Here is a 54,967-nt window from a genome sequence, read left to right on the forward strand (position 1 = left end):
ACGCTTCCAAGTTGTTTCTGAAGATAATAGCTGCATTTTGACTGTCTGTTGAGTTAGAGTCGATCCACCAGTTTGGGTACCGATTCCAGTCACATCAGATAGGACCGCTCTTAGAAGTGATTTAGGTTCAACACCTGAATGTTTGTAAAAATCACTATCCTCAGTTGCTACAACAGCCTTTTTGAGGTAAGGAGACATCTCTGAAAGTTTGATGCTCTTACCAGTAAGGGTCTTTTGTAGATTTTCTACTTTTTTATCGTTTGCGAAATAAAGAGAAGTTGAATTGTTAACATCCTTTAACTGTGCTCTCATTTCATGCTTAGTAGGAACGGCAACTTGATTGGTCAAAGCTGAAACGTAACCAAAACCTAAACCAATCGCCAAACTAAGCATGACGAAAAGACCAGCTATAATGTATAAAACAATTCGACGAATAACTTCGATCGTTAAGTTAGCCTTGGTTGCAAAATCAGACCAACTCTTGATTCCCTTTATCCCGTCAACAATACTATTCCATAAATTTTTCAAGTTAGATAAACCCCTTTAAAAAGATACATGGCTTAATTATATAATAAATATGTATTATACGCTCAAAAACAAAAAAGTTCCGTGAATTTTTAAGTTCACGAAACTTGTATAAACTATTTAATTAAGCGATAAATTGCGTCTGCATAGATTGCTGTAGCTTTGAAAAGCTTATCCAAGTTAATGTATTCATTTGCTTGGTGCATAACATTTTCATCGCCAGGGAACATTGCTCCAAAGGCAACGCCATTTTTGAGGATACGTCCATAAGTTCCGCCACCAACTGTAAATGGTTTTGATTCGAGGTCGTCAGTATGAGCCTGATAAGCGCCCATTAATGATTGGACTAGTGGATCGTTAGCGTCAACAAAGTGAGGCAATTGGTTGTGTCCTTCGATTGAAGCAGTGACGTTTTCTGGAAGTTGTTTATTGATCTTGTCGGTCAATGTCTCTCCGGTGTCTCCCTTAGGATAACGGATGTTCAACAAGATGCTGGCGTGATTGTCGTCAAATTTGAAAATGTCAGGTGAAACAGTTAAGTCTCCCATAACATCATCATGGTTATCAATGTGCAAATTCTTTCCATAATGATCTAAGAAAAGTTGATCAGCAATGAAGTTGAAGTATGTTTGTTCAGCATTATTCAATGGCAAAGTTGCAATAAATTTTGCTAAATACGTTGCGGCATTAACTCCGTGATAAGGTTCCATAGCATGCGAACCCTTACCGATCATTTTCAAACTGTAAGTATTAGCTTTTAAAGTGATTTCGCCGTTAATCTCGTCATTATCGTTTACAAAATCGTTGAAATCATTAGTAATCGAGTTTAAATTGCCGTCGTTATCTACGATGGTTGCTTCAGCGTGTTGGGGAACCATGTTAGGACGTAAGCCGCTGTCAAAATTTTTGACGATTCCATTTTTTGATTGTGGAAATTCGACTGCAAACGAAACGATTCCCTTTTCGCCATTGATGACAGGGAATTCGGCATCAGGAGAAAATCCGGTTTCAGGCATAGTTTCTTTTTCCATGTAGTGGTTCATGCCGACCCATTCGCTTTCTTCGTCAGTACCTAAAATCATGTGGACTGATTTAGAAGTAGGCAAGTTGAGTTCCTTAATGATCTTTAGGGCATAGTATGCAGCCAAACTTGGTCCTTTATCGTCTGAAGTGCCACGTGCATAAATATTGCCATCTTTGATAGTTGGTTCAAAGGCATTGGTTTCCCAACCTGGACCTTCAGGCACAACGTCAACGTGTCCCAAGATAGCGATTTTATCTTCGCTGTCGCCTAATTCGATTCTTCCAGCTAGATTGTCGACATTCTTAGTTTTAAAGTCGTCTCTTTCAGCAAAATGTAAAAATGTCTTTAATGCTTTTGCAGGACCGGGTCCCAATGGATAATCGTCAGTTTTGTGTTCAATGTCTCGAGAACTATCAATGCTTAATAATTCTGAGAGATCGTTTAGTAGTTCGTCGGAACGATGAGAAACTTCTTTTTCCCAATCAATTGACATAAATAATAACCTCCAGGTGAATTGCAATTATTTTACCAAAGCCTGAAACTTTAAGCTAATTATTTCATATTTTGTTCATTGAATAATTGTCGGGTTTACTAGTAACAAAAGGCAAATGGTTGAATTGTTTTAATAAGTCTACATTAGTGACTTTTTGATCATTGTTTGATTTTAAATACGTGAATCCCTGTAATAAATCAACGTTCTTGATTCTCTGATTGCTTGGTAGTTCAAAGTAGCTATGTTTACTGTTGTTACCGTAAACCTTATCAGAGTTGAGCTGGATCAAAACGTTTTTAGAATTGACCCATCCATCAGATAATTGCAGCCAAGTTTCTGAGCCGATTTTTTGAATCGTCTCAATGGTCTGTGGTTTGTTGATCGGCATGCGCCCAGCCAAACTATTTGAATCTTGTGGGTCTTTATATAGGAAGTTATTTGGCTGCTCAGCACGGTAGATTGCTTTAGCTCCGAAGTAAGGACGCAATTGTGATAATTCAGCATCGGAATTAAAACCGTCAGCGAGAGCAAATTGATTTTCGCTCAACTGGACATACTTTTTACCCTTGAAACGAATGATGTTGGATACGTGATAGCCGTCTAAGGGATGTACGACTTTTTTAGTCTTGATCAATTTATAAGGATTCTCGTAGATCGGCAATTCCTTTAGTCCAAAGTAATAAGTGTTTTGATCAAAAGATGTTTCCTTTGACTCGTCCTTTAATTTACGATATTCATTACCAGTAGCGGGGAAGTTAGTTACCACGCCATCGATTGGCATGTTGACTAAAGTATTCCATTTGCTAGGTATTTCATTCATTTCATCCCAAACATAGACTGATTTGTGCATGTAATGCATGTCGTTGATGATCTCTGGAGTAACGATATTGGATGATAGGTTCACTCCAGTCACATACGAAAGAACATCGAAATTGACCCGCTTGATCGTACCTGCTATAAAAATCCTTGGTATTTCTGGCATCAATTCAGATTCTTTTTTTAAACTTTCAGCTGAAAACGAATGAAACATTACTCGATCTTGCATCTGGTATTTATCGATGCTGACTTTCAACAGATCCTCCATGTTCTTAGGGCTGCCTTTTTTGGTTTTCTTAGTTTCAATCAAAAACTTCGCATTGGGATTATCTTTGTAGTGTGCAAAAAGTTCGTCTAAACTATGTACAGGTTCACCATTTTTTTGGTGTAATGTACTTAAGTATGAGAAGTTTTGCTGCGAAACGATTGCTGGAACCCCAGTGATACGCTCCAGGTTACGATCATGAGATACTACTAAGACATTGTCTTTTGAGACATGTAAGTCAAGTTCGACGTAGTCGGCACCTTCATTAAAGGCGGTATCGAAACTTTGAAAGGTTTCTTCTGGAGCTTTAACGGGGTCGCCGCGATGACCAATGACTGCAAATCCGCTGCTGAAAAAGAATATAATGAACGCAACGGCAATATTTACCGAAATAATTTTTTTTGAGTGCATATGTAACTCCTAAAATTAATAATAACTATAGAATAAATAATATAACTTATCGGGGTGTTAAGAGAATGGATAATGAACAATCCTTAAATTTAATTGAACAAATCACTAGAAACGATGGTACTAAGTACTACGAAATTGCCAACGTCTTGATGAATGGTCGAGCTGAAAAAGCTGCCGAGTTAGGTATGATCAAGGAAGTTAGGATCTTAAAATTGAACATCCCTCATTCACATGCCGTTGGAATATACGAAGACTATGTTAACAAGAATTATACTGTTCCACCAATGGAGTTAAAAGAATGGGTCGAATATCAAAAGCCTGAAGGACCTATTAAAGATGCGTTCGAGGAAATTTTAAAGGCCAACAAAATTATTTCCAAGGAGGACTAATTATCATGAATTATTTCATATCAGATACTCATTTCTATCATTATCAACTGCTAGAGCCAAATGATTTTGCTCCTCGTCATTTTAAAGATGGGGATGCGATGAATCAAGCAATGATCGATGCGTGGAATGCCAGAGTTGACGATGATGATACAGTTTATCATCTTGGGGACATTTCCATGCGCCCTCAAGCCACGCCGACAGACGAAGAGACTTATGCGATGCTTAATCAACTCAAAGGACACATGATTTTGATTAAAGGCAATCACGATTATCGTTCTTTGTTCAAGTATTTGGCAAAACATAATGAAACAATGTCTGATGGCGTTCCTAGATTCAGATTCGAAGATGTTGGTGCATTATTGAAATTTGACCATATGCAATTTTACTGCACGCATTATCCAATGCTTCTTGGAAAAGTTCAGCAGATCTTGAATTTACATGGGCATATTCATCATTATAGCGTTCCCGTTGCAGAAAATATCAATGTTGGTGTGGATGCACCAGAACGGGAATATTTAAGTGAAGATTTGCCATGGGGTTCACCATTGCGGGGCGAAGAGATTATCGAAATGTATGAAAAAAAGAAAGTTGATCTCGCAAATCAACAGAGAAAGTAGGCAGCTTGTGGAAACTATTAAAATTGTACACACTAACGATTTACATTCTCATTTTGAAAATTTTCCAAAGATTTCACGTTTTATTAAAAAGTCACGTAAGAATTCAAAGGCAGATGAATTTCTGCTTTTTGATATTGGCGATGCAATGGATCGGGCCCATCCTTTAACAGAAGCTACCGATGGTCAGGCCAACATCGAGTGGATGAACAAGCAAAAGTACGATGCTGCTACGATTGGGAATAATGAAGGACTTGGGAATAGCCACAAGCAACTCGAGCATTTGTACGACCAAGCTAATTTTCCAGTCATACTGGGTAATTTATACGAAAAAAATGGTGAATTAGCCAGTTTTGCCAAGCCTTATAAAATCATTACAACTAAAAAAGGAACAAAAATTGGTGTTTTAGGTTTTACTGCACCTTACATTTTGACCTATCCGCTGATGGGCTGGGATATCCACTTGATGCAGACGGAAGTCCCCAAAGCACTTGATGAGATGAAAAAACTCAAATGCGATGTGATTATTTTGTTGTCGCATTTGGGAGTATCGATGGATCGATTGTTGGCGAAGGAATATCCGCAGATTGATTTGATCATCGGTGCACACACGCATCATCTTTTTCCAAAAGGCGAGATGGATAATGGCGTGCTTTTGGCTGCAGCCGGGAAATGGGGCGAACTATCGATCTCAAATTAGATAAGGGTCAGATAGTTGATAAACAGGCCTATACTACCGCTACTGCCGAATTAAAGGCTAAGAAAAAGGACCAAGTTTGGATCGATGCTCGACAAGACGAAGGAAATCAAATACTTGACGATGAAAAAGTTGGTCAAATACCATATACTTTGAGTACTGACATTGATTCAGAACATCCATTCATCAATGAGGCCTTAAAGGCTGTTCAACAATATGCAGATGCTGATGCCGCTGTGTTGAGTTCAGGGTTATTTCTACAAGACTTGAACGAGGGCATTGTTACTGAAAAGGACCTTCATGAGGCCTTGCCACATGCAATTCATGTCATGCAGACTACGTTGACTGGTGATAATGTTTGGCGACTAGTGATGGAAATGGAGAAGAATCGTGCCTTTTTACGTCGCCATTTGCAAAAAGGGATGGGCTTTCGTGGTAAAATATTTGGCGAACTGGTTTATCGCGGAATCAAAGTTGATAATAAAAGAAATGTCTACATCAACGGTCAGGAATTAGAAATGGATAAACAGTATAAACTAGCATTATTGGATCATTACTTGTTTGTCCCATTTTTCCCAACAATTGAAATCGTTGGCGATAACAAAATAATGTATCCGAAATTCATACGAAATGTATTTTCAGACTACTTAAAAGATAAATATCCACTGAGGTGATCATTTGGACAAATCAGAAACAAAAGAACCAAAGATAAACAAGCAGGCGGATGTGTTTTTACTCGAAGATGACTTAGTGGTCATCAATGACACCCAATACCGCTTGATAGAAAACCATGATAATGGTTTTGACAAAGAAAAAATTGAAGAACGCTACAACAATGTTTTAGACAAGTATGACTATATCGTCGGTGATTGGGGATATGATCAGTTACGCTTTAAGGGCTTTTATATAGATAAGCGAATCGAGAGCAACTTAGATAATAAGATCTCGCATTTGGAAGACTATTTGCTCGAATATTGTAATTTTGGTTGTGCTTATTTTATTTTGGAACGAGTTGACAAATTGCCACTCACTAAACCAAAGCATCATCGCCAAAAACCGAAGAATGCTGCGCATGCCAATGGTAAGAATAACCACAACGTCCATGGAAAAAATGGTCATAACATGCATAATAAGAAGCAAAATTCGAGTCATCGGACTCATCAAACGCAAAATAAACACGCGACAGCATCGAATAAACCGGAGCATGAATCTAAAAAGTCAACCAACAATAAGCATCCACGTATCCGCAGACGTCGTAGTGAGAATACCAATGCGGCTCCTAAGAAACATCGCAATAATTCAGCAAAGCCTAGGAAGACCAACACGAAGTCAGGATCAAAGACTTTCAAAATTAGAAAAATAGATAAGTGAGATAATAATGGATAAATACCAAACATATTTAATAGATTTAGATGGAACAATGTATCGAGGCAAGGATAAGATCCCTGAAGCAGCTGATTTTGTAAAACGATTAAATGAAGCCAACGTCGATTACTATTTTTTAACAAACAATACTACCAAGACTCCACAACAAGTCGCTGACAATTTGGTCAATAATCATCAAATTACTGCAACTGCTGAACAAGTGATCACACCGTCTTTAGCAACAGCCGGATACATCAAAAATATGTTTGGCAATGAGATCGAGGACCATTCAGCATATGTTATCGGAGAGTATGGATTAAAGTCTGCAATTTTCAACACCGGAATCAAGCTCAATGAAGTCACACCTGATGTGGTTATCGTTGGACTTGATTACGATGTGACCTATCACAAATTTGAGGTTGCCACACTGGCAATTAAACGTGGCGCTAAATTTATTGGAACTAATGCCGATACTAATTTACCTAATGAAAGAGGACTTGTTCCCGGTGCAGGCTCAGTTATTTCATTAGTCGAGACAGCGGTTCAGCATAAGGCCAAGTATATCGGTAAGCCAGAAGCACAGATCATTGACTTTGCTGCTCAAGCAAAGGGATTTGATCCAGCACAAGCCGTCATGGTTGGTGACAACTACAATACTGATATTAAATGCGGATTGAATGCAGGAGTTGAAACTCTGATGGTTTATACAGGCGTAAGTACTCACGAAGATATTGCAAAAGAGACGCTTAAACCAACCCATGAAGTAGAAAGTTTGGCAGATTGGGATGTCAAATAGTCAAAGGGATGCTGTCTATACGATTATTTTGGCCTTATTCATTTTTACTTTTTCAATAACCGTCACGATTTTTGCCAGCTATGCGATTTTTAGATTTGATATTCCACATTATTTTTTAGACCAAGAAGCTAATATGAGTGGTCAGAAATTAATGCATAATTACAATCAGATGATGAATTACCTGCTTAATCCATTTAGTGGGCAATTCCATTTAGATGATTTCCGTTCATCATATAACGGCAGAGTACATTTTGCTGATTGTAAAAAGTTGTTCATGCTCAACTTTAGTGTTTTTATCTTATCTGGAGTTTATGTCTGGTTTAGACGTAAGAAGAGAGCTTACTTTAATCGGACTTTTCTTTACATCGCAATTGTCGGGATCATTTTGGTTGTTTTGATGGCAATTGACTTTGATGATTTCTTCATTGTCTTTCATAAGATACTGTTCAGAAATAACGACTGGCTATTTGACCCAGCCTTGGATCCGATCATTAATGTATTACCGGATGAGTTCTTCGTTCAATGCTTTGTGCTATTCTTCATACTGTTCGAAGGGCTTAATCTGTATAAATTTTTCTCAAAAAAATAAGATTGCATCGGATCATTTGATCCAATGCAATCTTTTTTATTCAACAGGCTTTTTACGATTTCTAATTGCAGTAATGAAAATTGGAATTACTGAGATAACTACAATTCCAATTATAATGATTGAAAAATGTTCTTGAACTGCAGGGATGTTTCCAAATAGGAATCCTGCTAGAGAACATAAGAGCACCCAGAGGAAACCACCAAGTAGATTAAATTTCAAGAATCTACCATAGTGCATTGTTCCGGAACCAGCAACAAAAGGTACAAAGGTTCTGATCAACGGAATGAATCTTCCGATAGCAATCGTCTTACCACCATGCTTTTTGAAGAAAGCATGTGCCTCATCAAGATGCTCTTTATTTATTAGTTTGCTTAAATATTTGTTCCTCGTTGCAAATTCACCGAAATGCTCACCAATTTCGTAGTTCATAGAATCGCCCAAGACCGCAGCGGCCAGAAAGACTATGAACAATATCCACGGGATTAGTCCATATTTTGGGTTAGCGGCTAATGCCATGGCTGCGAAAATTAGGGAATCACCTGGTAAGAATGGTAAAATTACCACACCAGTTTCGATGAAGATGATCAAGAACAAAATCAAGTATGTCCAAATGCCGAAGTTATTCACGATATTGACCATATGATGATCAATATGAAGAATAAAGTCGACTAGACTCATTACGTAACTCAATTCATCAACTCCAATATTCAAATTAAACTTAATTATAACAGGTTACCTTAAAATAACTTTAAATCTAACCCTTTTTTTAAAATAATTATTTGAACATTGATGTGCTGTGTTCAAAATAGTCTTTGTCTGGATACAGGTTTCGCAATGCCCGAGTGACGGCCATAGGTCCTTCAGCAAAGGCAGTTGCAATTAATTGAAGTTTTCCAGGATAAGTTGCGATATCTCCAATTGCAAAAACGTTTGGCAGATTTGTTTCCATTTGTTGCGTGACTTTAATGAAGGGACCTTCAAGTTCGAGATTCCAGTCTCTTAAAATCTTTGAATCAGATATAAAGCCGTAGTTGACCAGCAGCTTATCGATAGTAATGGTTTTTTCATCATCGGATTTGATTTTTTTAAGTAAAACATCTATCTTACTATCATCAAGGTCATTGAAGGTGACGTCTTTAATAATATAGGGGTTGAGTTGTTCAACAGATGATGCATTTAGAGTATCGACACTTGATTCCATAGCACGATACTTGTTACGACGATGAATGATCGAAGTGTTATTAGCAATTTCATTCAAATGGATTGCCCAATCGACTGCGGAATCTCCACCACCAGCAACGGCCACATCTTTGTTTTTAAAATCATTTAGATCATTTACAAAGTAAGATAGGTTATTATCTTCAATAGCAGGATCGTAATCAAAAGTTAGCTTACGAGGCTTGAAAGCACCGTTTCCGATGGCAATGATAATTGCTTTTGTGACTATTTCTTCCTTATTAGTGGAAATTTTCCAAACATCGTCTGTATGTTCAATATCAGTTACAGATGTTCCTAGATATTCATCTACTGAAATAAAGCTCAATTGATTAGTTAATTGATCAACTAGTTCAGTTCCGGATACTTTTGGTAAACCAGCCACGTCGTAGATCTCTTTTTGAGCATAAAGAGTTTGAGGTTGGCCACCTAAGTTAGGTAAACTTTCTATTAGAGCAACGTTTAGTTTTCTTAATGATGCGTAGTAAGCTGCAAACATTCCTGCAGGTCCGCCACCAATGATTGCAATGTCGTATGTTTTGTCATTCATATTATGTTTCACCATTTTCTAATTTAGTATAGGAATATTGTTACACAACTTAATGTAAAAGATAAAGGAGATAGAAAATGAAAATAGGAGATAAGCTTTCAGGTAAGATATCAGGTATTCAACCTTATGGCGTTTTCGTTAATCTTGAAAATGGTTCTCAAGGCTTAGTTCATATTTCAGAATTGAAGAACGGTTTTGTATCCGGCATTGAAAATGAGTATAAGGTAGGAGATCAAGTAGAAGTAATAGTATTGGATATAGACGAGTATGACGGCAATGTAAGTCTTTCAATGAGAGCCTTGCAAAGCAGAAAACTTGGTAGACCAATCTTGCATAAACACTTCTGGACTAACTACAAAGATGAGATAGGTTACGCAACAATTAAGGATAATAAATCCAAGTGGGTAAGGGATGCAATGAAGATCATAAACGGTAAATAACAAAAATTGCATTTTTTTGTAAAAAAGACTTGCAACGGTTAATGTCTATTGGTAAGATATTATTTGTTGTCACGAGAGAGCAACAACGTCAAGCCTAGCAAGCGAAAGCAAGCTTTACGAGATGAAAATTATTTTAAAAAGTTGTTGACATTGAGTTAGCAATTCGATAAGATAATTAAGTTGCTCGATGAGATGCAACGACAACGAGATGAATTATTCATCAAGTTGCTAGGAAATTTATTTTAAAAAGTTGTTGACAAGATAGTCAACGACATGATAAAATAAATAAGTCGCTTATTAAACTCTTAACTGAGCAAGATAAGAAGTAGACCTTTGAAAACTGAACAAAGTTTTAACGCAAATTGTGTAGGCCTTAAGAGATTAAGGTAAACAAAGCAATAAATAACGAAGTCAGTTCGTTAGTAATAATAAATGAGTCACAAACAATCAAAATATGAGAGTTTGATCCTGGCTCAGGATGAACGCTGGCGGCGTGCCTAATACATGCAAGTCGAGCGAACTCTGGTAACTGAATGAAGGTGCTTGCACCTGAGTGATGATACATTTGAGTGAGCGGCGGATGGGTGAGTAACACGTGGGTAACCTGCCCTAAAGTGGGGGATAACATCTGGAAACAGGTGCTAATACCGCATAACAACACATTCCACATGGAGAGTGTTTGAAAGATGGTTCTGCTATCGCTTTAGGATGGACCCGCGGCGTATTAGTTAGTTGGTGAGGTAACGGCTCACCAAGACGATGATACGTAGCCGACCTGAGAGGGTAATCGGCCACATTGGGACTGAGACACGGCCCAAACTCCTACGGGAGGCAGCAGTAGGGAATCTTCCACAATGGACGAAAGTCTGATGGAGCAACGCCGCGTGAGTGAAGAAGGTTTTCGGATCGTAAAACTCTGTTGTTGAAGAAGAACATGCGTGATAGTAACTGATCATGTATTGACGGTATTCAACCAGAAAGCCACGGCTAACTACGTGCCAGCAGCCGCGGTAATACGTAGGTGGCAAGCGTTATCCGGATTTATTGGGCGTAAAGCGAGTGCAGGCGGTTTATTAGGTCTGATGTGAAAGCCCTCGGCTCAACCGAGGAAGTGCATCGGAAACCGGTAAACTTGAGTGCAGAAGAGGAGAGTGGAACTCCATGTGTAGCGGTGGAATGCGTAGATATATGGAAGAACACCAGTGGCGAAGGCGGCTCTCTGGTCTGTAACTGACGCTGAGGCTCGAAAGCGTGGGTAGCAAACAGGATTAGATACCCTGGTAGTCCACGCCGTAAACGATGAGTGCTAAGTGTTGGAGGGTTTCCGCCCTTCAGTGCTGCAGCTAACGCATTAAGCACTCCGCCTGGGGAGTACGACCGCAAGGTTGAAACTCAAAGGAATTGACGGGGGCCCGCACAAGCGGTGGAGCATGTGGTTTAATTCGAAGCAACGCGAAGAACCTTACCAGGTCTTGACATACCATGAAAAGCTAAGAGATTAGTCTTTCCCTTCGGGGACATGGATACAGGTGGTGCATGGTTGTCGTCAGCTCGTGTCGTGAGATGTTGGGTTAAGTCCCGCAACGAGCGCAACCCTTATTATCAGTTGCCAGCATTAAGTTGGGCACTCTGGTGAGACTGCCGGTGACAAACCGGAGGAAGGTGGGGACGACGTCAAATCATCATGCCCCTTATGACCTGGGCTACACACGTGCTACAATGGTCGGTACAACGTGTTGCGAACTCGCGAGGGCAAGCAAATCACTTAAAACCGATCTCAGTTCGGATTGTAGGCTGCAACTCGCCTACATGAAGCTGGAATCGCTAGTAATCGCGGATCAGCATGCCGCGGTGAATACGTTCCCGGGCCTTGTACACACCGCCCGTCACACCATGAGAGTTTGTAACACCCAAAGCCGGTGGGGTAACCTTTTAGGAGCTAGCCGTCTAAGGTGGGACAAATGATTAGGGTGAAGTCGTAACAAGGTAGCCGTAGGAGAACCTGCGGCTGGATCACCTCCTTTCTAAGGATAGGTACTTAGGTACCACGGAATACACAAGTTAAAACTTTGTTTAGTTTTGAGAGGTCTACTCTCGACAAGGCTTATTGGGCCTATAGCTCAGCTGGTTTAGAGCGCACGCCTGATAAGCGTGAGGTCGATGGTTCAAGTCCATTTAGGCCCATAAAGAATGAAAACATAATATAAAGCACCATGGGGGTTTAGCTCAGCTGGGAGAGCACCTGCTTTGCAAGCAGGAGGTCATCGGTTCGATCCCGTTAACCTCCATCGGTGGAAATTTCTGACAGAAGTTTCCACCACCTCGTACCTTGAAAACTGGATATTAAGAAATAATGAATTAGAGAAACACCGAAAACTGCGGACAGAGTAAAATCTGTCAAAAAAGAATTACCTTTGTAATTTAAGGTTAAGTTATAAAGGGCGCACGGTGGATGCCTAGGCACTAGGAGCCGAAGAAGGACGTAACTAACGACGATACGCCTCGGGGAGCTGTAAGTAAGCTATGATCCGGGGATTTCCGAATGGGGGAACCCAATCATCGTAATGGATGATTACTTGCAAGTGAATACATAGCTTGTAAGAGGAAGACGCAATGAACTGAAACATCTAAGTAGTTGCAGGAAGAGAAAGAAAAATCGATTCCCTGAGTAGCGGCGAGCGAAACGGGAACAGCCCAAACCAGAGAGCTTGCTCTTTGGGGTTGTAGGACTGATGTAGTGAGAACAAAAGGCAAGGATAGTAGAATCAGTTGGAAAGCTGAGCCAAAGAGAGTGAAAGCCTCGTAAATGAAATCCGAACCACTCCAATCAGTATCCTGAGTACGGCGGGACACGAGAAACCCCGTCGGAATCTGGGAGGACCATCTCCCAAGGCTAAATACTCCCTAGTGACCGATAGTGAACCAGTACCGTGAGGGAAAGGTGAAAAGAACCCCGGAAGGGGAGTGAAATAGATCCTGAAACCGTGTGCCTACAAGTAGTCAAAGCCCGTTAAGGGGTGATGGCGTGCCTTTTGTAGAATGAACCGGCGAGTTACGTTAACATGCAAGGTTAAGATGAAGAGTCGGAGCCGGAGCGAAAGCGAGTCTGAATAGGGCGACTAAGTATGTTGATGTAGACCCGAAACCAAGTGACCTACCCATGTCCAGGTTGAAGATGCGGTAAAACGCATTGGAGGACCGAACCCATGTATGTTGAAAAATGCTGGGATGAGGTGTGGGTAGCGGTGAAATTCCAAACGAACTTGGAGATAGCTGGTTCTCTCCGAAATAGCTTTAGGGTTAGCCTCGGGGAAAAGGATCGTGGAGGTAGAGCACTGTTTGGACTAGGGGCCCGTCTTGGGTTACTGAATTCAGATAAACTCCGAATGCCATAGATCTATACCCGGGAGTCAGACGGTGAGTGATAAGATCCATCGTCGAAAGGGAAACAGCCCAGATCACCAGTTAAGGTCCCAAAATTCATGCTAAGTGGAAAAGGATGTGGAAATGCACAGACAACTAGGATGTTGGCTTAGAAGCAGCCATTCATTCAAAGAGTGCGTAATAGCTCACTAGTCGAGTGATTCTGCGCCGAAAATGTACCGGGGCTAAGCATGATACCGAAACTGTGGATGTATCGTAAGATACATGGTAGGAGAGCGTTGTAAGAGCATTGAAGCTGTACCGTGAGGAGCAGTGGAGTTCTTAGAAGTGAGAATGCCGGTATGAGTAGCGAAAGATCAGTGAGAATCTGATCGGCCGAAAGACTAAGGTTTCCTGGGGAAGGCTCGTCCTCCCAGGGTTAGTCGGGACCTAAGATGAGACCGAGAGGTGTAATCGATGGAAAACAGGTTGAGATTCCTGTACTAGTTTATATTGTTTGAACGATGGAAGGACGCAGGAGGATGATGTGTGCATACGGCTGGAAAAGTATGTTCAAGCAGAAAGTCTTGGAAAGAGTCAAATGCTTTTACCTATAAGGACAATCTGTGATGAGGAGCGAAATTTAAGTAGCGAAGCACAATAACTCACACTGCCGAGAAAAGTTTCTAGTTAGATATAAACTACCCGTACCGCAAACCGACACAGGTAGTCGAGGAGAGAATCCTAAGGTCAGCGAGTGAACTCTCGTTAAGGAACTCGGCAAAATGACCCCGTAACTTCGGGAGAAGGGGTGCTGGTGTAACAGCCAGCCGCAGTGAATAGGCCCAAACAACTGTTTATCAAAAACACAGGTCTATGCTAAATCGTAAGATGACGTATATGGGCTGACGCCTGCCCGGTGCTGGAAGGTTAAGAGGATCAGTTAGCTTATGCGAAGCTGAGAATTGAAGCCCCAGTAAACGGCGGCCGTAACTATAACGGTCCTAAGGTAGCGAAATTCCTTGTCGGGTAAGTTCCGACCCGCACGAAAGGCGTAATGATTTGGGCACTGTCTCAACGAGAGACTCGGTGAAATTATAATACCCGTGAAGATGCGGGTTACCCGCGACAGGACGGAAAGACCCCATGGAGCTTTACTGTAGCTTGATATTGAGTTTTTGTGTGACATGTACAGGATAGGTAGGAGCCATTGAATTCGGAACGCTAGTTTCGAAGGAGGCGTTGGTGGGATACTACCCTTGTTATATGAAGGCTCTAACCTACACCAATAATCGTGGTGAGGGACAGTGTCTGGTGGGCAGTTTGACTGGGGCGGTCGCCTCCTAAAAAGTAACGGAGGCGCTCAAAGGTTCGCTCAGAATGGTTGGAAATCATTCGCAGAGTGTAAACGTATAAGCGAGCTTGACTGCGAGACTGACAAGTCGAGCAGGGACGAAAGTCGGAGTTAGTGATCCGGTGGTACCGAATGGAAGGGCCATCGCTCAACGGATAAAAGCTACCCTGGGGATAACAGGCTTATCTCCCCCAAGAGTTCACATCGACGGGGAGGTTTGGCACCTCGATGTCGGCTCATCGCATCCTGGGGCTGTAGTCGGTCCCAAGGGTTGGGCTGTTCGCCCATTAAAGCGGTACGCGAGCTGGGTTCAGAACGTCGTGAGACAGTTCGGTCCCTATCCGTCGCGGGCGTAGGAAATTTGAGAGGAGCTGTCCTTAGTACGAGAGGACCGGGATGGACATACCTCTGGTGTACCAGTTGTTCTGCCAAGAGCATCGCTGGGTAGCTACGTATGGACGGGATAAACGCTGAAAGCATCTAAGTGTGAAGCCCCCCTCGAGATGAGATTTCCCATTCCGTTAAGGAAGTAAGATCCGTTAAAGAATATGACGTAGATAGGCTGCGGGTGGAAGAGTAGTGATACTTGGAGCTGAGCAGTACTAATAGATCGAGGACTTAACCGCAGTCAGCAGTAAGTAAGAGTTTGTTTAATCATTATAATTAATATCTAGTTTTGAAGGTACGAGGGAACACCAAAGTGTGGTGGCGATAGCAAGAAGGATACACCTGTTCCCATGCCGAACACAGAAGTTAAGCTTCTTCACGCCGAAAGTAGTTGGTGGGAAACTACCCGCGAGGATAGGTAGTTGCCACGCTTGGTAAATATGGAGGATTAGCTCAGCTGGGAGAGCATCTGCCTTACAAGCAGGAGGTCACAGGTTCGATCCCTGTATCCTCCATCCATATTGAGTCGTTAGCTCAGTCGGTAGAGCATCTGACTTTTAATCAGAGGGTCGACAGTTCGAACCTGTCACGACTCATTTGCAACAAATACACACCATGCGGGTGTGGCGGAATTGGCAGACGCGCTAGATTTAGGTTCTAGTGTCCAATGGACATGAAGGTTCAAGTCCTTTCACCCGTATTGCAATGACGTGTTGCGAATGTTCACATATAAATATTGCATAATTATAGTTAATTATGCCGACTTAGCTCAGTTGGCAGAGCATCTGTCTTGTAAACAGGGGGTCGGAAGTTCGAATCTTCTAGTCGGCATTTTGCGGAAGTAGTTCAGTGGTAGAACATCACCTTGCCATGGTGGGGGTCGCGGGTTCGAATCCCGTCTTCCGCTTTCACTATAGATTATGCCGGGGTGGCGGAACTGGCAGACGCACAGGACTTAAAATCCTGCGGTAAGTGATTACCGTACCGGTTCGATTCCGGTCCTCGGCACTATAGTGAATATGCACCCATAGCGCAATTGGATAGAGTGTCTGACTACGAATCAGAAGGTTGTAGGTTCGACTCCTACTGGGTGCATTGTTTTATCTCGGGAAGTGGCTCAGCTTGGTAGAGCACCTGGTTTGGGACCAGGGGGTCGCAGGTTCGAATCCTGTCTTCCCGATAGCAATCGCAATAGATTGTTTTGTTTTAAAGTTTTTTGGCGGTGTAGCTCAGCTGGCTAGAGCGTCCGGTTCATACCCGGGAGGTCGGGGGTTCGATCCCCTTCGCCGCTATTTATTCCGGACCTTTAGCTCAGCTGGTTAGAGCAAACGGCTCATAACCGTTCGGTCGTAGGTTCGAATCCTACAAGGTCCATCAAGGTCCATGTAGGAATAGAATTACATTAATCATCATATTATTATTATCGCGGGATGGAGCAGTCTGGTAGCTCGTCGGGCTCATAACCCGAAGGTCGTAGGTTCAAATCCTGCTCCCGCAATTATTATTGATATGGTTCCTTGGTCTAGTCGGTTAGGACGCCTGCCTGTCACGCAGGAGATCGCGGGTTCGATTCCCGCAGGGACCGTAGTAATTGGCTCGGTAGCTCAGTTGGTAGAGCAATGGATTGAAGCTCCATGTGTCGGCGGTTCGATTCCGTCCCGCGCCATGAATTACATGCGGGTGTAGTTTAGTGGTAAAACGACAGCCTTCCAAGCTGTAGTCGCGAGTCCGATTCTCGTCACCCGCTTTTGCCACTTGTTATGGGCCTATAGCTCAGCTGGTTTAGAGCGCACGCCTGATAAGCGTGAGGTCGATGGTTCGAGTCCATTTAGGCCCACTAAATTTGGAGAAGTACTCAAGTGGCTGAAGAGGCGCCCCTGCTAAGGGTGTAGGTCGCGTAAGCGGCGCGAGGGTTCAAATCCCTCCTTCTCCGTTTTTATATGACCCCTTGGTCAAGTGGTTAAGACACCGCCCTTTCACGGCGGTAACATGGGTTCAAATCCCGTAGGGGTCATTGATACATTTTGTATCAACTTTATATTATGTTACGATTTAAGCATGGAGGATTACCCAAGTCCGGCTTAAGGGAACGGTCTTGAAAACCGTCAGGTCGCGAAAGCGGCGCGTGGGTTCGAATCCCACATCCTCCTTACAAATTCATTTTTTATTATCGCGGGATGGAGCAGTCTGGTAGCTCGTCGGGCTCATAACCCGAAGGTCGTAGGTTCAAATCCTGCTCCCGCAATTTGTTTTGTAGTTTTAAAAGTTTGGTTCCTTGGTCTAGTCGGTTAGGACGCCTGCCTGTCACGCAGGAGATCGCGGGTTCGATTCCCGCAGGGACCGTTAATGGCTCGGTAGCTCAGTTGGTAGAGCAATGGATTGAAGCTCCATGTGTCGGCGGTTCGATTCCGTCCCGCGCCATTTTTGGAGGGGTAGCGAAGTCTGGCTAAACGCGGCGGACTGTAAATCCGCTCCTTCGGGTTCGGTGGTTCGAATCCACTCCCCTCCATAAATAGGGATATAGTTTAATGGTAGAACTATGGTCTCCAAAACCATCAGTGTGGGTTCAACTCCTACTATCCCTGTTTACCAGGATTTACATTTTTATTATGGCGGTATTGGTGAAGTGGTTAACACACCGGTTTGTGGCACCGGCACACGTGGGTTCGACTCCCACATACCGCCCTTGTTATTGGGTTATAGCCAAGCGGTAAGGCAATGGACTTTGACTCCATCATGCGCTGGTTCGAATCCAGCTAACCCAATTGATTCATAATTGAATATGGCGGTATAGCCAAGTGGTAAGGCAGAGGTCTGCAAAACCTTCATCACCGGTTCAAATCCGGTTACCGCCTTTGGCTTATGCCTAAGTACTCAATGTTTATATCATGCCGGTGTGGCGGAATTGGCAGACGCGCGGGATTCAAAATCCCGTTCCTGTATAAGGAGTATCGGTTCGACCCCGATCACCGGTATAGAAACTTTAATCAAACCGACTGTAAAGCCAAAACAGTAAAGCCTGTAAATGTTGTTAAATCAATGTTTACAGGCTTTTTTTGATGCTGTTATCTTTCTGAAAATACGATTAAAAAATGGCACATTATTGGCACATTTTTACAAGTTGGCACATCATGTGCACACTCTGGCACACTATAAATCATTCATTAATAGTACAGTTCTATCTTCATTTTCCTTACGAGTATCCTGCAACAAATGTACATATGTTTTGATCGTGATAGCCGTGCTTGAATGTCCTAAACGTTCAGATACATAATCCAAAGATATGCCTTTAGCAATCAAAATTGATGCATGTGTATGACAAGCCATGCATGGTTATTTTATTTTTAGTCTTTAATTTTCTTTCATAATTTATCAGTACCTTATTCGCAGCATTGTCACTTGGAATATTGTACCTATTATTGATAAATACAAAATTATGTTTATTTTTAAATCCTTGCTTGAGAAATAGGGAACGCTGTTGTAATTGTAGTTTTTTTAAGAATTTAATTAGTTCAGCATCCACGGGTATCGTTCTCATGGATTGCTTATTTTTCGTTGGACCAAATCCAGAACGAGTTTTATAATCATAAGTTTTATTGATCGTGATAGTTCTGTTCTCAAAGTCTATGCAGTCGTATGTCATGCCTATAATTTCGGCAAATCTCGCACCAGTTGAGATTGCAAACACGATAATGGCTGATGAGATGTCGTACACAGAAGCGCGCTCATACGCTAGTTTTTTGAGCTGTGAAGCTTCCTCTGTTTCCAAAAACTTTAAATCGGGGTCTTTATTTGCTCCACCAGATAGCACAGCATTTCTAGTAAAATCACGAGTAATAATTTTTTCGTCCAGAGCATCTTGCAGGGAAGCACGTATGTAACCATTGATCCGTGATGTTGAATCTTTAGTGTGTGTTGATCCATAGTTATCCAAAAATTGTTGATATTGTATCTTAGTTACTTTTTTGAGAGGAGTATTTCCAAACTTCTCTTTAATGAGCTTAGTGGCGTATTTATATTTTTCGTCTGTTGATGTGGAGAAACGTCCGATCTTATAAGTGTTAGACCATTGTTCAAAGTAATCTCCAAAGGTTGCAGTTTCTAAATCAGAGATACCATAGTTATATTTTTTATTTTCTATTTCAGCTGCAGCAGCAACTGCATCTGATTTACGTTTAAATCCTTTCTTATTTATCGAATGACGTTTACCATTCGAATCACGATAATACACTCTATATCCATAGTTACCAGTTTTGCCAGTTATTTGTGCCATGGTAACACCTCCTAATTTTGGTAAAAATAAATAAGCCTTTTAAGGCTTAATTACGTAATTTCAAAATGGAATTTTTATCGCTCCATGGAATAATATCTAAACCACGTAAATTAGCAATATTCTGGGCTTTATCTTGAATACTATGATCAGCATCGTTAAAAATCACAGAGTAATTTATATTGTCATCATTACTTTTGATATCTTCATACGTGACAATCTCAGAGGATATGCGTTGAAAATCAGGATTATTGAGTATTTGAATTAGTTGTGATGGACGACTCTTTGATCCACCTATGGAATAAGAAATTTTATAAGGATTGCCACTACCTCCAATAAAATCGTGTCCAGGAAGTCCCTTAAACTCATTATCGTCAAAGTAGTTTATAACATCCTCAAGAAAAAGATTCGTAACATTATTCTTTCGGGTCATTACTAAATCGTTAATTCTGAGAATGGTTTGAATTAACGATTGTTTCATGACAGGAAAGTCTTCTTTTTTTCCGTCAATTCTTAATAATTTGCTATTTGAAAGAGTTACATTGAATGATTGAATTATACTATTTATGATTCTCGATCTGACATCGCTATTAACATCTATGCCTAAAAGAATCAAATCATTAAGAGTATTACCATCATCAGATAATCTTATTTTCCCTTGATCTAATGGAGAAACATAAATTGCTATTCGGTCACCAATTATATTTGTAAAAGGAGTCATTATTTCATCTCCATCATCAAATGAAGTAACTGAATATTTTTTTTTCATCCATTTAAGATAATTATCTATCCATTTGCAAGTGTCCATTATTAATTTCTCCTTTCTATATCAAATACATTATACAAAATCTGTGATTATTTGAACTCCATTTAAGTCAACGTTAATGAATTTTAAAAATGAGGTGAAATTTTCAACAACGTTGGTTAAATCATTTAAACAGTTCTTAAGTTGTTCAGGCAGCTGGTTTTTAGGTAAAACTGTTTGATCAATGATAGACTCCCCACAATTAAAGATGTGTAAATGGGGTGTAGGGATATCATTATGGTTAGTTCCAATTATATCAAATCTCATCATTGGAACATGTGATTTTGAATTAAGAATCAATGTTAATTTGTTTTTGTTAATATGTCCCGTACGACAAACGGTACTATCAAATTTTTCTTTTGAGGTGAATTTTCCTCTCAATTTAAAATTTTTTTGAAGACCCTCAGCAGGAATTGCAAGTAAATTGTTGTTAGAGTCTTTATCAAGTATAATTAGCTTTGAATAATCAGCTGCTTCCATAGTTTCCTCCAGTAATAATTTTTATCCATGCCTTGGCATGGCTTTTTATCTACCTTAAATTTGTTTCTTTTTGGTATTAATTAGAATAATAAGCCTACGGTGAGACCTAGATTTATTGTGGATGTTGAAAATTAGACTATTAATTTCTAAACTTTGTATTTTTTACTTTCCAATCTTCAAGTTTTATTTGAACCCAAAAAAAATAAATACCAATGGTCACAAACATAAAAAGAAGCCATTTTATCCAATTTCCAAATAATCCCATCGGAGTGCCATAAAAATGCATTCGATGTCCTTCTATAACCGTATGATTGATTTTCCATCCATAAATCCAACATAAAGTCCAAGGATATAGTATCCCGCCTGAAAAAATAGTAATGAAAAACCCCAATATCCTTAAAACAACTAAATGAATTAATCCACCATCAAAGAAGGAATTACGTCCATGCTTAATTTCTCCTTGATGATAAGTTGGTTGTCCATATTGTTGAGGGAAAAAATCTTGATTAAAGTTCTGTTGATTGTAATTAGGTTGATCATAATTTTGTTGCGATTGTGAATATTGTTGTTGTCTACGCCTTCCAACTCTGGAATTTGCATTAGATGGCTGATTGTACGGATTATAATTATTGTCATCCATTTTTTTTACCCCTATAACATTTCAGCTTTTAAAGTCATCAGTGTTTGGACAGAGAACTAATAATCATTTTAAAAATAAATAAACCTAGTAATAGACTTACATTATTTTTGGATAGTCCCAGTTTGTTTGGCAAAGCGTTTTGCAATATTGATATTCCTTTGCCGTTTACTACTTCTTAGTACTCCTCGTTTCGAAAGATCGATCATTGCTGACTTATTTAAACTAGACAACTGGTCAGGTACATCTTTTTTAATATCATTCGTTTCAGCTTTATAGTCAATATCATCTTTTCCAAGAAAATCACGATATACTTGACCCATTAATTGTTCACCTAAATATAGTCCGTTTTGGTCAATCATTCTTTTTGTAAGAATTTTTGTTGCAGATATAGTTTTCTTGGGTATACCAACATCATCCTGATCAACAAAATCTTTTTCATCATCATATTTATCAGTTAGAGCAAATTCGTATCCGTAGACTATTTTCTTTATGAGTTTTTCCTCTTGTTTGATCCCTTTATATTCTTTAATGCTCAATAGGGCGTGACCATACGGAATCCACGGTCCTATGCTCATATAAATCACTATGATTATTACACCAAGCAATGAACTGCCAACTATATATTTTTTTTGTGTCCATGATTATTTTTGCGTCTTTCAGAACGTGTAGTGTTCATGTTAGTCCTCCTATAACTATCAGTAGTTTAAATAAAATTCTTCATTAATTACATTTTCTAAATATTGTGGTATTTTGAAAGCCTTCATAAAATCAACACTGTTGAAATCTTCTAATGGACGTTCATCAGTGTAATAGGGCAACAATAATTTGATTGCCTGTACATTTGCTCGTCCTTCAATTCCGTATTTAGAAGGTGAGAAGTACAAACAGTTGGAATCATCTTTATTTATAAGATGTCCCATTTCATGGGCTAGCTGAAGTGGCAATTGTTCTGGGTCGTGCCAACTTCCGTTAACTACGATTGTTTTTGTATACGGATTAACAGCAGATGGTGTACGGCTAGAAAATCTATTATCGACTATGACACTATAGCCAAAGCCCATGGCTTTATTCATTAAAGAAGCCATTATGTCATTAATCATTCTTTTCCCCTCCACGCAATAATCGTTTCATTAATTCAATATCTTCAGGTGGTATTGGACGTCCTTCAAAAGTCATAATCACATCATTATCGGCAATGTCTACTTGCTTCTTTTTGTCTGCATCAGAAGTTTCGCCAGTTAAATATTCGACAGTAACTCCCAATGTATTTGCAATTGCCCTTAACGAATCATATTTTGGATTAACGCCTTGGTTATATCTGTATATGGCATTAGTACTCATTCCAGATTTTTCAGCAACTTGTTTTAAAGTTAGTCCTCTTTCTTTAGAAATTTTTTTAATTCTCTCAAACGTTGTCATAGTAGTATTCTCTCCACGTTTGATGAGTTAACAATACAATAAAATTACACAAATGTGTTTACAAATTACACTTATGTGTTATTATTAATTCATCAAGTAATTGAGCAACAAAAACACATGTGAATGTTGATAAGCTTTGGTGAGCAGGAATCAACAAACGTTGATAAAGGTTTATTTGCTATGCTTTTATAGTACACAAATGTGTAATGATTGTCAACAACTTGATGAACAAATAACAAAGAGGAGGCAAAAGATATGAAAATACAAGAGGCAATTATTGAAGCCAAAGACAAGCAAAAAGGCATCTCACGAAAAAAGTGGATGCCTGGACCGCAAATGATAATGGTTCCCACTAATACTTCTGCCTGTTTTATTATCGTGCCTAAAGACAATATGAAACAGCTAGGTAAGAGATGGAACCCAACAGCCGAAGATATCCTTGCTCATGATTGGATGGTTATGGGATAAGAAGTTTAGACAAATCAAAAATGATTTTTCCAAAAAAGAAGATGAATAGAATGAACAAATTAATAAGCGAAGGAGGTGAGCGGATATGAATGATGAAGAATTTACTTTAGAAAGTTCCATATATGGAAGAGCATCAATGGAAATTGCTTTGCAAAATGGAAATGAATTTATGGATCTAATAAAAAAAGCTCAGCAAGATTCTGCTGAACTTCAAAAAGATTTAGAAAGACTACAACATCTGAATCCTATTTTTAAAACTAAATAATTCCAACCGGACGCATAGTGCCGAGATAATCATAAAACTTGAAAACGGTTTTAGGCATATCAAGGAATTCAATATTTGTCACAAAAGGATCGATTGAAGGGGCGTCTAATGTTTTTACCAAATTGTTTAACTTCTCAAAGACAACTGGATAATTCGCGGAAACATCATTAAAACCAAACGGATCAAAACTTTCCTTAAAGGACCTATTCAGTTCTGGAAAGTTACTGCTGTTAATATTTTTAATCCAATCTGCAACAAAAAGTTTTCCTTTAGTTTCATTCACTGCTTTTGAGTTTTCTCGATTCTCAAAGCCTTCTGAACAAAAGACAATTTTTCTCTGATCGAATTCTATATCGGATTTGGAATTTTTCTGAATCCATGAAAGACCATATATAAAAATCTGAGACTGTTTCTCAGTTAATATCTTATCCATATTATTTCACCTCTAATATTTTGGGATAACTAAAGTATAACAACAGAAAGGAGATGTTTTTTTATGCCAGAAGAACAATTCGCAAAGGTAGCACATGACATTGAACGATCAATCAAAGTTGAATTATTGAATCGAGATATGACTCAAAAAGAATTAGCCGAACTAATTCATGCTAATCCACAGCAACTAAATAGAGCTATAAAAGGCGATATGACACCTAAGTCACGAGAATTGCGTGAACAAGTAGCACGAATTTTAAATCTATAAAAAAAGGAGGAAAAATAAATAATGAACAACTTAGTAATTATGAAAGATCAACAAGCAGTAACTAGCAGTTTACAAGTTGCGGAAACATTTGATAAAAGCCACAAGCATGTATTAGAGGCGATCGACAACTTAAAAGAGGGGGTGGCCGAAAATTGGGCAGACCTATTTTACGAAGATACATACATTCATCCTCAAAACAGACAACCATACCGCGTAATTTACATGAACCGTGATGGGTTCACATTACTAGCAATGGGATTCACAGGCAAGAAAGCTCTTAAATTCAAAATGCAATATATTGAAGCTTTTAACAAGATGGAAGACCAAATCAAAACAGGTGGTTTCAAAATTCCATCGACAATGGCTGAAGCATTGCGTTTGGCAGCAGATCAACAAGAACAGCTTGAACTAATGAAACCCAAAGCGATATTTGCAGATTCGGTAGCAACATCACATACCACCATCTTAGTTGGTGATCTTGCCAAAATCATCAAAGGAAATGGCGTTGATACTGGTGCAAGACGTTTATTTCAGTGGATGAGAGACAACGGTTATCTGATTAAGCGCAAGGGTGCAGATTACAACTCACCAACTCAAAAATCAATGGAAATGGGATTGTTCAAAATCAAGGAATCGAGCCACGTTAACGGTGATGGGGTAACTGTCGTTACTAAAACTCCAAAAATTACAGGTAAAGGACAACAATACTTCGTAAATAAATTTCTTGCAGATCAGCAGTTAGAAATCTTATAGACGTTTGATGAACAAATTAATGAATGGAGGAGGTGAACTATCAGTGAAAAAATACGATTTCATTTACTTTTATAAAAATTTTTTCAACCAATGGATACCGCTGAGCGTCGGTCATACTAACGACTTGTCTTTGGTTTTATGGAAGAAGGACAACGTAAAAGAAGACCTACAACGAGCGGGATGTAAGCCTTCAAAAAAAGTATTCATATATATAGACGGCCGGGTGTTTCTAGTTAGGGATTACCCATTTGATATAACAATGAGGTGAAAAAATCACATAGCTTAATTATAACAACAGAAAGGAGTACCCACATCTCAGAACAACAAGTGGTAAATTATTTTACTAATTTATCGAATTAAATTAAAAAAGAGCTTTTAGACAGAAATATGTCTCAAAGAGAATTAGCCACATCATTGAATCTTAATCCACAGTAAATGAACAGTGCCATTAAGGGTGGAATGACACCTAAAGACAAATTGATTAGAGCAGAGATTAAGAAGATTCTCGAAATTAAGGAGGGTTAAGCCATGCAAGAAATGACATTGAATGTTCCAGATGAATTATTAACCACATTGATTAAACAGCAAATCAATAAAAAGCAGACGGAGTTAACCGAAATCAACTGGGATACAAAGACTGCAGCAAAACGAACCGGAATTAAAGAAGATCGTGTAAAAGCCATCTTCCGTAATCAGAAGTGGAAACACGAGCTCGATGCTGAGAACGGTGGATCAGTCTTATACCCCTATCAAGGGCAGGGATACCAAATCAATCCAAAACGATTTACCGAGTTTTGCGATAAACATTGGTTTGAAATCATGAATTTAAATCCAAGGAAGCGATGAAGATGATAAGAATACCAATGATCGTATGGTTACCGGTTTTTACTGGAGTATTGACTGGTCTGATCACGTACTTATTTACTAAATACAAAACGTGGGAAAACATTAAGAAACATATTTTTGGATTCTAGGAGGTGAAAATATGGATTCCGAAGATGAAATTAAGGAACTTATGAAAGAAGTAAGCCATTTAAAAATGTTACTGGCTTTTAGTCCTGAAATTCTTGAATGTGGGGAATATCGCGATTGGGAACTTGTTAAAAAACACGGTGAACCAGTTGATATGCCACAAGAGTATGAAGTTATTTTGCTAAAAAAATAAACACCTACAAGGAGGTGTTATGGAAGGTGTTATTATTTTAGATTTTATTGAATGGATTATTGCGTTGATTTTTTTAATCGGATCATTTCTTCTTATTCCGATATTCAACGTAAAAATCATGAAGTGGCTTATTTATCAAATTGCTAAAGATTGCAACAAACGAGATGACCATCGTTAGAATGGTAAATTCTCTTTCATTTAAAAAGAAAATCATTCCTAAAATCATCGAAAAGACGTTAGAACAAATCAAGTACCATTTAATGAATAAATGCATTTTTGTTGAATATCTATCAATTATTACCGGACTCTCAGTTAGATAAATTATTGATAATAAAATCAAAAGAAACATAAATTCTATAACTAAATAGAACAAAAATAATTTTAAGTAATTGATTTTTGAAAGTTTGAAAATGATTGCATTTGTGGAAATCAATTTGTTTTTAATATTAATAATCAACGAGACTATTAGGACCATCAGAACGATTGCAAGTATAAAAGAAATGATTTTTTTTATTTTCATATATTGAATTATACCAAAGGAGATATCAATTGAAATTTAGAGCAAACAAAAAGACCCATTTTTCAAAAAAACGGGCCACAAAAAGTAAGATGATATGAATATTATATTACAAAAAGCAGAAATAAAAATCAATTTATTTGATTATAAACACCCGGAGGTGTTAATTATGAAGGAAATTGATTTTGAAATAACTAATCTTGAGGAATTGACAAATGAAATAAAAAAAGCCAGTCAGTTGAGTGAACAACTTAACCAGGCTTTGGAAAATATAAAAAACTTTGAACCTAAAATCCAAGTTTTTTAATTGTATAAGCTTTAGCTGCTTTTGTTTGGTTGGTAATCGTGTCAGTTACTCCTGTAGGAAGTGGACTGATTCGAGGGCTTTGAATGTACCAATTAAATTGTTCATTGAGAAGGATAAATAAAATGTCCAGTATAGAAATACTTATTAGCTACACATTACCGATTATTTTACTAGTCGTTGCATTGATTGCTTTTGGTAGATGAGAGGATCTGATAGAATGCCTGGTTTTGACGAATGGCTAACAGATGACAGCCAACCAGATAACCAAGAACCATATTACCCGTCAGCAGAACCTGATGATATTGAAGAAGGGAGATGAGCACGTGAACAGAATAAAAGAGCTGCGTAAAGAAAACCATTGGACTCAAGCAAAGCTGGCAAAGTTTTTCTACGTGACACCTGACCTTATCAGCAAATGGGAGCGTGGATATGCAAATCCGCCTATTAATGATTTCCACACATTAGCTCAAATTTTTAAAGTTTCAATGGAATATTTAGGAGGTTACAGCAATGAACGCAATGGACGTGATAACTAATGCCATGTACGCCAAGTGGCAGTGGGAAACATTCAGAGACCGGCTTGTTCGAAAAGAACTTACATATTCAACAGCGGTTCAAGATTATTTGAAACTCGTTGATGAAATGAATAGAACCCAAAAGGAGCTAGAGAAGTTATGGACAACAAACTAGATGACTTGGTCGATATTGCAATGAAATATCAGAAAGCTAAACGGGCGTATATGTGGATGCCAACCAAGCGCAACCGTAAAGAATATGCTCGGTTAGCAAATTTAATTGCCAAACAAAAAAAGCTCATAACCACAGCAATGGCTAAGAGCACAGAGAAATAATATTTACACACAAATTATAACACGGAGGAATGTTAAATATGAAGGAAGAAAAACTAGTATTAGAAAAACAACCTAAGTCCCAAGAAAATTATTCAAAGCCAGTATTTATTGACAGTGAGTTATATAAAAAAATCGTTGAATTGAAGTCTGAAACTGGTATGCCTATTCGTCAAATTGTTAATCGATTCGTTGAATACTCTATTGACCACGTGGAAATCAAGGAGGACATGTAATGGCCACTCTATATGAATTAACTGGAAGTTATTTAAAACTACTTGAATACGCCGAAGACGCTGATCCAACACTTTATCACGACACTATGGACTCTATAACTGATGCTATCGAAGATAAAGCGGTCGGTTATGCCAAGGTTGATAAAGAGCTTGCTAAAGATGAAGTGGCACTTAAAGAAGAAGCTAAACGCTTGTCGGCAAGAGCAACTGCTATCGCCAACAATCGCAAACGGTTGAAAAGAAACTTACAGGATTCAATGGCTGCTATCGGAAGTAAAAAAATTAAAACACTAGGATTTACCATCTACATTCAACGAAATAATCCGTCAGTAAATATTCTTGATGAGCATGAAATTCCCGATTACCTATATGAAACAAAGCAAGTCTTAGATAAGAAAAGAATATCCACAATGTTTAAGGAAGGAAAAGACGTTCCAGGTGCTGAACTAACTCACTCGGAATCGCTGAGGTATAGATAAATGGCAATACATTCATTAAAAGATGTTTCTAAGACGGATAAGTTTCGAGTAGCTCTGTATGGGAAACCTGGTGTAGGAAAAACAAGTGCAGCTAAATATTTGATTGGCAAAACTCTAATTGTTCCATTTGACAACTCTGAGAAAGTTTTGGGTGGCTTAGGAATTGATTCAGAAACTTTTGATAAAAGCGTTCCCACTGATGAGCTTACAAGACTTGTAACAGATTTACCCAAAGAACTTAAAGGATATGACAACTTAGTTCTAGACAATATTTCTGCATTAGAAAAAGCGTGGTTTATTGAACAAGGTCGTAAATCAAAAAATGGGATTAGAAACGAATTGCAAGATTATTCTGGTTGGACCAATTTCTTTATTCGTGTTATTGATTCTTTCTACCAATTACCAGTAAACATTCTTGTTACGGCGTGGGAAAATCAAGCACCATTTACAACAATGGAAGGTCAAACATTCAATCAATTTGCACCACAGTTAAGAAACAATGTTAGAGATACGTTCATGGGACTTACCGATGCTGTAGGAAGATTGATGATAAATCCTGAAACTGATGGCCGTGGAGTAATACTTGAAGGAAACGATAGCATCTATGCCAAGAATCGCTTGGACAACAGAAAGGCGTGTGCTATCGAAGATTTATTTAAGTGGGGTGATGTAGATGTATCAACTCCACAAGTATCAACAGGAACTGGTGAACAAGGCAAGACAGCAACTAAGTAATGGTAAGAAGTCAGTACTAATTATTAGTCCTGCTGGTTCTGGTAAGTCGGTCGTGATAGCTGAAATTGCTCGTCTAACGCAATTAAAAGGTGGACAGGTAATGTTTACAGTCCATCGGAAAGAGTTAGTCGAACAGATAATACAGTCATTTAAAGCCAATGGAGTAAATACAGATAACTGCACAATTATGACGGTAGGAAAAATAGTCAACCGATTGGATAAGTTGCCAAAACCATCATTAATAATTACTGATGAAACTCATCACTCACTAGCTAAAACCTACAAGAAGATTTATGAATACTATTCGGACGTTCCTAGATTAGGTTTTACTGCAAGCCCATGGAGGCTATCTGGTAAAGGATTAGGAGATATATATGAATCAATGGTTGAAGGTCCAACTGTTGAATGGTTGATTGATAATCATTACTTAGCCCCGTACAACTATTATTCAGTCAAATTGATTAACGACAACGAGTTGAAGAAGTCATCGACTGGAGATTATACAAACAAGTCAATTGATGATGCTGTTGGAAAAACGATCTTCGGTGATGTTGTTAAAACTTACCAAGAAAAAATAAACGGTCAAAAAACTATTGTCTATGCACACAGTATTGAATATAGCAAACTAGTCGTTCAACAGTTCAATAATGCAGGAATCAAAGCGGCACATGCTGACAGTAAAACGCCTGCCAAAGAGCGTGAACATATAATGGAAGATTTCAGAACTGGAAAGATACAAGTTCTATCCAATGTTGATTTAATCAGTGAAGGATTTGATGTTCCAGATTGCACAGCAGTAATCATGTTAAGACCGACTGAATCACTAGTTTTAGATATTCAACAATCAATGCGTTGTATGAGATACAAGCCTAACAAGACAGCAACAATCATTGATCACGTTGCCAATTATTCAAGATTTGGTTTACCAGATTCAAAACGTTATTGGACGCTAAAAGATAGGAACAAAACTCGGAAGAAATCAAATACGGATTCAATAGCTATCAAGCAATGTCCCAAATGTTTCTTCGTTATGAAAGGGAGTCCTTCTATATGTCCCAACTGTGGAGAGTCAATTAAGCCGGATCCTGTAGAAATGGACGTAAAGAAAGACGTCAATCTACAAGTTATTACTAATTATATTGTTACCAAAAAAGTAAGCGAGCTTCATAGTTACAAAGAATTACAGGAATATGCGAAAGCAAAAAATTATAAAAATGGCTGGGTTTACTACCAAGCTAAAACGAGAGGACTTTTATAAATATGTCATTATTCAAAACAGATTACTCAAATACAGGAAATAACAACTACGATACTCTACCAACAGATAATTATGAGGTGATTATCGAAGACATAACAGAGAATGCAACACCAAGTGGAGCGGAAACCCTACAACTTAAATTACGTGTTCGTAAAGATTTAGACAAAGCATTACCAGAAACTAACGGAAAATATCATAACAGAATTGTATTCATGGATAACTGGAAACGTAAAGCTACTAAAGATTATGACTGGGAAAGTATTCAAGATATTTTTAAGGCTGTTGGTGTTCCCGAAGGCCAAGAATATAACTCAATTGATGATGTTAGAAATGCACTAATTAATAAGCCCGCAAATGTCTATGTTAAAGAAGAAGACAATGAATACAACGGCAAGACAACTAAAGTTAATCGTGTAGCACCCTGGAATTTCAGTAAGACTGCGTATCCAGTTGATCCATTAGCTAGTCAAACAAATACTGTAGAAGTTAATGAAGACGACCTTCCGTTTTAGCTTATGGATTGTTTAGTCAATTACGCGGTGGCCTATGCAAAAAAAGGTATGAGTGTCCTGCCAATGAAAGACAAACAACCCTTGATAAAATTTGCGGATAAACCACCGCTAACACCCGATGAAATACGTAAAATATGGAAACAATATCCATATGCACAAATAGCTTTGAGAACCGTTAATTTTTTCGTTGTTGATATTGATGAACACCAAGATGGTGCTGATGGTTTTAAATCGATAGAACAATTTAATCATAAAGAATTACTGAAGGATACCCTGTCACAAAAAACTGCTGGCGGAGGAAGACAACTATTTTATCTGAAACGTAAAGATATTGAAGTAAGACAAAATATAGGTTGGTTACCTGGCGTTGACGTTAAAGCACATCCAAATAACTATGTTGTTATTGCCCCAAGTGAACGAAACGGAAAGAAATATGAATGGGAAAATCACAATCCTATCGTTACTCCAGACAGACAGTTAATTGAATTAATAAATGCTCGTGAGAAGGGAACTACAATAACTTTCTCTAATTACGATTCTGGGAAAAAGACTGCAACTACAAATTTGTTTGAAACAATCGTCAATGGCTTAGGTGACGACGGGACTAGAAATAATAGTTTAACTTCTTTTGTAGGCGGCCTCCTGTATCGAAATGTCCCTGACAAAGTGGCTTATCAATTAGCACAATTAGCTAATGAAAATACGCCTGATCCTTTGCCAGAACAGGAATTTAATCGAACATTTACATCAATGCTTACTAAAGATATGAGACGGCGAGGAGGTGGAAAAACTGGATAAAGAAGTAGAAAAAGCTATTCAAGAACATGAGAAAGTTGTTAAGAATCAGGAAATCGCGAACTTTCCAATACCTTTTAGCCTTAATCAATATGGCAAGCCTAAGCAAAATAGCTTAAAAAATGCAATGTTAGCAATTCGTTGCGATCATCTCTTGTGTGACACATTTGCATACAATCAATTTACTTATGAAATTGAGTTGAGAAAGACGATACCACAACTATATATCAATGATACAAGGATGAAAGACGAGTACATATCTCTTGTATTGGCATATATAGAAGATGAGTACGAAGTATTATTTCCAAAATCCATATTGGAGAATGCGATAACTAATGAAGCAATTGCCAATAGTTTCAATCCAGTGAAAGATTACTTAGATCATTGTTTTTCAAAGTGGGATAACAAGCCTCGAGTAGATTCATTATTAAGTACTTTTCTTGGAGTAGAGGACAGTGAAGTAACTAAACTTCAAACAAGATTATTCTTGGTCGGTGCTGTATTAAAAGTCTATAAACCCGCTTCTAAATTTGACTTTGTTCTAGATCTTGTAGGTGGTCAAGGAGCCGGTAAAACAACTCTTTTAAAGAAATTGTCCAATGGTTGGTATACAGATCAATTCAGTGATTTCAAGGACAAAGACGGATATGTGAACATGCTCAGGGCGTGGATTGTTAATGACGACGAAATGACTGCAACAGCTAGAAGCAGCTTTGAAGACTTGAAGAAATTTGCCAGTGCGGAACGTCTTGAGTTTCGTAAGGCATATGGAAGAATCACAACCAATGAATACAAAAATTTTGTGTTAGCTCGAACCACTAATCAAGTTCAGTATTTGAAAGACAAAACGGGTTCTCGAAGGTTCTTACCCAACTTGGTAAACAAAAAGGATCAATTACTAAATCCAGTTGACCATTTAACGCAAGAAGAAATTGATCAAATCTGGGGCGAAGCAGTTGGCCTTTATCAGAACGGTTTTTCTTTTCAATTGACAGAAGAAGAAAATAAGATGCTCGAAAAACATCGAGACGAGTTCATTTATGTAGAGCCATTCGAAGAACAAATAGATGAATTTTTAGAAAACAGTGATGTTGAATTTACTACTAGTGCCGACATTGCAAGTGAAGCACTTAATGTTGACAACTTAGCAACCAATCCAAGGCTTGGTAAGAAGATAAAAAACATTATGGACAACAAGGCTGGTTGGAAGTATGAAAGGAAAATGATTAATGGAATAAGAAAAAGGGGCTACGCAAAAATTGCCCACGTTGCCCACCAATTGCCCACCTAAGTGGGCAATGGCATCCCTTTAGTATCAACGACTTTCGGCTGATTGCCCATTAGGACACTATATTTTAATAAAACTTTTTATGTGTATGGATTTGACACTATATATAGTTTGAAGCATTTCTAGTGTCCAGCGGGCAATTACCCTTGTAATCCAAGTGGCAGTAAGAAAAAAATTGCCCACGGCTAGTGGGCAATCAGTGGGCAATTTTGCATTGTCAAATATTTTTTGTTTTATGACTATGGAGGATTAATGGAATCAGAACACAATATTCAGTCAAACATCATGGTTGAAGTAAGTAAAACTAACTGTACTATTTTCCGTACGAATGTGGGTAAGGTTCGAATGTTTGATGGAAGGTGGTTCGATACCGGATTGCCTAAGGGACATCCTGACTTATACGGATTTAAACATAGTAACGGAAAAGTATTTTATTTAGAAATTAAAAACAAAACTGGACGAGCACGTGAAGATCAGAAACAGTTTCATCACATGTTAACTAATCACGGAATTATTCACGGTATAGCTCGAAGTCCAGAGGATGCTTTAAAAATTATTGATGAGGAGTTGGTAGGTTATGGGTTCAGTGATTTATAAATGAATAACGAACATATTTATCGCAGCTTTATGGAACAGGCATTTGAAAACCACAACAGAAATATAACAAGTGCTATCGCACACGTGTATACATTTCAATCACAGCTACCTGCTGATTTCATGAAGGCTAACCATGAACTAACTACAAGAGAAAAGAACGAGATCATACGAGATATTTTATATCCGTTTTAGATTATCAATAAATTGGAGGAGAACAATGAAATATAAATTGAAACTAAATTATACAAAAATCGAACTAGATGAACTAAAACAACTTAGTGAATATTATGATAGTCCTATGAGTGCCGTGGGCAAGATAGTTAGGACAGAAGGAAGAAATCAAGCCTTTGGAAAATTGTGGTTAAAATATGAGTCTATTGCTGAGAGAAATGAGTTTGATTTAATGGCCGACATTAATAACGCGGTAATGGGAACTGCTATTTTTCCAGAACAGCAGTTATATTACGTCCTTGATGGCTATATAAACTCATCTTTATGTTGTAGTACGACTGTGATGGAATGGTCACACAAATATGAAGACTGGCGCGACTGTCGAATCTTCAAAACTAAAGAAGAATGGATACATCTTAACCCAGCGTACGAATCAATGTTAGCGGAGGTTGAAGAATAATAGCAAAGCTAAATAACCCTGAGATGAATGAGAAGTTTAGGAAACTTAATAAAGGCTGGAGAAAACTGGGTAAGCCGTTTCCTAAGTCACTTTCAACTAATAAGGAAAATAATGATAATGAGGTGGAAGAATGAAAACATGTGCAGAATGTAGCCAATCAATTGGCTTTGGAGAAATGTATTATTCGATTGGTGATAACTTTTTACAATTCAATTATTTTGAAAGGGAAGATGGATCAGACAATATTTTTTGTTCACAACAATGCTTGATGGATTCATTGTCCGTTGAACAAGATGAGGTGGAAGAATAATGGACAACGATTTAATTAAAGCAGTACAAGAATGGTCAAAAGAACGTGGCTTAGATAATAATGACCCAGCGAAACAATTGAATAAGCTGCAAGAAGAGATTGATGAGTTAAAGGAAGCATATAAGAATCATGATTTCTCAAATGCTAACTCAGGTTTCCCGGATTCGATTGGTGATGTGATGGTTGTCATGATTATCCTCTGTCAACAAACAGGATTCGATTTAAAAGATTGCTTGGAACTTGCAGTTGATACGATCAAGAATCGTAAAGGGAAGACTTTAAATGGTGTGTTCATTAAGGACGAGGGGGAATAACCATTCAACAATTAAGTAAGAGTAGATTGCTTGAGCTTGAAGAGGACTTTAAAGAGTATCAACAAGTTAATACCAACATTGCTGTGAGAGTTGTTGCTATTGAACATCCCTGGACTGAAAGTAACGGAAATCCAGAGGGTGATAGATTGATAAAAACACTGATTATCTTAAATTGTTGGAGGACATACAAAAATGATTTCGCTATGTCACACAAATGGGAGTGATCAAGAATGGTAGAAACACACGAAAAAATAATGTCTATGGTCCACGAACTAGAAGAAGAGTACGGAACGTTGTCAGCAACACCGCTTGATTCAGACAAGTTAAAGCAACTGCAGGATTATACCAAGTCATTGCCCAACGAACGTGGAGGCGGGTATATTCCTCGTCAATACACAATTGATGATATCCAGAAAGCACTGGACACTGGTGAGAAAAAGAGGGATATCACCAAACGTTTTGGGTTAAGTAGTGGCTTTATATTCGAGAATGTAAAAGCTGGCAGATTAGACGACAAAGCTTGGTCAATTAGCAGAAGAGCCATTAACCAGATTAAAAGTTATAAGAGGAACAAAGAACGACTAAATAAAGAAGCTAAGGATATGGGACTATGAATCTTGTGGAAACGCTAGACAAGGAAAACACTTGTGTGGGAGACGCTTAATAAATAGTGAGGTGGAACAATGAGATATCAAATAATCAAACAGATACAGACTGAAGAAACCAACGAATCATATCCAGTAGCACAATGCACGGATTTCACTTTAGCACGACTGATTGCAGACACACTCACTGATAATGAACCAAGCAAATCATATAAGCGTGTCACATTTATGGTTCAGCCGTGGAGAAACTAACAATGGAAAGAACTTCTATATTTGGCACTATTCCTATACGGGGTAACGTTCCAACTAGAGTGCAAGCAAACCCAAGTCCAACGGCACGTTTAAAATTAATGGGGGTGGTAAGTATCGAACTATCAAAACGAAAACTGGGGTATTTAGAAGAACTTTATGCAGATTACACGGACATTGATCATCTTATAGCAATCCGAAGAGATGAGATTGATCACCCGTGGAGAGAACAAGACACCAATACAGGTGGCGGGCGTTCTAGTCACGTGTCCAGACCACAAGAAGAAATTATTATCAAGCGTGAGAATGATATTCGGCTCCAGTGGCTACTTAAGTTGCAGGAAGCTGGTGATAAGGCAGTTGAACAATTTACTGACGAACAGCAACGTATGTACGAGTTGAAATACCTATCGAATGATTACTATGATTGGGATATTGTCGGTGACATCATGGGATATTCACATACCTCAATTTACCGTAAACGGTACAAATTTCTTGAGTTATTGGGTAAACAAATTGGGTATTGCTAAAGTGGTACTAGAATCGCTATTAATACCACCCCAAAAAATTTATTATAGTATTATAGCCTACGGCTATAAAATCTGGAGGTAACAGAATGAAAAAGTGTTGGAATTGCCATCAAGAAATTCCAGATGATGATTTAGTTACTTATGATGGATTATCATTTCATGAGCCTTGCAGAGATCAATACATTAGTAAACATGATGATATTACACAAGAATATCTAAAACTTAAAACCGTATTGATGTTTGATAGGGCTGTACATCAGATTGGACAATCATCAAATAACGATGATTATTATGAAGAAGCACAGATTGTTAAGCAATTTGCTTTAAAGGATGTAAATAAATTTCAATCATCTGATGAAATGATGACAGCTATGGAGTTATTGAAGAATAGAATTCAGATGAAAGCACAGTACAAAGTGTTTAATTACCGAGTAGACTTTTTACTTCCAGATTTAAAGGTGTGCTTAGAAATTGATGGTATGCTTCATAACTACAAGCAAATAAAAGATTCAAAAAGAGATGTAAAAATTCTAAACGCCTTAAATGAAGAAAGTCCAGGATGGGAGTTTGTAAGAATACCAACCGACTTGCTTGAACGAAATATCCAAAGACTAGTTCCTGCAATCAAGGCAGTTTATAAAGCCAAGCAAGAAGAACGAAGGAAACATAACGGTTTTCTCCCAACTAATTGGTCAGCAACAAACCGAGCTGCACAAATAAGTGTGGTAAGTCCAGAAGACGACGATTCAACAAAGGCATACAGAATGTTAATCAGTAGAGAGTTAAAGAAACAGATCTAGACAAGGATAGTCTATAAAACCAAAATAAAAACAAATTATTTTAACACAAAGACAGCCTGTCTCTAACTGCAGAATGATCTTTAAAAAAACGGCAACGTGAGTAAACACGTAATAATCTAGCTCAACGCTATTAATGCCTGCTTATGATAACGGCATGGCATTGTGGGGATACTGGCGTACGATAGTGGTTCGATTCCACTGATCCTCATTGGATATACATACCGGGAGTGTATCCATCCCTTATTCATAGAATCCTCCTCGGTGGGATGTATCCAGTGGTATGGATATACTATACGCTAGCAAGTATGCAGGTTCGATTCCTGCCATCCCAATATTAACCGTGCATGAAAAAAGTGGTGGTATCCCTACGGGGACCATTGCGATTGTATTAGTAGTTGACTTTGGTAAGCCGATCGGTTGGTTCAATTCCAGCCTCAGTTATTTGATCAAGTTCGGGTACCTGTGGTTCCGAACTGTGGACGGTGGTACTGAGCATACTAGTAAATACTCACAGGCTATTATTCGTCAGGTATAAGACGTTAAAACCATGTAGTGAGTTTTTCATGTTTTATTAGCTCAGTAACCATATCGGTATATGATTTAGAGGTTCGACTCCTCTTATGGTTATAGTGAGGAGTTGCTTAATTGTTTGATGAATTTATTTATAGGAACGCCACTGTGTCAATCCTCTTTATACTGGAATAGTTCACTAAAAAATTCATCAATTACTTGATTAATTTATTGCTTTACTACATAATAATGTTGTAAATAAAAAGCCAACACCTAGTGGAATAGGTATTGGCTGGTAGCACCGTGTAAGACGGCAGCTGCTTTCATTATTTTGTTAAAACTTTAAATAACCGAAAACTGGCTAAAGTTTATGACGGTTATTTTTTTTGATTAAATTTTAGTATGATAACTGTTAATGTTGAAAATGAAATCATCAACATTAAAGCTTGATACACGCTCATATTAACCTTTCTCAAGGTAACACTCACTATTAATCATAGGCATCACCTCATTTTTATATGAAGATTAGCCACCGTCTTAACTTGCTACAACGAAATTATATCATAGGGCATTACCTTAATTGGTAGTGCTTTTTATTTGCAAAATATTAATTTAATCATTGTGATACAATTCTCTTGAAAACATTTCAGGGGGAAATTTATGGTAGTTTACTCGGAGATATCTAATATGCTTAAAGACATTTCAAAGATTGCAAAAAAGATTAATGATTCAGAATTAAATTCTTCAATTATTGAACTTCAAGGACAGGTCATGGATTTATATAATGAAAATATTGAATTAGTCCACGACGTTTCCGAATTAAAAAAAGAAAAAGAAATTTCTTCAAATGTTTCATTTAGTAAAACAGGATACGTTTTATTAAATAAAACCGGGCCATACTGTCCAGGATGTTATGGGAAAAGCAAAAAATTAGTAAGGTTAACTTCTGCTAGAGGAACTAGAGGAACAAGACATTATTATAAATGTTCTAGTTGTAAATCAACATTTGATGTTCGTTTCGAGAATGATATAGAATAAAGTACTTCTGCTAATTTAGGTAGTGCTTTTTATTTTGCATCGCTAATTATAGCGGTGCTTTTTTATTGGAGGAAAACAAATGAACAATAACAATAAAACTAAATCAACAGGCTTAGGTTTTCTAGAACTACTCACTCTCATCTTTGTGGTTGCTAAGCTGCTATCATTCATCACGTGGTCATGGTGGTTAGTCTTCTTACCAATCATATTTAAAGTAGTGGTAAGTCTTATTGTCGGCGTTATAGATGGTATTGCCAATGCTGATGAGTAGATGTAAACATCTTGGTTGCCATACATTAGTACCGCGTGAAAAAGTATTCTGTGATGTCCACAAAAGCGATATACAACTCTATGAGCAACGTAAGGAAGAACAACGTAAACATATCAAGAGACATACCAAGTCTTATAACAAGCAAGCACGTAGTCAATCAGAGGAACGAAGACAACGTGAATCTTTCTATCATTCGAAGCAATGGAAGAAGATACGTGAGTATGTATTAACGAGGGACAATTACTTGTGTCAGTACTGCTTAAGGTTCGGCATCATTAGACCAAGCAAGACGGTAGATCACATTGTTCCAGGTCAAGTCGCTCCAGATTTGATAACTGATGTGGATAATCTGTCAACGATTTGTTATTCATGTCATAGAAGAAAGACTGATTGGGAACAAGGATTTTATAAGACCGGTTATAGAAATGATAACCAAAAAGTTCAGACAGATATTTTATTAAAAAATATTTCTGACTTGCCTAATTTTTCAAAATAGCCCCCGCCTACTGTCGCATGGGAGACAGCTCGCACAGTGGGCATGAGCTAAAAAAATAACCTCAAAATTAAAAGTTTTTACAAAGGAGGACGGGTATTGAACACACGAAATGCGGGTAGAAAGCGTAATTTAGCAGTTGTTGACAAGAACAAACCTGATCAAGCCGTTCATAAAAATAATCTGTTAAAACAAAATAATAAACAAGAGCCTTTTCCTGTTGAACCGCCTAGGCATTTAAACAAAGATGCGAGAAGTTTGTGGAAGTCTCTTGCTCCAGAATTAATAAAAATGGGCTTAGTTACCAAATCTGATCAGACTAACTTTGAAATGTTCTGCACTCAATATCAGGAGTATAGAGAGGCTTACGCTGCCATCAAAAAGCATGGAACAATATACAAAGATTCCAATGGAAACTTAAGGAAAAATCCTGCGGTTAATGTTTTAGATACATGTACAAAGAATATTCGTTCGTTAGGAATGGTTTTAGGAATTGATTTCAATTCACGATCACAACTTACTGATACCAAAAGTGAAGATAACAATATAGATATTGATGAAGCGATGAAGGCGTTTGGTGGTTAATATTATGGATTTAACAAAATTAAGACAGAGTGATAAAGAAAAACAATTATTGAAACAGTATTCAAGTGAGGACTTCACAGATATACAAAAGAAATATCAAGATGAAGGAACAAAATACTGTTTCGAAGTTTTAGATGGTAAAAGAACTACCGGATATAATATTAGATTAGCTTGTTACAGACATTTAAGGGATCTCAAACGTGTTGAAAATAATACGTCTGATTTCCCTTTTTATTATGATTTAACAAAGTGTAAGCAGGTGATGAATTTTGCAAAGATTTGTCCCAATGTCGATACAGGTAAGCCTGTCGCATTAATGGCTTGGCAGAATTTTATCTTGTGTCAAATATTTGGCTGGAGAGACGATAATCAGAATAAACGTTATAGTTCAGTCATAGTGTCTGTTGCTAGAGCACAAGGAAAAACCTATCTTTGCGCGATAATTGCTTGTTATGCATATTTAATCGAGGCCAGCGGAAAGAATAACCAAGACCTAATGGTTACAAGTAACATTACCGAGCAAGCCAAAAAAATCTACGGTTACATTTCAACTATGATGAATCAGCTAATAGACACTAACCCGTTGTTTAAAGAATTCGCTAAAAAGGTTGATATGGACGTTCAACATAATCGTGTTATTCAAAGAAATACGAATAATCGATTGTTACAATTGTCTGCCGAGTCAGGTAAATTTGATAGTTATCACTTCTTATCTGCGATATTTGATGAAGCAGGTGAAACAAACCATAGTGTGATTACCGACAAAATAACTTCTGGTCAAATCAATACTCCTAATTCTCAATTTATTCAAATTTCCACTGCTTATCCTGATTCGACTGTTCCGTTCAAGCAAGAAGAAGATGTGGTTATTCGTGCTATGGAACAAGATGACAAGCGAGAAGGCGACCATCAGTTGGCATTGATTTGGTCCCAGGATAGTGAAGACGAAATCAATAAACCTGAAACATGGGTAAAGAGTAATCCATTGTTGGATTTATCAGATAAACACGATGGACTTATTTCTGGATTGCAACGTGAATTAGATATTAAACGTATCAACTCACAAGAATTTAGTTTTGCGAATAAGAATCTTAATATTTGGCTAGATCATAAAGTTAATTCGTATATTGATAATGAAGATTGGGATTCTACGACTATAAGCGATTTTGATGTGGACGGAAGGGATGTATACGTTGGTTTTGATGCAAGTTTAACCTCTGATAACACTGCTCTTGCTTTTATATATCCATATCAAGATAACGGACAGAACTTATATCATTTGGAACAACATTCATTTGTTCCTTGGAAATTACTTGGTTCCATTGAGGCAAAAGAAAAATCAGATGGCATTGAATATCGAAAGTTTGCAGATTTAGGTTATGCAACCATTACGAACAACGAGCGTGGATTAATTAACCTCGACCAAGTGTATAACTGGTTACTAAATTATGTTCAAGAAAAAAATTTAAACGTTAAATTCTTTGGTTACGATGCTTTGAGAACCAATAATTTTATCCAAACACTAAATGATGAGACTGATTGGCCGATTGAACCCTTACGACAAACCAGTTATAACTTGTCTGAATCTATAAAATATATACAAAACAGTTTCTTCCACAGAAATGTTACGCATTTAGATGATGAAATAATGAAAAAAGCCCCTATGAATGCGGAAGTTGGTGAAAATAAGGCAGGTATGGAGATTGGTAAATCAAAACAATCAATGAAAATTGATGTGGTCGATGCTTTGATAGATGCTATGCACCAAGCAATGTTTCACTTTAACGACATGCGTGACCGTGATGATCCGCTTAGCAAATATAGTGACCAAGCAATCCAGGACTATTTGGAATCGGATGATTTTGGTTTTTAGGAGAACAACATGAAGAAAATATTAAATACTTTGAAGCATTGGTTTCTATCAAACATAGACACCGTGCTTTTTTTATTGGCTTTAGTGATTATCGATGTAAATTCTTATCATTTTGGAAGTCTAATTGGTAATTATGTTGTGGCTGGTAGCTTGTTCGTAGTCACTTACATATTAAATAAACCCCAAAAATGATTTTAATAACGGTAGAAAGGAAGTGAGCACATGTTATTCAGAACATTAAGACCCACAAGTAAGCCTTACCAGATGTTGGGAAGTGGAGATTATGAATTAGGCTATTCATTAAAGAACGGTCAGTTAGTATTTAACTCTGGTTATGTGTCGGCCACTAAAGCATTGAAATATTCAGATGTATTTGCGGTTGTAAATAAGCTTTCTGAAGATATGGCGAGTGTACATTTTCAAACTGATAATAGCTTTACTAATAAAGTATTGTCTAATCCCAGCCATTTAACAAACAGTTTTGCTTTTTGGCGATCTATGTATGCACAAATGCTTCTCACAGGAAACTCTTATGCCTACATCTGGGGAGATAAATCTGGAAGAAGTGACTATCTGGAGTTTTTGAAACCATCTCAAGTTGATATCTATAAGTCAGGAGATGGTGATAATTTAACATATGACCTAACATTTCCCGATACTCAAGAACCTGATATGAACAATGTTCCCAGTTCACAAATTATCCACCTGAAGACCATGAGTATTGATGGCGGATTAATAGGGATATAGCCCTTGAGTGCTTTATCTAAGGAGCTTCAACTGCAAGATGCGAATAAAGGATTGGCTTTAGATGCGATGAGGAATGGACTTAATATCTCAGGTATATTGAAGCTAAACCGTGGAGATTTAAGTAATCCAAAGATTCGAAATAGTGTCAGGGATAAGTTTGAAAAGACAGCTAAAGACGGCCATACAATCGTTTTAGATGCTTTGGAAGATTACCAATCTTTAGAAATTAATAAGGATATATCTAAGCTTCTTTCTTCTACAGATTGGACTGGTGATCAGATTGCCAAAGTATATGGAGTTCCCCAAGATTATTTAGGTACAGAAAGTGAACATTCAAATATTGAACAAGTTGCTATTCAGTACTCACAAACTATCGGTAGGTATATAAGGGGTGTTCAATCTGAGCTCAGTTTAAAACTTAACGGAAATATTGATTACGATATTAACCAAGTATCTGACATTGATGGCCAACAAGTGGAAAATAGGGTATCCAATCTTGTAAAGAACGGTGTTATAAGTTCGGAACTCGCTCAAAATATTTTACTTAAGAGCAATTCTGATTTATTAACGGTTGAGGCAATGAATGAAACTGATAATCCTTTGCCACCCGTTGTGACTAAGACAACGGTAACGGAGAAAGGTGGTGATAATAGTGAACAAGATCAAGGAAATCAGAGTCGCCAATAATAGTGATTTTAAGCTTGAAAAACGTGCCGAGAGTAATGGTAATAATTTATCAGGTTATGCAATTATATTTGACCAACCAAGCGAAGACTTAGGGGGATTTATTGAATATGTTGATAGATCAGCACTAGATGGCGTTGATTTGAGTAAGGTTCAATTACTTTATAACCACAATTGGGACAACATTTTAGCAAGAACAGATAGCAGCACTTTATCACTTCAAGTAGATGATAGAGGGCTGTTTTTTAATGCTCAAATTCCTGATACGACGCTTGGTAATGATGTTTCAGAAAATGTTAGAAATGGTAATTTAAAAGGTTGCTCATTTGGATTCACCATTAGAAATGATAGCTGGCAAAATACTACTTCTGACACCGCTATTAGACACATTACTGAGATTGATGATCTATTTGAATTGTCTATTACACCAATGCCTGCCTATCAAGAAACTACTGTATCAAAACGTTCATTAGATAAATTTAAGCAACAAGAAATTAAATCATTGGGTTCTGAATTAGAACTCATCAAATTAAGGAGTGAATTATATGGATATTAAAGAAATTCAAACAAAAATTGATGAAGCAGAAAAATTCATCAGAAGCGATGCACCACAAGAAGAAAAAGATAAAAAAATTGAAGAGATCAGAAGCCTTACTAAAGATTTTGAAAATTCCAAAGAGATTGAACGTGCTAAGAACCTGATTACTAAGAATAACGATGATGATAAGAAAGATTCAGAGAATGAAGATAAACCATCTGATGAAGGTGATAAAAAGAAAGAGGATAAAAGATCAATGCCAGAAAAGACATTTCAAAATAAAGAAGTAAGAAACAAGATTACTGTTGAGCCACAAAAAGAAGTACGTTCAGCATTGAACGCTTATGTTCATTCACGTGGTGAAAAACGTGACGGTGTTAAAGAAGTTGGTAATGAAGTAATCGTCCCAAAGGATATCGCTTATGATCCTAAACAACCAGTACAAACTCAATATGATTTAAGACAATTTGTACAAAATACCTCAGTAACAACTGCTTCTGGTACATATCCAGTACAAGATAAAGTTGATGCTGTATTCCACACTGTTGAAGAATTGGAACAAAACCCAACACTTGCTAATCCTACTTTCAAATCAATTGATTATAAGGTAGCTACATATCGTGGACAATTACCAATCTCTCAAGAAATGATTGACGATACAAACTTTGACGTTGCCGGACTTATTGGACAATATATCCAAAAACAACTTTTGAATACTACTAACCAAGCAATTGCAGAAAAGATGAAGACTGCAACACCAGTTTCATTAACATCAAAAGATGATATTACAGATTCAATCAAAGAAATCCTTAATGTTAAATTGGACCCTGCTTATATGCCTAAGATTGTCGCTACATCAAGTTTTGTTCAAGCTGTTGATACATTAAAAGACAACCAAGGACACTATCTGTTACAAGATAATATTGCCCAAGGAACAGGCAAAATGTTATTAGGGTTAGATCTTGTTCGTATCCCAGACACATTACTTGGAAAATCAGGCGATGCTATTGCTTGGATTGGTGATCCACGTGCTATTACATACTTTGACAGAAATCAAAATACTATTCGTTGGCAAGATAATCCAACATACGGTCAAATTCTTGCCGGTAATATTCGTTTTGATACAGAAGTTACTGATTCAGAAGGTGCTTTCTTAATGACCTTGGCTGGAACTTCAACGCCAACATCTAGTAAAGCCTAGTTAGGAGAAATCTCATGAACGACGATAAGTTATTGCAAGCGCTTAAGCTCAGTTTACGTGTTGATGGAGACGAAGATGACGAAATTTTAAAGAGAAATATTTCCGCTGCCAAATCTTATGTGATTGGTGCTATTGGTTATGATGATGGCATTATGACAGGATTTTATGAGCTTGCCGACATTAAGGATCAATTTGAAATGGTAGTTATTGCAATTGCAAGTTCTTATTATACTTATCGCTCTGCAATTGTAGGAAATGCAGTCAGTGAAGTCGACTTGGTCAGTTATTCAATCATTGGACAACTTAGAGGCAAGTATATTGATATAGAGCAACGAGGTGGCGTAAATGGTTCAGAGAATTAATTTCAGTCGTCTTGATAAACGGCTTTCATTGTGTGATGTAGGAAATAAAGAAACTGCACAGCATACAAACAAAGCAGTATTAACCCCTATCAATACGATTTGGTGCGGTCTATACACACTTACTATGAATCAAAAAGTCACATTACTTGGAACCCCTGATAGTTTCGATGTGATAGTAATCGTACGTCACCAAGCAAAGGGATTGAATGGTGCAAAGTATGTTGTGTTAGACAAGAAGAGCTACCAAATAACAGACTATAACCCAGACTCTGCAAATATTGCTGATGCGTATGACCTTATTAGTCTGAAAAGAGATGACAAGATTGGACTTAGTTGAAGGATTAGAACAGTTAGATAACGAGCTAAGTAAATTAATTCCAACTGAAACTCAAAAGAAAGCAATGACAAAGGCAGGCGCAGAAGTTTATAAACAGATCCTTACTAAAAATATGAATAACTCGCTTCATAAAGGTGAGCATTCAAGAAACACCAAGTTAGATTTATCTAAGTCGATTTCAATGAGATATAAATCTGAAGATGGTGCCACTTTTGTTGGATTCAAGAATGATAAAGAAAATCCTGGCTATATAGCACGATTTTTAAATGATGGCTATATGGCTCATGGTGGGAAAGGTAAAAATTCTCATAGTACTAAGTACATTCCAGGACTTCATTTTCAAGACCATTCAATTGAGGAGAGTAAGCATGATGTTTTAGAAGCTGAGGCGAAAGTCTATAGACAATTAAATGGAGATTAACATGGTCTCAAATGTTATTTTAGATCTATTAAAAGAAAATTCGGATGAATTAAAAATTGATTCATCCAATTTTTTTGCTCAAAACATTCCGCAGCAATATGTGGATGTTGAAAACACAGTCGTCCTAGTATCTGAAATACATGATATCTTTACAAATCGTGCAAGTGATATCAGTACAGCTAAGGATCAAATTATAGAAATACAAATTTTTTATCGTGGTGATACGGATGACGAAAATACACAAAACAAAATTAATCAAATATTGGAAAAACAATACTTCTACCAAATAGACTCTTATCCAGACATTGATCCGGTGACGGGAGCTTTTAGTAGAACTATGAAATACGAACATACGGAGGAAATTTAATATGGCATTATCAGGTTTTGAAAGAGTAAGAATTGGTATTTATAACGCGATTGATGATGAAACAATCAAACCAGAAAATATTTTTGATATTGGGCCAGATAGCAAAACTTTTGGTTCAACAGTTAGTGCATCTATCACAAACATTGCACCTACTACAACTCCAATCAATGGATCGGACCAAGTTTGGAAGACTCCAGGAAAAGGTACAGGAAATATCTCAGTTGCCTTTGTAGCAAATACAATGGATAAAATTGTTCGTGCAAAAATTCTCGGAATGGAAACGAAAGATGGATATCAAACAATTTCATCAAACACAGAAGCACCTTATTGTGTGTTTGAACTGATTTCACATGATGCACAAAATGAACAAGCCAAGGCTAGAATCGCACTTCTCAAAGGAAGATTTAGTTTAGGTAATGTTGATCCAAAGACAAACACAAATACAACTGTTTATTCGCAAGACAATTTAACATTTACTGCAGTAGACAGAAACGATGGCAAAACATATGTTGAAGCTATTGAAGATGATGATTTTGATATCGACAAGTATGAAATGGATGTATTTGGTCAAAAGGTAACTAATTCTGATGGTAGTACTACAGGTGCACCAAAAACAACATCAAGTACTGGTTCAAATACCCCAACAAATAAATAGTGATTAACTAAAAAAAGACAGAGACGATAGATGTGAGACGATAAGGAGAGAATATGTCAAAGACACAAGCAACAATTACATTTTTAGGAAAGAAACGCATTATTAAGAAGTCAGTCAAGAATTTCAGACTAGCATTGGAATTTCAAAAGAAAGACGTACTTACACAAAAACAGTCACATGTAAAAATGAATGAATACAAAGAATTAGCAGATTCAGATCTTGGCAATGAAGATAACTATTCAGCAATTGTTGATGCGACTGCAAGTCTAACAGATATTTCTATTGAACAAATAAATGCAAGTTTAGAGTTCATTCAAGAAACTTTGAATTTAAGTGATGCTGAATTCACAAAGTTAGAAGAATTATCAAATGAAGAAGTAGCTGCGACTACTGCTAAGATTTCAAATCTAATTACTAATGATGATACAGACCCAAAAAAGTAAAAGAGTCAGATTATGTGGCTCCTTCAGAGGTTTTAAATGAATTCTTAGATTTTGAACGAGGCTTAATGGAGAACATGGGTTGGGACATCGAAACTGTCGAGTCTCAGCCTTATTTTTTGCTTGTAGAAGTTATGAGTGAAAAAAGAAAAAATGAAAATCCAAATAATGACGTTGGACAAATGAATTTAGGCGATTTCATTCGAACAGGTGGGATTGCATCAATTTTCCAGAAGGGAGGAAAATAAATGGCAAAAGATATGCAATTAAACACTGGTATTCATATTGATACCATTCAGTCGGAAGGCTCAATCAAGTCATTGAAAAACCAAGTCCGTGCTCTCACTTCAGAGTGGAAGGCAAATGAAGCAGTTTTGAGAGCTAATGGCGACTACCAAAATGCATATAAGTCAAAGGTTGACGGTCTCAATCGCTCCATTGAAGGTCAGAAGAATTATATCAATAGACTTAAAGATGAAATGAAGCTTTTGGACACCTCCACATCTGAAGGGTCTAAAAAGTATTCCGATTTGGCCAGCAAAATTAATAATGCAACTCGACAAATGAGCAACATGTCTCAGCAACAAGAACGTGCTAAGAATGTTTTAGATTTATACAATCAAGGAATAATGAAACAAAAAGATGCTCTTGAACGTACTAAATCTGTCACTGATAGTCTAATCGAAAAGTACAAAGCTGAAGGCCAAAGTATCAAAGCCAATTCAACTGAAAGAGAAGCTCTCAAGAAACGAATTACTGATTTAAATTCATTATATGAAAAAGAATCCAAACAACTTCAAAATGTTAAGAAGTATAGTGGATCAACGTCAAAAGAATTTTCACAGCAACAGACTCGTGTCAATGAGCTTGGTGCTGAAATAGGCAGAAGTAATTCAAGATATCGTGAGTTAGGCACTCAATTGGGAATTGCTGGCACACACTTTGTTGGTTTCAGAGAGAACGTTGGTAAAAGTAAGCAAGTTCTATCAATGACTCGGGACTCCATTAAAAATACAGCTTCTCATTTGAAGAATCTTGCCTTAACTGCAACACTTGCGGGTACGGCTTTGGGTGCTGCATTAGCAAGCGGAGCACGAAACGCTACTGAACTACAAAATACTACTAAGGTTACTAGCAATTTACTTGTAACTGGCGGAGAAAAGGTTAGTGAAGTTACAAGAAACGTTGCTGAGATGCAAAAAGATGGTCAGCAATATGCACTGAAATACGGTAAATCTCAAAATGAAATTGCTTTAGGATATCAAGATCTCATAAAACGTGGCTATGACTCAAAGCAAGCACTAGGAGCAATGCGCTCTGAACTACAAGCTTCTGTTGCATCTGGTGATGACTTCGCTGACGTTGTAAAAGTATCTTCACAAACCTTAGAAGCGTTTGGTATGAGGACAGATTCCACAAAAGGAATGATTAAGAATACCAAAACAGCAGTTAATGACCTTGCATACGCTGCTGATATGACAGCTACAAATTTCTCTGATTTAGGAATTGGAATGTCTTATGTGGGATCAACAGCTCATCAAGCAGGCTTTAGTCTGGCCGAAACTTCAAGTGCCATGGGTATTTTAAGTAATAACGGCCTTGAAGCTGATAAGGCTGGTACAGGATTAAGAAAAGCCATTAATAGTCTTATTTCTCCAACTAAGGGTGTTTCTGGAGCCCTGGAGAAAATGGGATTGAGCACCAAGGATTTTGTTGGGCAGGATGGAAAGCTTAAGTCAATGACTGACATTTTCGGTCTGCTCAATGAACATACACAAGGAATGAGTAAACAAAGCAAGGTCGATTTATTCCACAGTATTTTTGGTACAACAGGACAACAAGCTGGACTGATTTTAGCCGATAATGCAAAACAGCTTGGAGAACTAAATAAAAAAGTTGAAGACTCATCAAAGAACAACTATGTTGCTAAGTTGGCCGAAAAGAATAGTAAGACTGGTAAAGTTGCATTAGATAGATTAAAGCAAGCATTTGATTCTATTACGATGACGATCGCCTCTAACGCTCTTCCTGCAATCACTCAAATTGGTGATAAACTCGCTAAAGGTGCAGGATCAAAAGAATTTGAAAAAGATATTAAAGGAATTGGTGTAACTGTTGGTCATTTGACTGATAATGTTGCGGTCTTTTTTGGTTATTTAGGCCAACACCATGAAGATGTTCAAGGAATTGTAACCAGTACAGGAAAAATCGTTGGATATTTGGCTGAAGGTGCTTGGAACACTTTTGCTGGAACATTAAAAGTTATCGGTGGTGCTTTTGGCCTTGTTTCTTCTAACGGGGAGAAAGCAAAAGATCCTTTACATGTTATGAATGAATTTGTTACCAATCTAGCAAAGCATAAGACTGCTATTGAGGCTATTGGCGGATCGATTGCAGCTATATGGGCCTTAAATAAAATGTCCAACTTTGCATTAAAACTAAACGAAATAACTGGATTGTTCAGTAAACTGTCTGGATCTTTGAAAAAAAGTGACTTACCAATTGAAGCAAGCAATTTAGCGGATAATACCGCAACAAGTTTCAACAACAAACTTTCTACAAAACTTTCTTCAAGTCAAATGGGTTCTAATATCATGGCTATGGGCAAATCTACTATGGGAAAATTTGCTTTAGGTATGAGCGCCGTGGAAGTAGGGTTTGATGTTGTCAGTGCTATTACTGCAAAGAATCCTCAGGAAAGAGTTACAAAGTCTGGAGAAGCAGTTGGTACTGCACTTGGAACTGGGATAGGAGCTGTTTTGGGTGGTCCAATTGGTGCAATGATTGGTTCACAATTGGGTGATCAAATTGGAAAATATGCGGCACCTAGCATTAGTAACTTGCTTAAAAATGGTACATTTTATGACAGTAAATCCTTAGAGTACATGAAACAGCAACGTGAGAATGCCAAAGAAAACATGGACAACACCAATAAAAAATCGGACTTTGGTAATTTACTTGAAAATAACTTTGATCAAAAGAAGGCAGATGCAGACGCTGCCAAGAATTTTGAGAAGCAAAAAGCAATTTTTGATAAATGGGATAAGAAGATTAAGGATTATAAGAGTGGAAAATCTAAATCTTCCAAAACTTCTACCAAAGAAGCCGTTGAGAGTGTCGCAACCACACATGTTTCAAAGAAAGATATTGAAAATGTTAAAGCAATGATCAAGCCAATCAAGAATTATAAGGACGCCATTAAAGAACTTAAATCGTTTTTGAAAAAGAATGATCCTAGTAAGGATCTAGATTCTATTAATAAACGATTATCAGGTTCCAGCAAAAATTGGGATAAGATGGCAAAACCAATTAAAAAAGTTGGTGATGCATTCAAAACATTAACTCAATTTTCTAAGTCAATGGCGAAGAACGATGCGTTTGCAGCATTGAACAAGGATTTACCAAAACTCGAATCTACGGTTAAGAAAAGTAAATTAGACGATTACTTGAATAAAATGAGTAAGAATCTCAAGAAAAATAAATTAGCTGAGCATATTAAAGATTTGGACAAGAGTATCAAGAAGAGTACTCCAAATTGGACTAAATTCGAAAAACCGATTAATAAGGTCGGTAAAGCATTCGATACGCTTAATAAATTCCTTAAAAGCTATGGTAAATCCAATCCTTTTGAAAAGTTAGAAAAGGATTTTACTTCATTAACAAAAACCCTTAATAAAACAAATATTGGTACTGTATTAAAGAAACAAATTGATACAGCAAACAAGGCCACCAAGAGCAACACGTTTGCTTCTAATTTCAACAAGTCAACTAAGAGTATTGAGAAGAGTCTCAAATCTTTCGATAGAATATTCCAGAAGAGTTGGAATAACGTTTGGAAGAGTGCAAATAGTAATTTAAAGAGTCGCATGTCTACCATTGTTAAAACATTTAACAGTGACACTAACAAATTGAAATCAAGAGAGAAGAGCTTTACAAATGCATTTATAGGCGAGTGGAATAGTTGGTTGAATAAAGTCGTTAATTTATTTAAGGGTGGATTTAATCAGCTCCCTGGTATTGCTTCAAAACAAATGTCTAAAGTTATTGATCAAATTAACAAGGGTATTGGTGGAGTCAATGCTGTCATCAAGGACTTTGGCGGTAAATCATTATCCCTAGCTAGATATGCAACAGGTACTTCTGGAACTCCTGGGGGACTTGCTGTTGTTGGTGAAGAAGGATTTGAACTAGCTCATGATAAAGAACATGGCATCTACCCTGTTGGGTTAGGTGGAGAAGAAGTAAGATATTTGAGTCCTGATACTTCAATCATGCCACATGGTATGTCTCAGCAATTTCTTAACATGGTTGATTCACTTCCACATCATGCCAATGGTAAAGGTGATGCAACCGGGGATATGATGTCGTACCTATTGGATCATTTAGATGAAATCAAAAAGGACCCAATGCCACTACTAAAGAAGAGATTCTTTGATAAGGCTAAGTTCTCAGGAAGTCAATTTAATGTGAACTTCGGTAATGCGTTATCAAATGGATTCCTGAAATCAATCTCTGGACCTTTTAAAAAGCAACTAGAGAACCTAGATTTCTCAATGGGTGGTAATTATGATCCTAAAATGATTATGGCAGCCGCTGCGATGATGCACGTTAGTCCTTCAGCATCATTCATTAAAATGTTGCAGGCGGTTATTCAATCAGAATCTGGTGGAAGAAATATCGTCCAACAGATACATGATGTTAACTCTGGAGGTAATGAAGCCCGAGGTATCTTGCAATATACGCCCCCAACATTCGGTTATTACGCCATGCCTGGACACAAAAACATTATGAATCCATTTGATCAATTATTGGCATTTTTTAACAATAGCGATTGGCAGAGTTCTATTGGTCCAACAAGTATTTGGGGTGTATCTAAAATTGATTGGTTGCATTCTGGGCCTCAAGGTCATAGGCGTATGGCAAATGGTGGTTTCGTTTCCTCAGAAACCAAAGCAATCGTTGGCGAGGCTGGGCCTGAAGTAGTTATCCCACTGAATAGAAAGCAAAGAGCTTTAGATTTAATGGTTAAAGCAAATCAATATATGAATGGAGGACAAAGTACACCTAATACTGAAAATCAAAATAATGAGTTAAATGATACTATGCAGTCTCAATTAATGGCCACACAGGAACAAAATTCATTATTGAAAAACATTCTTTCTGCAATCGGTTCTAGTAACGGTAACGGTGGTTCAGGAATGGACAACTTTTTACAACAAATGGCAGGTTCAAAAAGAATGCATGATTTTCAGGCGGGCTATTAATTATGCAAGAATCTAATATGCAGACATTATACATAAAAAAACAAGGCGAACCAGAGATTGCAATTACTGCCAATCATCAGTTTGCCTTTTTGAGTCTAGTTAATGGTACTCCTAAGCCCAAGATGAATACATATACTCCAACAGGTATTGATGGTCAGATACAACAAGGTGCCATTACTTATGACGCCACAACAGTTCAAGCTGATTTTTTAATAAATGCTCGAAATGTATATGAGCTCGATCTTTTAGAACATAAAATTTATGATCTGTTTTCAAGTCGTGCGGTAATGAGATTACGGAGTTCGGTCAGTCCAGCTTTGGTGGTTTATTGCTATCCGCAACCATTTACAATGACAAGAGTGGACTATGCAGAAAAAAGCTTTTCAGTCACGTTTAATAATTTGTCAGGTTTTAGACAATCGATTGTTAATTCAGATGAGATATTTAAACTCAATGGAAATTACCAAATAGGATTAAACCTTCCAAGAGACAAAGATTTCTCATATCATTTTAAATCTAATGACTTTAATGTTTACAACCCAAGTGATGTTGATATCCAACCATTGGAACAACGACATGATTTGGTGATTAAAATTACCGGTACAGGAAATAATATGATTTTAACTAATACTACTTCAAATGAAGTTTTTACTTATAAGAAAGGACTAACGGAGAGCCAAACACTGACTATTAATGGTATCAATCCATTTTTAGATGATACGTCTTGTGGCATTGATACTGACCACGGAACAATCAGTCTGGTCAAGGGAAATAATCATTTCACTGTATCTGGGTTAGACAATCCAGATATAACATTTAGCTTTCCGTTTTTATATTTCTAATGACTGAAAAAATATTAGTTAAAGAACGTACCGGTAAGTACGAAGAATTGTTAAATAATTGTATCGAACCTGAAACTTTTATCATTGATTGGGAAAAAAATAGCAACTATGAATTGTCATTTACAGCTTTTGATGATCATTCGTTAGCTTTTAACCTACTTACTAACGAGAATCATATAATCGCAGATGATCAAGAATTCGTGATCAAAACATCTGAACCAACACTATCAGGTTCAACACATACTATAGATGTTAAAGCCACACACATTGGTTATGAATGCACTTATATTCGAACCAACGAAAGTATGAATGGTTCATTTGGATTTACACCTAAAGGGTTGTTTGATTATGTCACTAAGAATGGTCGAAACGCTGTTGGATTTACTTACGAAATCCATGGAGATTTTCAACCAGTTCAATTTGACAACATGGGCAAATGTTCTTTAAAGGATGTGTTGAGTAAAATTACTGATTCATGGAAAGGGGCAGTTTATACATTTGATAATAGGCATATCGATATATGGTCCGAATCCGAATTTAAAAAGGATAACGGTAGAGTGATTCATTACTATCACGATACGTCAGATGTTAAATTATCTGCCGACACCACGGAATTGCAAAATATTGCCATGGTTTATCCAGGCCAAAAGGATACTAGTAAATCTGGCGATACTACTAACAACTCAGAGACTGATAGTAATAGTAGTGACAGTTCTCAGAATAATGACTCTGAGACTAAGCCTGAGTATATTTTTCCACCTTTTGAGGTGCGAGATGAGGATTCTATTGCTCGTTTCGGAGAAAAAGCTAAGATATCAATGACGACAAATCACAGAACGCTGATGATGCTAAGAAGTCAGCACTATCGCAGATGAAATCCGAACCAGCAATTACATTAACTTCTACCTATTATGGAGACGATGATTTTCTAAAAGGTGAAAGTGTTCTGTTAAAAGTTCAACCGTTGAACTTAGATACTAATGTTACAGTTGTGGGAATAAAAAAGGCCTTACTCAACTTTGAGCAGGTCAAGCAAATTACTTTTAACAATACGGTTCAGACTTACTTTG

At 37.5% G+C, this 54,967-nt stretch carries 66 protein-coding genes, 30 tRNA genes, 3 rRNA genes and 1 pseudogene (2 of these 100 only partly in view); 85 read left to right on the forward strand and 15 right to left on the reverse strand.

Annotated features, from left to right (window positions below; genetic code table 11):
• The 3 genes from LKF16_RS12445 to LKF16_RS12455 all read right to left on the reverse strand — a co-directional run.
• On the reverse strand, positions 1–528 hold the start of the coding sequence (locus tag LKF16_RS12445; protein ID WP_291472312.1) for a transglycosylase domain-containing protein. It extends 2,214 nt beyond the left edge of the window; the window shows 528 of its 2,742 coding nt (coding positions 1–528); the start codon lies at positions 526–528; its stop codon lies off the left edge, out of view.
• Positions 529–641: 113 nt separating this feature from the next.
• Positions 642–2,042: a dipeptidase PepV gene (gene pepV, locus LKF16_RS12450; protein WP_291472311.1), complete on the reverse strand. Its 1,401-nt coding sequence runs from the start codon at positions 2,040–2,042 to the stop codon at positions 642–644.
• Positions 2,043–2,106: 64 nt separating this feature from the next.
• Positions 2,107–3,534, reverse strand: coding sequence for a glycerophosphodiester phosphodiesterase (locus tag LKF16_RS12455; protein ID WP_291472309.1), 1,428 nt, complete (start codon positions 3,532–3,534; stop codon positions 2,107–2,109).
• A gap of 65 nt (positions 3,535–3,599) precedes the next feature.
• Between LKF16_RS12455 and LKF16_RS12460 the strand changes: the two genes are divergently transcribed.
• From LKF16_RS12460 to LKF16_RS12490, 7 genes are read left to right on the forward strand one after another with little or no spacing between them, the layout of a single operon-like run.
• A complete protein-coding gene (locus LKF16_RS12460) occupies positions 3,600–3,923 on the forward strand; it encodes a hypothetical protein (RefSeq protein WP_291472307.1) in 324 nt (107 codons plus the stop codon).
• Positions 3,924–3,928: 5 nt separating this feature from the next.
• Complete coding sequence (locus tag LKF16_RS12465) at positions 3,929–4,540, forward strand: metallophosphoesterase (RefSeq protein WP_291472306.1); 612 nt, start codon at positions 3,929–3,931, stop codon at positions 4,538–4,540.
• Between the two features lie 7 nt (positions 4,541–4,547).
• Positions 4,548–5,237 carry a metallophosphatase gene (locus LKF16_RS12470; protein WP_291472305.1) on the forward strand — a complete coding sequence of 230 codons (690 nt, stop codon included), beginning with the start codon at positions 4,548–4,550 and terminating at the stop codon, positions 5,235–5,237.
• The gene (locus LKF16_RS12475) at positions 5,210–5,908 is read left to right on the forward strand and encodes a 5'-nucleotidase C-terminal domain-containing protein (protein ID WP_291472304.1); all 699 of its coding nucleotides are present in this window, start codon (positions 5,210–5,212) and stop codon (positions 5,906–5,908) included. The genes LKF16_RS12470 and LKF16_RS12475 overlap by 28 nt, the downstream gene beginning before the upstream one ends.
• Positions 5,909–5,912: 4 nt before the next feature.
• Complete coding sequence (locus LKF16_RS12480; RefSeq protein ID WP_291472303.1) at positions 5,913–6,605, forward strand: YutD family protein; 693 nt, start codon at positions 5,913–5,915, stop codon at positions 6,603–6,605.
• Positions 6,606–6,612: 7 nt separating this feature from the next.
• Positions 6,613–7,395 carry a TIGR01457 family HAD-type hydrolase gene (locus LKF16_RS12485; protein WP_291472301.1) on the forward strand — a complete coding sequence of 261 codons (783 nt, stop codon included), beginning with the start codon at positions 6,613–6,615 and terminating at the stop codon, positions 7,393–7,395.
• On the forward strand, positions 7,385–7,984 hold the full coding sequence (locus LKF16_RS12490; RefSeq protein ID WP_291472299.1) for a TIGR01906 family membrane protein: 600 nt from the start codon (positions 7,385–7,387) through the stop codon (positions 7,982–7,984). Before LKF16_RS12485 ends, LKF16_RS12490 begins: the two co-directional genes overlap by 11 nt.
• A 36-nt stretch (positions 7,985–8,020) precedes the next feature.
• Here LKF16_RS12490 and LKF16_RS12495 read toward each other — a convergent pair whose 3' ends face one another.
• Together LKF16_RS12495 and LKF16_RS12500 are read right to left on the reverse strand one after the other, a co-directional pair.
• Positions 8,021–8,662, reverse strand: a complete 642-nt coding sequence (locus LKF16_RS12495; RefSeq protein WP_291472385.1) for a DedA family protein — start codon at positions 8,660–8,662, stop codon at positions 8,021–8,023.
• A 97-nt stretch (positions 8,663–8,759) separates the two neighbouring features.
• Positions 8,760–9,749: an NAD(P)/FAD-dependent oxidoreductase gene (locus LKF16_RS12500; protein WP_291472297.1), complete on the reverse strand. Its 990-nt coding sequence runs from the start codon at positions 9,747–9,749 to the stop codon at positions 8,760–8,762.
• 77 nt (positions 9,750–9,826) lie between these two features.
• Between LKF16_RS12500 and LKF16_RS12505 the strand changes: the two genes are divergently transcribed.
• The 33 genes from LKF16_RS12505 (at position 9,827) to LKF16_RS12665 (ending at position 18,268) form a co-directional block, all read left to right on the forward strand.
• On the forward strand, positions 9,827–10,189 hold the full coding sequence (locus LKF16_RS12505) for a CvfD/Ygs/GSP13 family RNA-binding post-transcriptional regulator (protein WP_291472295.1): 363 nt from the start codon (positions 9,827–9,829) through the stop codon (positions 10,187–10,189).
• Between the two features lie 450 nt (positions 10,190–10,639).
• Positions 10,640–12,213: ribosomal RNA gene (locus LKF16_RS12510) — 16S ribosomal RNA — on the forward strand.
• An 85-nt stretch (positions 12,214–12,298) separates the two neighbouring features.
• Positions 12,299–12,373: transfer RNA gene (locus tag LKF16_RS12515), tRNA-Ile, on the forward strand.
• Between the two features lie 31 nt (positions 12,374–12,404).
• Positions 12,405–12,477: transfer RNA gene (locus LKF16_RS12520), tRNA-Ala, on the forward strand.
• Between the two features lie 137 nt (positions 12,478–12,614).
• Positions 12,615–15,532: ribosomal RNA gene (locus tag LKF16_RS12525) — 23S ribosomal RNA — on the forward strand.
• 75 nt (positions 15,533–15,607) lie between these two features.
• Positions 15,608–15,724 (forward strand): 5S ribosomal RNA (gene rrf / locus LKF16_RS12530).
• The 16S, 23S and 5S rRNA genes sit together here with 29 tRNA genes alongside, the layout of an rRNA operon.
• 11 nt (positions 15,725–15,735) lie before the next feature.
• A tRNA-Val gene (locus LKF16_RS12535) sits at positions 15,736–15,808 on the forward strand.
• Positions 15,809–15,816: 8 nt separating this feature from the next.
• A tRNA-Lys gene (locus tag LKF16_RS12540) sits at positions 15,817–15,889 on the forward strand.
• 21 nt (positions 15,890–15,910) lie between these two features.
• Positions 15,911–15,993 (forward strand) — tRNA-Leu (locus tag LKF16_RS12545).
• 58 nt (positions 15,994–16,051) lie between these two features.
• Positions 16,052–16,124: transfer RNA gene (locus tag LKF16_RS12550), tRNA-Thr, on the forward strand.
• A 4-nt stretch (positions 16,125–16,128) separates the two neighbouring features.
• A tRNA-Gly gene (locus LKF16_RS12555) sits at positions 16,129–16,200 on the forward strand.
• Positions 16,201–16,215: 15 nt separating this feature from the next.
• Positions 16,216–16,301, forward strand: a tRNA-Leu gene (locus LKF16_RS12560).
• Between the two features lie 13 nt (positions 16,302–16,314).
• Positions 16,315–16,388 (forward strand) — tRNA-Arg (locus LKF16_RS12565).
• 11 nt (positions 16,389–16,399) lie between these two features.
• Positions 16,400–16,473, forward strand: a tRNA-Pro gene (locus tag LKF16_RS12570).
• Between the two features lie 38 nt (positions 16,474–16,511).
• A tRNA-Met gene (locus LKF16_RS12575) sits at positions 16,512–16,585 on the forward strand.
• Positions 16,586–16,593: 8 nt separating this feature from the next.
• Positions 16,594–16,667: transfer RNA gene (locus tag LKF16_RS12580), tRNA-Ile, on the forward strand.
• 50 nt (positions 16,668–16,717) lie between these two features.
• A tRNA-Met gene (locus tag LKF16_RS12585) sits at positions 16,718–16,791 on the forward strand.
• 13 nt (positions 16,792–16,804) lie between these two features.
• Positions 16,805–16,878: transfer RNA gene (locus LKF16_RS12590), tRNA-Asp, on the forward strand.
• A gap of 8 nt (positions 16,879–16,886) precedes the next feature.
• Positions 16,887–16,959, forward strand: a tRNA-Phe gene (locus tag LKF16_RS12595).
• A 10-nt stretch (positions 16,960–16,969) separates the two neighbouring features.
• A tRNA-Gly gene (locus LKF16_RS12600) sits at positions 16,970–17,040 on the forward strand.
• Positions 17,041–17,055: 15 nt separating this feature from the next.
• Positions 17,056–17,130, forward strand: a tRNA-Ile gene (locus LKF16_RS12605).
• Between the two features lie 8 nt (positions 17,131–17,138).
• Positions 17,139–17,226: transfer RNA gene (locus tag LKF16_RS12610), tRNA-Ser, on the forward strand.
• Between the two features lie 9 nt (positions 17,227–17,235).
• A tRNA-Glu gene (locus tag LKF16_RS12615) sits at positions 17,236–17,307 on the forward strand.
• Between the two features lie 46 nt (positions 17,308–17,353).
• Positions 17,354–17,443 (forward strand) — tRNA-Ser (locus LKF16_RS12620).
• 21 nt (positions 17,444–17,464) lie between these two features.
• Positions 17,465–17,538 (forward strand) — tRNA-Met (locus tag LKF16_RS12625).
• Positions 17,539–17,562: 24 nt separating this feature from the next.
• Positions 17,563–17,636: transfer RNA gene (locus LKF16_RS12630), tRNA-Asp, on the forward strand.
• 5 nt (positions 17,637–17,641) lie between these two features.
• Positions 17,642–17,714 (forward strand) — tRNA-Phe (locus LKF16_RS12635).
• A gap of 5 nt (positions 17,715–17,719) precedes the next feature.
• Positions 17,720–17,802 (forward strand) — tRNA-Tyr (locus tag LKF16_RS12640).
• A gap of 5 nt (positions 17,803–17,807) precedes the next feature.
• Positions 17,808–17,878 (forward strand) — tRNA-Trp (locus LKF16_RS12645).
• 27 nt (positions 17,879–17,905) lie between these two features.
• Positions 17,906–17,978: transfer RNA gene (locus LKF16_RS12650), tRNA-His, on the forward strand.
• Between the two features lie 8 nt (positions 17,979–17,986).
• Positions 17,987–18,058, forward strand: a tRNA-Gln gene (locus LKF16_RS12655).
• Positions 18,059–18,077: 19 nt separating this feature from the next.
• Positions 18,078–18,148, forward strand: a tRNA-Cys gene (locus LKF16_RS12660).
• A 35-nt stretch (positions 18,149–18,183) separates the two neighbouring features.
• Positions 18,184–18,268: transfer RNA gene (locus tag LKF16_RS12665), tRNA-Leu, on the forward strand.
• A gap of 175 nt (positions 18,269–18,443) precedes the next feature.
• Here the strand turns inward: LKF16_RS12665 and LKF16_RS12670 are convergent.
• From LKF16_RS12670 to LKF16_RS12705, 8 genes are all read right to left on the reverse strand, one after another.
• Complete coding sequence (locus LKF16_RS12670; protein ID WP_291711912.1) at positions 18,444–18,572, reverse strand: hypothetical protein; 129 nt, start codon at positions 18,570–18,572, stop codon at positions 18,444–18,446.
• A gap of 10 nt (positions 18,573–18,582) precedes the next feature.
• Entirely contained in the window at positions 18,583–19,566 is a 984-nt protein-coding gene (locus LKF16_RS12675; RefSeq protein ID WP_291711909.1) for a tyrosine-type recombinase/integrase, read from the reverse strand.
• 46 nt (positions 19,567–19,612) lie between these two features.
• Positions 19,613–20,371: a DUF1828 domain-containing protein gene (locus tag LKF16_RS12680; RefSeq protein ID WP_291711906.1), complete on the reverse strand. Its 759-nt coding sequence runs from the start codon at positions 20,369–20,371 to the stop codon at positions 19,613–19,615.
• A gap of 30 nt (positions 20,372–20,401) precedes the next feature.
• The gene (locus tag LKF16_RS12685; RefSeq protein ID WP_291711903.1) at positions 20,402–20,848 is read right to left on the reverse strand and encodes a DUF6978 family protein; all 447 of its coding nucleotides are present in this window, start codon (positions 20,846–20,848) and stop codon (positions 20,402–20,404) included.
• A gap of 139 nt (positions 20,849–20,987) precedes the next feature.
• Positions 20,988–21,302 carry a hypothetical protein gene (locus tag LKF16_RS12690; protein ID WP_291712471.1) on the reverse strand — a complete coding sequence of 105 codons (315 nt, stop codon included), beginning with the start codon at positions 21,300–21,302 and terminating at the stop codon, positions 20,988–20,990.
• 287 nt (positions 21,303–21,589) lie between these two features.
• A complete protein-coding gene (locus LKF16_RS12695; protein WP_291711900.1) occupies positions 21,590–22,024 on the reverse strand; it encodes a hypothetical protein in 435 nt (144 codons plus the stop codon).
• A gap of 159 nt (positions 22,025–22,183) precedes the next feature.
• Complete coding sequence (locus tag LKF16_RS12700; protein WP_291711896.1) at positions 22,184–22,588, reverse strand: ImmA/IrrE family metallo-endopeptidase; 405 nt, start codon at positions 22,586–22,588, stop codon at positions 22,184–22,186.
• Positions 22,581–22,907 (reverse strand): helix-turn-helix domain-containing protein, encoded by a 327-nt coding sequence (locus tag LKF16_RS12705; protein WP_291711894.1) that lies wholly within the window; start codon positions 22,905–22,907, stop codon positions 22,581–22,583. Before LKF16_RS12705 ends, LKF16_RS12700 begins: the two co-directional genes overlap by 8 nt.
• 255 nt (positions 22,908–23,162) lie before the next feature.
• Here LKF16_RS12705 and LKF16_RS12710 point away from each other — a divergent pair, with 255 nt between their 5' ends.
• Both LKF16_RS12710 and LKF16_RS12715 read left to right on the forward strand, forming a co-directional pair.
• Entirely contained in the window at positions 23,163–23,375 is a 213-nt protein-coding gene (locus LKF16_RS12710) for a Thoeris anti-defense Tad2 family protein (protein ID WP_291711891.1), read from the forward strand.
• Positions 23,376–23,460: 85 nt separating this feature from the next.
• Complete coding sequence (locus LKF16_RS12715; protein WP_048702599.1) at positions 23,461–23,640, forward strand: hypothetical protein; 180 nt, start codon at positions 23,461–23,463, stop codon at positions 23,638–23,640.
• Here the strand turns inward: LKF16_RS12715 and LKF16_RS12720 are convergent.
• The gene (locus tag LKF16_RS12720; protein ID WP_291711887.1) at positions 23,633–24,073 is read right to left on the reverse strand and encodes a hypothetical protein; all 441 of its coding nucleotides are present in this window, start codon (positions 24,071–24,073) and stop codon (positions 23,633–23,635) included. The two genes, LKF16_RS12715 and LKF16_RS12720, sit on opposite strands and share 8 nt — an antisense overlap.
• Positions 24,074–24,136: 63 nt before the next feature.
• Here LKF16_RS12720 and LKF16_RS12725 point away from each other — a divergent pair, with 63 nt between their 5' ends.
• The 24 genes from LKF16_RS12725 (at position 24,137) to LKF16_RS12840 (ending at position 37,601) form a co-directional block, all read left to right on the forward strand.
• Positions 24,137–24,340, forward strand: coding sequence for a helix-turn-helix domain-containing protein (locus LKF16_RS12725; protein ID WP_291711885.1), 204 nt, complete (start codon positions 24,137–24,139; stop codon positions 24,338–24,340).
• 21 nt (positions 24,341–24,361) lie between these two features.
• Positions 24,362–25,093 carry a phage antirepressor KilAC domain-containing protein gene (locus tag LKF16_RS12730; RefSeq protein WP_291711882.1) on the forward strand — a complete coding sequence of 244 codons (732 nt, stop codon included), beginning with the start codon at positions 24,362–24,364 and terminating at the stop codon, positions 25,091–25,093.
• A 528-nt stretch (positions 25,094–25,621) separates the two neighbouring features.
• Positions 25,622–25,939 (forward strand): DUF771 domain-containing protein, encoded by a 318-nt coding sequence (locus LKF16_RS12735; RefSeq protein ID WP_048703788.1) that lies wholly within the window; start codon positions 25,622–25,624, stop codon positions 25,937–25,939.
• Between the two features lie 139 nt (positions 25,940–26,078).
• A complete protein-coding gene (locus LKF16_RS12740; RefSeq protein WP_291711876.1) occupies positions 26,079–26,258 on the forward strand; it encodes a hypothetical protein in 180 nt (59 codons plus the stop codon).
• 686 nt (positions 26,259–26,944) lie between these two features.
• The gene (locus LKF16_RS12745; protein WP_291711873.1) at positions 26,945–27,082 is read left to right on the forward strand and encodes a hypothetical protein; all 138 of its coding nucleotides are present in this window, start codon (positions 26,945–26,947) and stop codon (positions 27,080–27,082) included.
• 323 nt (positions 27,083–27,405) lie between these two features.
• Positions 27,406–27,618 (forward strand): helix-turn-helix domain-containing protein, encoded by a 213-nt coding sequence (locus LKF16_RS12750; RefSeq protein ID WP_291711870.1) that lies wholly within the window; start codon positions 27,406–27,408, stop codon positions 27,616–27,618.
• On the forward strand, positions 27,593–27,772 hold the full coding sequence (locus tag LKF16_RS12755) for a hypothetical protein (RefSeq protein WP_291711867.1): 180 nt from the start codon (positions 27,593–27,595) through the stop codon (positions 27,770–27,772). The genes LKF16_RS12750 and LKF16_RS12755 overlap by 26 nt, the downstream gene beginning before the upstream one ends.
• Positions 27,757–27,933: a hypothetical protein gene (locus LKF16_RS12760; RefSeq protein WP_291711864.1), complete on the forward strand. Its 177-nt coding sequence runs from the start codon at positions 27,757–27,759 to the stop codon at positions 27,931–27,933. The genes LKF16_RS12755 and LKF16_RS12760 overlap by 16 nt, the downstream gene beginning before the upstream one ends.
• 38 nt (positions 27,934–27,971) lie before the next feature.
• Positions 27,972–28,166: a hypothetical protein gene (locus LKF16_RS12765; RefSeq protein WP_291711862.1), complete on the forward strand. Its 195-nt coding sequence runs from the start codon at positions 27,972–27,974 to the stop codon at positions 28,164–28,166.
• A complete protein-coding gene (locus LKF16_RS12770; protein ID WP_291711858.1) occupies positions 28,166–28,645 on the forward strand; it encodes a siphovirus Gp157 family protein in 480 nt (159 codons plus the stop codon). Before LKF16_RS12765 ends, LKF16_RS12770 begins: the two co-directional genes overlap by 1 nt.
• Positions 28,646–29,380 (forward strand): AAA family ATPase, encoded by a 735-nt coding sequence (locus LKF16_RS12775; RefSeq protein ID WP_291711856.1) that lies wholly within the window; start codon positions 28,646–28,648, stop codon positions 29,378–29,380.
• The gene (locus LKF16_RS12780) at positions 29,319–30,638 is read left to right on the forward strand and encodes a DEAD/DEAH box helicase (RefSeq protein WP_048703770.1); all 1,320 of its coding nucleotides are present in this window, start codon (positions 29,319–29,321) and stop codon (positions 30,636–30,638) included. Before LKF16_RS12775 ends, LKF16_RS12780 begins: the two co-directional genes overlap by 62 nt.
• A gap of 2 nt (positions 30,639–30,640) precedes the next feature.
• Positions 30,641–31,150 (forward strand): DUF669 domain-containing protein, encoded by a 510-nt coding sequence (locus LKF16_RS12785; RefSeq protein WP_048703767.1) that lies wholly within the window; start codon positions 30,641–30,643, stop codon positions 31,148–31,150.
• Positions 31,151–31,153: 3 nt separating this feature from the next.
• Positions 31,154–31,948 carry a bifunctional DNA primase/polymerase gene (locus LKF16_RS12790; RefSeq protein WP_048703764.1) on the forward strand — a complete coding sequence of 265 codons (795 nt, stop codon included), beginning with the start codon at positions 31,154–31,156 and terminating at the stop codon, positions 31,946–31,948.
• Positions 31,932–33,236, forward strand: a complete 1,305-nt coding sequence (locus tag LKF16_RS12795; RefSeq protein ID WP_064505399.1) for a VapE domain-containing protein — start codon at positions 31,932–31,934, stop codon at positions 33,234–33,236. The genes LKF16_RS12790 and LKF16_RS12795 overlap by 17 nt, the downstream gene beginning before the upstream one ends.
• A 249-nt stretch (positions 33,237–33,485) precedes the next feature.
• Positions 33,486–33,830: a VRR-NUC domain-containing protein gene (locus tag LKF16_RS12800; protein WP_291711844.1), complete on the forward strand. Its 345-nt coding sequence runs from the start codon at positions 33,486–33,488 to the stop codon at positions 33,828–33,830.
• Between the two features lie 217 nt (positions 33,831–34,047).
• Positions 34,048–34,461 carry a hypothetical protein gene (locus LKF16_RS12805; RefSeq protein WP_291711841.1) on the forward strand — a complete coding sequence of 138 codons (414 nt, stop codon included), beginning with the start codon at positions 34,048–34,050 and terminating at the stop codon, positions 34,459–34,461.
• A gap of 130 nt (positions 34,462–34,591) precedes the next feature.
• Entirely contained in the window at positions 34,592–34,771 is a 180-nt protein-coding gene (locus LKF16_RS12810) for a hypothetical protein (RefSeq protein WP_291711838.1), read from the forward strand.
• A complete protein-coding gene (locus LKF16_RS12815; protein ID WP_048702373.1) occupies positions 34,771–35,085 on the forward strand; it encodes a MazG-like family protein in 315 nt (104 codons plus the stop codon). The genes LKF16_RS12810 and LKF16_RS12815 overlap by 1 nt, the downstream gene beginning before the upstream one ends.
• Positions 35,086–35,315: 230 nt before the next feature.
• Complete coding sequence (locus LKF16_RS12820) at positions 35,316–35,699, forward strand: hypothetical protein (RefSeq protein WP_291711835.1); 384 nt, start codon at positions 35,316–35,318, stop codon at positions 35,697–35,699.
• A 69-nt stretch (positions 35,700–35,768) separates the two neighbouring features.
• On the forward strand, positions 35,769–35,942 hold the full coding sequence (locus tag LKF16_RS12825) for a hypothetical protein (protein WP_291711832.1): 174 nt from the start codon (positions 35,769–35,771) through the stop codon (positions 35,940–35,942).
• A 2-nt stretch (positions 35,943–35,944) separates the two neighbouring features.
• Complete coding sequence (locus LKF16_RS12830; RefSeq protein ID WP_291711830.1) at positions 35,945–36,469, forward strand: transcriptional regulator; 525 nt, start codon at positions 35,945–35,947, stop codon at positions 36,467–36,469.
• An 86-nt stretch (positions 36,470–36,555) separates the two neighbouring features.
• Positions 36,556–37,269 carry a DUF559 domain-containing protein gene (locus tag LKF16_RS12835; protein ID WP_291711828.1) on the forward strand — a complete coding sequence of 238 codons (714 nt, stop codon included), beginning with the start codon at positions 36,556–36,558 and terminating at the stop codon, positions 37,267–37,269.
• Positions 37,270–37,531: 262 nt separating this feature from the next.
• Positions 37,532–37,601: transfer RNA gene (locus LKF16_RS12840), tRNA-OTHER, on the forward strand.
• Between the two features lie 555 nt (positions 37,602–38,156).
• Here LKF16_RS12840 and LKF16_RS13110 read toward each other — a convergent pair.
• On the reverse strand, positions 38,157–38,240 hold the full coding sequence (locus LKF16_RS13110) for a putative holin-like toxin (protein ID WP_225418291.1): 84 nt from the start codon (positions 38,238–38,240) through the stop codon (positions 38,157–38,159).
• 226 nt (positions 38,241–38,466) lie between these two features.
• Here LKF16_RS13110 and LKF16_RS12845 point away from each other — a divergent pair, with 226 nt between their 5' ends.
• The 19 genes and pseudogenes from LKF16_RS12845 to LKF16_RS12935 all read left to right on the forward strand — a co-directional run.
• A complete protein-coding gene (locus LKF16_RS12845) occupies positions 38,467–38,817 on the forward strand; it encodes a hypothetical protein (protein WP_291711824.1) in 351 nt (116 codons plus the stop codon).
• Positions 38,818–38,896: 79 nt separating this feature from the next.
• A complete protein-coding gene (locus LKF16_RS12850) occupies positions 38,897–39,088 on the forward strand; it encodes a hypothetical protein (protein WP_291711822.1) in 192 nt (63 codons plus the stop codon).
• Positions 39,075–39,584: an HNH endonuclease gene (locus LKF16_RS12855; RefSeq protein ID WP_291711819.1), complete on the forward strand. Its 510-nt coding sequence runs from the start codon at positions 39,075–39,077 to the stop codon at positions 39,582–39,584. Before LKF16_RS12850 ends, LKF16_RS12855 begins: the two co-directional genes overlap by 14 nt.
• A gap of 96 nt (positions 39,585–39,680) precedes the next feature.
• The gene (locus LKF16_RS12860) at positions 39,681–40,166 is read left to right on the forward strand and encodes a phage terminase small subunit P27 family (protein WP_291711817.1); all 486 of its coding nucleotides are present in this window, start codon (positions 39,681–39,683) and stop codon (positions 40,164–40,166) included.
• Positions 40,167–40,170: 4 nt separating this feature from the next.
• Positions 40,171–42,039: a terminase large subunit gene (locus LKF16_RS12865; protein WP_291711815.1), complete on the forward strand. Its 1,869-nt coding sequence runs from the start codon at positions 40,171–40,173 to the stop codon at positions 42,037–42,039.
• A gap of 264 nt (positions 42,040–42,303) precedes the next feature.
• Positions 42,304–43,473, forward strand: a pseudogene (locus LKF16_RS12870) (phage portal protein).
• Positions 43,439–44,026 (forward strand): HK97 family phage prohead protease, encoded by a 588-nt coding sequence (locus LKF16_RS12875; protein ID WP_291711812.1) that lies wholly within the window; start codon positions 43,439–43,441, stop codon positions 44,024–44,026. The pseudogene LKF16_RS12870 and the gene LKF16_RS12875 overlap by 35 nt, the downstream one beginning before the upstream one ends.
• Positions 44,016–45,209 (forward strand): phage major capsid protein, encoded by a 1,194-nt coding sequence (locus LKF16_RS12880; protein ID WP_291711809.1) that lies wholly within the window; start codon positions 44,016–44,018, stop codon positions 45,207–45,209. The genes LKF16_RS12875 and LKF16_RS12880 overlap by 11 nt, the downstream gene beginning before the upstream one ends.
• A gap of 14 nt (positions 45,210–45,223) precedes the next feature.
• The gene (locus LKF16_RS12885) at positions 45,224–45,571 is read left to right on the forward strand and encodes a head-tail connector protein (protein WP_291711805.1); all 348 of its coding nucleotides are present in this window, start codon (positions 45,224–45,226) and stop codon (positions 45,569–45,571) included.
• The gene (locus tag LKF16_RS12890) at positions 45,555–45,908 is read left to right on the forward strand and encodes a head-tail adaptor protein (RefSeq protein WP_291711801.1); all 354 of its coding nucleotides are present in this window, start codon (positions 45,555–45,557) and stop codon (positions 45,906–45,908) included. The genes LKF16_RS12885 and LKF16_RS12890 overlap by 17 nt, the downstream gene beginning before the upstream one ends.
• Positions 45,895–46,329 (forward strand): HK97 gp10 family phage protein, encoded by a 435-nt coding sequence (locus LKF16_RS12895; protein ID WP_291711798.1) that lies wholly within the window; start codon positions 45,895–45,897, stop codon positions 46,327–46,329. Before LKF16_RS12890 ends, LKF16_RS12895 begins: the two co-directional genes overlap by 14 nt.
• 1 nt (position 46,330) lies before the next feature.
• Complete coding sequence (locus LKF16_RS12900; RefSeq protein ID WP_291711795.1) at positions 46,331–46,696, forward strand: DUF806 family protein; 366 nt, start codon at positions 46,331–46,333, stop codon at positions 46,694–46,696.
• A 1-nt stretch (position 46,697) separates the two neighbouring features.
• The gene (locus LKF16_RS12905; RefSeq protein WP_291711792.1) at positions 46,698–47,351 is read left to right on the forward strand and encodes a phage tail protein; all 654 of its coding nucleotides are present in this window, start codon (positions 46,698–46,700) and stop codon (positions 47,349–47,351) included.
• Between the two features lie 53 nt (positions 47,352–47,404).
• Positions 47,405–47,794, forward strand: a complete 390-nt coding sequence (locus LKF16_RS12910) for a hypothetical protein (RefSeq protein WP_048702640.1) — start codon at positions 47,405–47,407, stop codon at positions 47,792–47,794.
• 14 nt (positions 47,795–47,808) lie between these two features.
• The gene (locus tag LKF16_RS12915) at positions 47,809–48,039 is read left to right on the forward strand and encodes a hypothetical protein (RefSeq protein ID WP_048702641.1); all 231 of its coding nucleotides are present in this window, start codon (positions 47,809–47,811) and stop codon (positions 48,037–48,039) included.
• Positions 48,040–53,055 (forward strand): phage tail tape measure protein, encoded by a 5,016-nt coding sequence (locus LKF16_RS12920; protein WP_291711789.1) that lies wholly within the window; start codon positions 48,040–48,042, stop codon positions 53,053–53,055.
• A gap of 2 nt (positions 53,056–53,057) precedes the next feature.
• On the forward strand, positions 53,058–53,897 hold the full coding sequence (locus tag LKF16_RS12925) for a phage tail domain-containing protein (RefSeq protein ID WP_291711786.1): 840 nt from the start codon (positions 53,058–53,060) through the stop codon (positions 53,895–53,897).
• The gene (locus LKF16_RS12930) at positions 53,897–54,772 is read left to right on the forward strand and encodes a prophage endopeptidase tail family protein (protein ID WP_291711783.1); all 876 of its coding nucleotides are present in this window, start codon (positions 53,897–53,899) and stop codon (positions 54,770–54,772) included. The genes LKF16_RS12925 and LKF16_RS12930 overlap by 1 nt, the downstream gene beginning before the upstream one ends.
• Positions 54,769–54,967, forward strand: the 5' portion of a protein-coding gene (locus tag LKF16_RS12935) for a phage tail protein (RefSeq protein WP_291711781.1). Its footprint extends 128 nt past the window's final position; the window shows 199 of its 327 coding nt (coding positions 1–199); it begins with the start codon at positions 54,769–54,771; its stop codon lies beyond the right edge, outside the window. Before LKF16_RS12930 ends, LKF16_RS12935 begins: the two co-directional genes overlap by 4 nt.

The organism is Companilactobacillus sp. (assembly GCF_022484265.1).
Taxonomy (GTDB): Bacteria; Bacillota; Bacilli; order Lactobacillales; family Lactobacillaceae; genus Companilactobacillus.

Bases quoted from the DNA above. Each gene is read 5' to 3' on its own strand.
- pepV (WP_291472311.1), bottom strand. From the start codon at position 2,042: ATGTCAATTGATTGGGAAAAAGAAGTTTCTCATCGTTCCGACGAACTA.
- LKF16_RS12455 (WP_291472309.1), bottom strand. From the start codon at position 3,534: ATGCACTCAAAAAAAATTATTTCGGTAAATATTGCCGTTGCGTTCATT.
- LKF16_RS12460 (WP_291472307.1), top strand. From the start codon at position 3,600: ATGGATAATGAACAATCCTTAAATTTAATTGAACAAATCACTAGAAAC.
- LKF16_RS12465 (WP_291472306.1), top strand. From the start codon at position 3,929: ATGAATTATTTCATATCAGATACTCATTTCTATCATTATCAACTGCTA.
- LKF16_RS12475 (WP_291472304.1), top strand. From the start codon at position 5,210: ATGGGGCGAACTATCGATCTCAAATTAGATAAGGGTCAGATAGTTGAT.
- LKF16_RS12485 (WP_291472301.1), top strand. From the start codon at position 6,613: ATGGATAAATACCAAACATATTTAATAGATTTAGATGGAACAATGTAT.
- LKF16_RS12490 (WP_291472299.1), top strand. From the start codon at position 7,385: ATGTCAAATAGTCAAAGGGATGCTGTCTATACGATTATTTTGGCCTTA.
- LKF16_RS12495 (WP_291472385.1), bottom strand. From the start codon at position 8,662: ATGAGTCTAGTCGACTTTATTCTTCATATTGATCATCATATGGTCAAT.
- LKF16_RS12500 (WP_291472297.1), bottom strand. From the start codon at position 9,749: ATGAATGACAAAACATACGACATTGCAATCATTGGTGGCGGACCTGCA.
- LKF16_RS12505 (WP_291472295.1), top strand. From the start codon at position 9,827: ATGAAAATAGGAGATAAGCTTTCAGGTAAGATATCAGGTATTCAACCT.
- LKF16_RS12675 (WP_291711909.1), bottom strand. From the start codon at position 19,566: ATGGCACAAATAACTGGCAAAACTGGTAACTATGGATATAGAGTGTAT.
- LKF16_RS12680 (WP_291711906.1), bottom strand. From the start codon at position 20,371: ATGGACACTTGCAAATGGATAGATAATTATCTTAAATGGATGAAAAAA.
- LKF16_RS12685 (WP_291711903.1), bottom strand. From the start codon at position 20,848: ATGGAAGCAGCTGATTATTCAAAGCTAATTATACTTGATAAAGACTCT.
- LKF16_RS12700 (WP_291711896.1), bottom strand. From the start codon at position 22,588: ATGATTAATGACATAATGGCTTCTTTAATGAATAAAGCCATGGGCTTT.
- LKF16_RS12705 (WP_291711894.1), bottom strand. From the start codon at position 22,907: ATGACAACGTTTGAGAGAATTAAAAAAATTTCTAAAGAAAGAGGACTA.
- LKF16_RS12710 (WP_291711891.1), top strand. From the start codon at position 23,163: ATGAAAATACAAGAGGCAATTATTGAAGCCAAAGACAAGCAAAAAGGC.
- LKF16_RS12715 (WP_048702599.1), top strand. From the start codon at position 23,461: ATGAATGATGAAGAATTTACTTTAGAAAGTTCCATATATGGAAGAGCA.
- LKF16_RS12720 (WP_291711887.1), bottom strand. From the start codon at position 24,073: ATGGATAAGATATTAACTGAGAAACAGTCTCAGATTTTTATATATGGT.
- LKF16_RS12725 (WP_291711885.1), top strand. From the start codon at position 24,137: ATGCCAGAAGAACAATTCGCAAAGGTAGCACATGACATTGAACGATCA.
- LKF16_RS12730 (WP_291711882.1), top strand. From the start codon at position 24,362: ATGAACAACTTAGTAATTATGAAAGATCAACAAGCAGTAACTAGCAGT.
- LKF16_RS12735 (WP_048703788.1), top strand. From the start codon at position 25,622: ATGCAAGAAATGACATTGAATGTTCCAGATGAATTATTAACCACATTG.
- LKF16_RS12740 (WP_291711876.1), top strand. From the start codon at position 26,079: ATGGATTCCGAAGATGAAATTAAGGAACTTATGAAAGAAGTAAGCCAT.
- LKF16_RS12745 (WP_291711873.1), top strand. From the start codon at position 26,945: ATGAAGGAAATTGATTTTGAAATAACTAATCTTGAGGAATTGACAAAT.
- LKF16_RS12755 (WP_291711867.1), top strand. From the start codon at position 27,593: ATGAACGCAATGGACGTGATAACTAATGCCATGTACGCCAAGTGGCAG.
- LKF16_RS12760 (WP_291711864.1), top strand. From the start codon at position 27,757: ATGGACAACAAACTAGATGACTTGGTCGATATTGCAATGAAATATCAG.
- LKF16_RS12765 (WP_291711862.1), top strand. From the start codon at position 27,972: ATGAAGGAAGAAAAACTAGTATTAGAAAAACAACCTAAGTCCCAAGAA.
- LKF16_RS12770 (WP_291711858.1), top strand. From the start codon at position 28,166: ATGGCCACTCTATATGAATTAACTGGAAGTTATTTAAAACTACTTGAA.
- LKF16_RS12775 (WP_291711856.1), top strand. From the start codon at position 28,646: ATGGCAATACATTCATTAAAAGATGTTTCTAAGACGGATAAGTTTCGA.
- LKF16_RS12780 (WP_048703770.1), top strand. From the start codon at position 29,319: ATGTATCAACTCCACAAGTATCAACAGGAACTGGTGAACAAGGCAAGA.
- LKF16_RS12785 (WP_048703767.1), top strand. From the start codon at position 30,641: ATGTCATTATTCAAAACAGATTACTCAAATACAGGAAATAACAACTAC.
- LKF16_RS12790 (WP_048703764.1), top strand. From the start codon at position 31,154: ATGGATTGTTTAGTCAATTACGCGGTGGCCTATGCAAAAAAAGGTATG.
- LKF16_RS12800 (WP_291711844.1), top strand. From the start codon at position 33,486: ATGGAATCAGAACACAATATTCAGTCAAACATCATGGTTGAAGTAAGT.
- LKF16_RS12805 (WP_291711841.1), top strand. From the start codon at position 34,048: ATGAAATATAAATTGAAACTAAATTATACAAAAATCGAACTAGATGAA.
- LKF16_RS12810 (WP_291711838.1), top strand. From the start codon at position 34,592: ATGAAAACATGTGCAGAATGTAGCCAATCAATTGGCTTTGGAGAAATG.
- LKF16_RS12815 (WP_048702373.1), top strand. From the start codon at position 34,771: ATGGACAACGATTTAATTAAAGCAGTACAAGAATGGTCAAAAGAACGT.
- LKF16_RS12820 (WP_291711835.1), top strand. From the start codon at position 35,316: ATGGTAGAAACACACGAAAAAATAATGTCTATGGTCCACGAACTAGAA.
- LKF16_RS12825 (WP_291711832.1), top strand. From the start codon at position 35,769: ATGAGATATCAAATAATCAAACAGATACAGACTGAAGAAACCAACGAA.
- LKF16_RS12830 (WP_291711830.1), top strand. From the start codon at position 35,945: ATGGAAAGAACTTCTATATTTGGCACTATTCCTATACGGGGTAACGTT.
- LKF16_RS12835 (WP_291711828.1), top strand. From the start codon at position 36,556: ATGAAAAAGTGTTGGAATTGCCATCAAGAAATTCCAGATGATGATTTA.
- LKF16_RS13110 (WP_225418291.1), bottom strand. From the start codon at position 38,240: ATGAGCGTGTATCAAGCTTTAATGTTGATGATTTCATTTTCAACATTA.
- LKF16_RS12845 (WP_291711824.1), top strand. From the start codon at position 38,467: ATGCTTAAAGACATTTCAAAGATTGCAAAAAAGATTAATGATTCAGAA.
- LKF16_RS12850 (WP_291711822.1), top strand. From the start codon at position 38,897: ATGAACAATAACAATAAAACTAAATCAACAGGCTTAGGTTTTCTAGAA.
- LKF16_RS12855 (WP_291711819.1), top strand. From the start codon at position 39,075: ATGCTGATGAGTAGATGTAAACATCTTGGTTGCCATACATTAGTACCG.
- LKF16_RS12865 (WP_291711815.1), top strand. From the start codon at position 40,171: ATGGATTTAACAAAATTAAGACAGAGTGATAAAGAAAAACAATTATTG.
- LKF16_RS12880 (WP_291711809.1), top strand. From the start codon at position 44,016: ATGGATATTAAAGAAATTCAAACAAAAATTGATGAAGCAGAAAAATTC.
- LKF16_RS12885 (WP_291711805.1), top strand. From the start codon at position 45,224: ATGAACGACGATAAGTTATTGCAAGCGCTTAAGCTCAGTTTACGTGTT.
- LKF16_RS12890 (WP_291711801.1), top strand. From the start codon at position 45,555: ATGGTTCAGAGAATTAATTTCAGTCGTCTTGATAAACGGCTTTCATTG.
- LKF16_RS12900 (WP_291711795.1), top strand. From the start codon at position 46,331: ATGGTCTCAAATGTTATTTTAGATCTATTAAAAGAAAATTCGGATGAA.
- LKF16_RS12905 (WP_291711792.1), top strand. From the start codon at position 46,698: ATGGCATTATCAGGTTTTGAAAGAGTAAGAATTGGTATTTATAACGCG.
- LKF16_RS12910 (WP_048702640.1), top strand. From the start codon at position 47,405: ATGTCAAAGACACAAGCAACAATTACATTTTTAGGAAAGAAACGCATT.
- LKF16_RS12920 (WP_291711789.1), top strand. From the start codon at position 48,040: ATGGCAAAAGATATGCAATTAAACACTGGTATTCATATTGATACCATT.
- LKF16_RS12925 (WP_291711786.1), top strand. From the start codon at position 53,058: ATGCAAGAATCTAATATGCAGACATTATACATAAAAAAACAAGGCGAA.
- LKF16_RS12930 (WP_291711783.1), top strand. From the start codon at position 53,897: ATGACTGAAAAAATATTAGTTAAAGAACGTACCGGTAAGTACGAAGAA.